The organism is Oerskovia merdavium (genome assembly GCF_014836755.1).
In the GTDB taxonomy this organism is placed as follows: domain Bacteria; phylum Actinomycetota; class Actinomycetes; order Actinomycetales; family Cellulomonadaceae; genus Oerskovia; species Oerskovia merdavium.
The window spans coordinates 166,886-222,003 of record NZ_JACSQF010000004.1; the positions used below are offsets into that span (position 1 = coordinate 166,886).

Here is a 55,118-nt window from a genome sequence, read left to right on the forward strand (position 1 = left end):
TCGACGTCGAAGTCGCCGAGGACCCGCATCACGACGTTGCGCTGCGGGTGGTACTCGGCCTCCTCCGGCGTGATGCGGCCCGTGTCGACGAGGTGCTGGACGAACGTGTGGTCGGTCGTGACCTGGTTCAGGACCCCGTCGCGCAGCAGGTACGCGCGCGAGTCGCCGAGGTGCGCCATCGCGAGCGCGTTGCCGCTGCGCAGGATCGCGGTGACCGTGGTGCCCATGCCGGCGAGCTCGGGAGTCACCTCGCTGCGCTCGACCAGGTCGAGACGCGCGCTGTCGATCGACGACTCGAGGTGGGACAGGGCGTCGTCGGGCCCGTGCGACTCCCCGTCGAGAGGCGCGAGCGCCGCGATGGCGAGCGAGGACGCGACGTCGCCGCCCGCGTGCCCGCCCATGCCGTCCGCGACGACGAGGAGGTGGGGACCCGCGTAGCCGGAGTCCTGGTTGTTCGAGCGGACGAGGCCGACGTCGGAGACCGCGGCGTACCTGAGTGCGATGTTCATGGCGCGCTACCGCTGCAGCTCGACGATGCTCTGCCCAACCCGCACGCTCACTCCGGGGGCGAGGGGCTGGATCCCGGTGATGCGCTGCTCGTTGATGTAGGTGCCGTTCGTCGAGCCGAGGTCCTCCACGTACCAGGTGCCACCCTGGGGGAAGATCCGGGCGTGCCGGGACGACGAGTAGTCGTCGTCGAGGACAAGGGTGCAGCTCGGGGCGCGGCCCAGCAGGATCGAGGACGCGGAGAGCGGGACCGTGGTCCCGCGCAGCGGGCCCGCGGTCACGACGAGCCGGGTGGGCCCCGTCGGGGCCGGGGACGCGGGAGCAGCAGGGGTCGGGGCCGAGGGGACCGATGCTGCCGCACCGCGTCCGGCGGTGGGTGCGGTGCGGTGCGCGTCCTCGCGCCCCTTGCCCTTGCGTGCCGTGATCTTGGTGCCGTACAGGTCGCGTCGCAGCACACCGATCGCGGCGAACACGAACACCCACAGCAGGACCAGGTAGCCCAGCCGCAGCAGGGTGAACGTCAGCTCGGTCATGCGGGGTGGATCACCATTCCTCGTTCTCGGGCGCACCCGTCCAGAACATGATGCGGGTCCGCCCGATGGTCAGGCTGTTCCCGTCGAGCAGGGTAGCGGCCGGGACCTGGTGGCCCTCGACGAAGAGTCCGTTCGTGGAACCGAGGTCCGTCGCGATGACTCCGTCCGGCGTCACCCGGATCTCGAGGTGACGGCGTGAGACCCCGGGGTCGTCGACGACGATGTCCGCCTCGGAGCCGCGGCCGATCACGGTCACGGGACCGGTCAGCAGGTACCGCTGGCCGTCGATGTCCACCAGGGGGTGGCGCGCGCTCGGCGCCGACACCGTCGCCGGGGCGACGTTCCCGCGCACGCTCGCCGAGCGCAGCTGGAAGCGGCCCGTGTCGAGCGAGTCGTCCTGCTCGAAGGACACGCTGACCGGGCCGACGAACGCGTAGTGCTGCGACGCCGCGTGCTCGGTGACGTTGGCCGCGAGCTCGTCCGCGAGGGACTCGGCGCCCCACCCGTCGATCTGCGCGTAGTCGTCCGGTGACAGCTCGATGGTGAACTGGTTGGGCACCACGGTCCGGTCGCGGTCCACGACCGCGGCCCGGTCGTCGACCTCACGACGCAGAGCGCTCGCCAGCTCGACGGGCTTCACCTCGCTGCGTCCGACCTTGAACGCGTTGTTGACGACGCGTTCGACGCCCTTCTCGAAACGATCCAGGACTCCCATGCCACCTCCTCCCTCATCGACGTTCCCTCGACCGGGGTACACGGTCCCCGGGCAGACTACCTAGATCGTAACGACCCGGAGCCTCGACGGGCCGGGAATCTCCCGGAATCGAGGGGGAGATCGCGGGGAGATCGGGTGACTCGGGCGTGAGCCGCTCCGTGGAGCGGCTAGTGTTCTCTCTGGTGCACCACCGGGTTCAGGCTCGGCTGGGGCGCAGGTGGAAGAGCGCACGAGGACGGCCGGACGACCGATGCACGGTTGGGTCTGCTGTCGTGATAATCTTCTGCGGCACGCGCGAGTGGCGGAATGGCAGACGCGCTAGCTTCAGGTGCTAGTGTCCGAAAGGGCGTGGGGGTTCAAGTCCCCCCTCGCGCACGTGAAGACGGTTTCGTACTAGGAACCGTCGGCAGTTCGTTAATGGTCTCGGTCGGGTTCTCCCGGCCGAGACCATTGTCGTTGGGGCTGCTTCAGCCCTGAGATGCGCTGGCGCCACAGGCTTGGAGCCGCGCTGGAGTTCTCGGAGCCTCGACTCTTGCGCGCACTCGGAGGTTCAGGGCGCGCTCGGCGTACTGGTGGCGTGCTGTGGTCGTCAGGTGCTCACGAGGTCGTGTGCCGGAAGTCCTTGCCGGGTGGAGCGCGGTGCTTGGTCTTGCGGGACCGGGTGCCGCGGCCGACTGGCCTGGTGTCGGGCTTCTCGCCGAGCTCGATCTGCCAGGGTTCAGGCAGTGCGCGGGCGCTGAACCACTTGTGGATCTGGATCGCGTTGTGTCCGGCGATGGCGAACGCGAGGAGCAGGTTCGTTGCCTGACGCCCGAGGACCTGGATGAAGCCGTGGTTGATGTCGGCATCGAGGAAGCGGAGCTGGGCGTTGAGGCCTTCGACAAGTGTGCGCCGGTTGTAGGAGAGTGCCCAGGCCGTTGACTGCCAGGGAAGTCGTTGTCGGTCACGTTCATGGTCTGTGTCGGCGACGGTGATCGTCGCCGCGCATCCGCACGGGTGGCCTGGGACGCATCGCGTTGTCGGGATCTCCGGGCCTCGACGCATCGAGGCCGGGCTGTTCGGGCAGCGCACGTGCCCCGCCACAGCAGGGCCTTTGAGGCGCTGTGTTCCGCGGTTCGCATCGTGCCGACTGTGGGCGATGAAGCGGTATGGCTCGCGGGCGTCGAAGTCTTCGCGGATGCGCGCCTTGTCTCCGGCGCGCGCGTATGGCGCGGGCGGCCTGATGTCACGCAGAGCGTCAGGGATCGCGTCGGAGTACAGGTGCCCATCGAGCCAGATCGTCCCGGGCGCGGGTCCTGGGCGGACGCCGCGTTGGCTGGTGTGCAGGTCCATGGTGACATCGATGCCGAGCTGACGAAGCGGCCGGGCGAAGTTCTCAGGCCTCGCGGTGGTGTAGCCCCGGTCGAACAGTGCTTCGTCGATCTCGCAGAAGCTCTGGATGGCCCGCGTGAGGGCGAGAGCGGCCGGGCCGCGGTCGGTCACCCCCGGGCGGAGCACCATCCCGGCGCAGAGAGTGGGGATCGGGGCCTCCCCTGGTCGGGGGATGTGAGCCGCTAGGTGAAGCTCGTATCCGACGTAGTGCTCGGTCGGGCGGCGACTGGTAGGAGTGCGCTTGCCCCAGCCGGCGTCAGGGTCGGCACAGACTTGTCCTTCGGGGCCGCGGTACCCGTGGGAGTACGAGGTGGCGAACGACTCGAAGTCTGTACCGTCGATCGCGATGCCGCGAGTGCGCCGAAGAGTCCTGGGCAGGCTGGCCTGGACTATTGCGGTCGCGATCTCGTCCGGTGCCATGTCGACGGCGGGGCAGCCCGGTGGACAGGGATCGACTTCGCCGGTGTCACCGTTGACCCGCATGGCGTGGTCGTGGTCGACGTGGATTCCCTCATGTGTTGCCTCCACCAAGGCGGCGAACGTGTCGCGTATCCGCTTGTACAGGCGACCTCGCTCCGGAGGGTTGCTCATCCACCACTCGGGGATGCCCAGCAGGCGTCGGCTCTTCGGCGAGAGGGCAACGACAGTCCGCTCGATCGCACGAAGCGTCATCTTCTCGGTGTCGGTCATCGCATGCAGGAACAGGATCCGTGTCAGGCACTCGATGCTCACTTTGCGCGGACGCCCGTACTTCTTCGTGCTGGCCGAGATGATTTGCTTGGAGCTTGGGGTTTGCCGCCATCGCTATCGCGCGAGCGACGCGGTGTGTCTCGGTGAGCGGGTTGGGGCGATACACGATGACGCTCTGTCCCGACGCAGTGAGGGGCGGGCGGGACGTCATCGTGACCGCAGGAGCGCTCATCGGCGGGTGAGCTCCTCGAACAGGCTCTCTTCGTCGATCAGTGGCAGGTAGGCCATGAGGTGACCGAACGTCTTCCAGGACGAGACGCCGGCCATCTGGGCCAGGCCGTTGAGGTGGACGCGGTTGTCCAGGTGCCGCAACAGCCACGTGGCTCGAAGGCGGTGTGCCTTGAGATCAGGGCAGTCAAGGGGGCGATCGATGTCTTCGAGGAGATGGCCCAGAGGGGCGCGGTCCCACTCCTTGGCGGCGAATCCGAGAATCGGCGTCGCAGGATCGGTGGAGCAGATCTCCGCAAGCGTGGTGTCGTGGGGCGGACTGATCGGTACGAGGCGAGCGTGTTCACCGGAGATGTTCAAGCAGAGGCGCCCGTGGCGTTCGACGAGGTCGTCGGTCGTGGCTGACCGTGCTTCGCGTGGGTAGACGCCTGTTCCAAGCCCAAGAGCAAGGAACGCAGTAAGGCGACGCCGTTGCAGGGCTGTGCGCTGGTGCGCTGCGACCTCGAGTAGACGGGCGACTTCCGCCGGCGTGTAGGGGACGATCGCGTAGTCCCCGCGAAGGCGCTGAGCTCGTGGTGGCCATGGCGCCTTGCGTGTCACGGCCGCGGAGAAGCGGCGAAGGTCCGAGCGCCGGGTGGCGCGCGATGACTCGGCGAGGTGTCCGCACGCGACCGCGATGTAGCGCTCGACCATGTCCGGGGTGAAGATCGCCTCCCGGTCCAGCGGCATCCCCTGGCGGTGCGCCCAGACGACGAACTGCGACAAGGTCCTCATGGTTTCGGTCGCCCGACGCCGGTCGACGGGTTCCAGGTCGAGCCCGACCTGGCAAGTGAACTGGGCGACCGGGGCCCAGTGCTCGGGGCGGATCGCGTTCGGTCGGTAGCCGCGCACGACGTTGGTGGCGTGGGCGAGTTCTTCGGCGTGGCGGTTGACGGACTCAGTTCCAGAAGAGCACTCTGAAGGTGCTGTAGACATGGAAGTACCCCCAATAGGACTTGCGGGTGTTTCTGGCAGCGGAGCGCAAGTCCGCTGTAGCGAGGCGATCGGGTTCAGGAGCTGGAACTCCTGGGCCCGTTTTCGCGCGTTCGGCGCACTGCGCCGATCCCGGTCAGCCCATGGCAGCCCCGTTGCCGTCGTCGAGGGCGCGGGAGAGAACGTTGGCGAGCACCACGGTCACGGGAAGCCCGGACTCGTGGGCAGTGTCGTACAGGCGCTGCGCGATGGTGGCGGGGATGCGGGCGTCGAAACGCACCAGCTCATCCGGCCTATAGGCGCGCTCATGCGACGCCGGCCGACCTGTACGTGCGGATCGGATGACGATCCGGCCCTCATGACGCTCGTCCACCTACTCCACCTCCCGATCGAGACCGCGCACATTCGACGAAACGCGGGTCCGTAGACCCGATCACGCCGGATGGTCAGTCCGACCAGGGTGGTTGGTTGGTGGTACTCAAGCGCCACGCGGCAGATTGCCCAGACGATGTGGCGGGCCCCCGCACTAGGTACGGGCAACGGTTTCCAAGGTAGCGAAAACGTCGAGCAGCCGTTACCGGACACGCGGACGGCTTGTCGTGTGAGTCGCAACGCTGTGAGTCGCATCGCTAGGTGGCGTGCTTCTGGGAGCAGTCAGTGGCCGATGAGGAGGGCTTCTCTGGCGGCGTCGACGAGCTCTGGGGGTGAGGTTGTGCGCCACGCGCCGGCGTGCTGAGAAGCGGCTGGGAAGCGGCGACGCCACGACCACCAGCAGCACCGTAGTCAAACGCGCTTAGCGTCGCGCGCCATCTCGCGCTCCGCATTCCTATGGGCCATCACCCAGTCCGCAAACGGGTGGGAGACACGCCCTAGTCGTCGGCGTGAATGTAGGCATCCCGGGCGGCCTGCAGCTCCGCCCAGTGCGCTTCGAGACCCGCGAGTGTCGGCGCGACATTGAGAGTTGTCAGCGGCTGGGAGTGGGAGTCGATGTAGCGGCATGCCTCTTCGAAGACGCGGACTACCGGGTCGATCGCGGCAGGCAGTGCCCCGCTCTTGATCTTCCCGAGCTGTGTAATGTGAACAGCCGGCTGATGCCGCTGCGTCACGCCTTGGAGAAGCTCGGTCTCCGTGAACACCTCGCACCAGGAGCGGAGCCAGCCGTAGCCGGTACGGACCAGAGCGGCGCGGGCCTGCCCCTCCTCGGCGCGCGCTGCGGCGATGGTCCCGTTGATGTTCTTCTTGAGGCCGCTCATAGTGTCCCATCGCGGGTGGCTAGCCCGGGTGACCCGCCCCTTGCCCTCCTCATCGTCGATCTGGAAGTACGCGCAGCGCTTGGATGGCTCCATCAGGTGCAGGAGGGTCATCGTGAACGCGAGGTCATGCGTGAAAACTATGACCTGGGCGCTCTGCGCCAGATTCGCGATCCGCGCGGCGACCTCGTTGATGCGGCGGTGATCCAGGCTGGAGACGGGGTCGTCGAAGATCACGGGCGCCGAGATCCCGGACAGGCGGGCCTCGGCGAGGAAGTCCGCGAGGGCGAGGACCTTCTGCTCGCCCTCGGACAGCACCTTCGATGGCCGGTGCTTCTTGACCAGAACCTTGCGGCGCTTCGCACTGCCGTCTCGCCCGATGTACTCGATCTTCAGCGACGGAGCACGCAGGGATCCACACTCCTCGGCAAAGTAGGTAGCGAAGCTCTGGTTGATGAGCGCGTCGCTCGCGATCTTCGACAGCCCCGTGACGGCGCGGCGCAGCGTCGGCGCCGGTCGCGCGAGGACCGTGAGCCGGTCAGCCTCCTTGGCGTTCTTCACTTGTATGTCGATCAGGGCCCACGAACGTCCGAGCTCGGCCGCGGCTGTGAGCTCGACGAGCTCGCGGCGCCTGGTCTGCAGCGCCTCGGCGCGGTTGGCGTCTTCGAACTCGAGCACCTTGACCTCGCCGCCCACCTCAGCAAGGTGCGCCGTCAGCACGGCATGAGCCACCGCGACCCGGGCGGTGAGCTCCGGATCGACAGCGGTGCCGCTGCTGGTGCTCGCCTTGACCACGTCCAGCACTGACACGATGGAGGCGACGTGCGCGTAGAAGTCCGGCCTCTCAGTCTGGTCGGCCAGCTCGGTGACCCATGCGGTCACCTCGGGCGCATTGATGCTCGCGACCGTCGCCGTCGCCATGGCGAGCGACTTCCTCGACTCGGCGATTTCGGCGCCGATCTTGTCCGCGAGGTAGTCGGCGTACTTAGCGACAAGCTCCTGGGCCCGCTCGCCGAGCGGCTGACGGCAGTACAGGCAGCGGTTCTCGTCATGGGCGCCGGCGGTGACGAGGTGCTGCCGATAGGACTCACCAACCTCGACGAACGTCTTCCACGTGTCGTCGGGGGCCGCGGGAAGGTCGGCTGCCTCAAACAGCTCCGTGCGGACGAGCGCGTAGTCGATCTCGAGGGCCGCCATGATGGTCCGCGTGGTGTTGTACGCGTCGACGTCGAACGCCTCGATCCCCGCCGCGACCAAGGTCGCCTGCGTCAGCACCCGGGAGACTCGCTGCTGGGCCTTGAGGGATGCCGACAGCGTGCCGGCTTCCAACGCAGCAACGGCCTTCTGTAGTACGGCGATGCGCTCATCGACATCACCCGTGGTGTCAGCCAGCGCCCGCAGCGTGTCGAGGTCGGTGGACGCACCGAGCGTCTCCACGAGCGGGTAGGCGGTCGCGTCGCGCGGGATCCGGGACAGCAGCGCCGACGCGCCGGTCGCGAGGGCTGCGAGGTCCGCGACGATCCGCGCCTCGACGGCCTGGATACCGGCGTTCACGTGGTTGAACAACGCCAGGCTCGCGGGCACGTAGACGTATTCGAGGTCGGCGTCGACGTGAGCGTTGACCGACGGGCTGTCGAAGATCGACATGCGGGTGAACGGCGCCACGCCGCCGGTCTCGCCGGACCAGCGGAACCTGTGCTTGGCCGTGCCGAGGTCGTAGGTGATCAGGGCGCCCTGTGCGGAGGCGGTCGCCTGGGAGACGTCGCCGAGGATCTGGTCTGCGGTCCGGCTTGCAGCGAGGGTCTTGAACAATCGGGAGTACCCGGTCTTACCGGTGCCGTTCTCGCCGTAGAGGATCGTCAGGCCCTCATGCGGGGTGATCACGGCGCCCGAGACGAGCGCGTTGACGCCCGTGACCTCTGATAGCGACGTGATGCGCAGGACCTCATCGGACTCTGCCGGAGACGCCGCGACCGCCAAGGGGGGCTCCTTCGGCAGCGTGCGGGCGTCGAGAGCCTTCTCCTGCCGGAACAGGGCATAGACGTCGTCGACGTAGGGGGCCACCAGAGCACGACCGGTGCTCAGAACCCCGCGCACGATAGCTCGGACCCACTCGTCGTTTTCATTCGCCCAGGTGCTCAGCAGCACCCGCGCGTCCGCGCTGGCACTGGTGGCGGAATCGGTGTCGCTCACGTGCTGCCCCCTTGTGACATCGCGTCAATGCGCGCCAAATCGTACGGCGGCTCGGGTCGTCCGCCTCGCGTTGTGCCGACGATACTCACCGGCGGGCGATCGCGAAACGCCCGCTGGCCTGACGTGGAACAGTGGGCGATGAGCTGGGCTGGAGGGTCGATGCTAGGGCGCCGCTAGAGTGCAGACGTGATCATCTCGGACGCGGACCGGAGCGACAGATTCCTGTTGCAGCTCGACGAGTTCTGCGGGCGGTTCGTCGCCGCAGCTTCCCACTCGGACCTCCAGGCGCTCGACAGTGTGCGTCCGATGCCACATGGGATGTGCACTTGGGCATCGTTTGCCGGCGGTGAACTGCTCACCGAGCACGGCTTCGGGACCTGGACGATCTGGAACGCGACCCACGCCGACGGCCACCCCGCGCACGACTGGCTCGTCCAAAACGAGCTATTCGTCGACCTCACCGCGCACCAGTTCGACGGGTACACCAGCCACATCATCGGCGCGGGCGAGAACCCGCTTGCCAAGCGTTTCCCGCGGTACCAGCTCTCGCTGAGGACGAGCAAGATCGTTGATCGCCCGCCGATCGTCGCATTTAAGGGCGCGATCGGCGCTCTCCTCGAGACGGCGGTCCAATAGGCGCAGTCTCTCTGCCATGACCTCACACCGGGACGCGTTGAACTTCCGAGACCGTCAGTGTGCGACGTCGTACGCCACCCCGGTCGAGCGCCGACGGCGCCTACAACTCCTATCGACCTCGTTCCCAATGATGCTGCGACCCTGAGTATCGCCTTCCCCGCCACACGTGTCATATACGACCGTTCGTAAGACACCTGCGGTGGCCGGGCTGCAGTTCGGCGGGTCGTGTCCTATGGCCGGTGTCCGAGACCTATGCCCGTGAGGAAGGTCGGAGTCACGACTGTACGACTTCTGATCAGGCGCCTACACGGGGTGGGCTTTGTCGACCGAGGTTCAGTATCGTTGTCGAAGTTCCGTCCCAAGGAGGCCGGGCCGGACCTCTGAGCGAAACGTGAAGGTGCCATGACCTGGCTGTACACCTATGAGAACGAGTCCAACGGAGGACGATTCTATGCTGGCATCGGCGAGAATGTCGCCCGTGTGTGGCAGCCTCACAACCCGGAAGCGGAGGCGCTGCGTGATGACCCGAGGACCGTCATCCTGCGGACCGCCACCCGCTTCTCCACTCGTAAGGATGCCCTAATGGCAGAGGCGATTGCTATCCACGTCGCCTCGTTCTTCGGAGCTCGCGTCATCCTCGATGCGTCCGACGGCGAACAGATTCTTCGAGAGAGTGACTCTCTACAGAGAATCGTCACGAACATTTCTGGAACGGTCCAGACCAAGCACTTGGTTCCGGCCCTACCAATCCAGGAGGGCGCCCCGCCCGTCCGGTACTCGCATCTCATCGGCGCTGCGATCGTGATGACTACCCTCGAGGAACTCGACGAACGACCCGCAGTCAGCGGCGCAAGCACGTTTGACGCCCTCGCGGAGCGTGCATCCCAGTTCTGGCGCCTGCGGCGGCGAGTAGACGCGGCCACCAGTACCAGTACTTGGCCGATTCGGCTAATCCTCGTCTCCAAAGGGCACCATGTCATCCTGGGCGACTGGGATCTCGCTGACGGGGCCCAGTCGATGCGTGCGCTGGGGGCCGGGGAATCCCAGCCGAATGGCAGCGGCTGGTGTGCGTTTAGACTCGCGCGCCCGCGGTGGACGATCGAGGACGGCACCGCTATCGGGGATGTTGGTCGCACGCTCGAGTTTGACACTGCTTACGGCCCGAAGAACCTTCAGGGATCGGTCGCGGGCTGGAGCGAAGATCTGCGCATCACCTGGGGCATGGCCCCCTAGCCAGTCTCTAGACGGCTCTCAGGCTCATGGAATCGGGGTAGTGGACGCTCCTGAGTTGTCGGTTCGGCCCCAGCAGGGGCTATGTGCCGCGAGAAGGGTTCCAACTCAGTTCCGAAGCGCGTCCGGAAGGTCACGGCCAGATGATCCTGGCTGAGACCTTCTGTGATAGGGGCGGTCTCGCTGGGAGGCCGCTACTGGGGACCAGGGCGATTGGACCTTCCTCGAGGTCGACAGGCGCCCTGAAGGCTTGGGAGAACACCACAAGACCCGGAACGGGAGAGACCGCAGGGTCCACAATTACGCTAGCGCTGCGACTCTCAGAGAGCTTTCGCTGCCGATGCACAATATTGCATCAAGTCCCTCAATCGGTTCTCCCCAGTGGGTAAGCATGGCCGCCTCAACGCGGAGCGCGCCGAGTGCGCGGACGGAACATGCGCGCATTGACATTCTGGCGTCGCCGGAAATGTGACCAGCCACGAGCATGACGTGAGCTCCATTGAAGTGGCTAGATCGATCCGCCAGCGGGATGGATGGCTCCAAGAGGAGTGCGGCACCCAGCACGCGGTCGCCCACGGAGTCGCTGGCCATAACGAGGTGCCTGCGCGTGCTGAGTGCTTCGACGAGGTCCTGGGCAGCGCGGAGCAGGTCGTCTCCAGCTAGCAAACTGTTGCGTGTCTGCGCCTCGAGGACGCCAGCGAGCAGATTGGTGGCCATCGGGTCAGTGTTGCACTTGTGCTAGTGGTGGGGAACTTGAGCCGGGCAACTTGATCAGACCAGACCTGACAGCGCTGCGGCGGCGGCCTCACCGTGTGTTCTGCCCAGCCATGCCTCGGCTCGACCATCCAAGTCGACCTTGGTTGTGTCGCGCGTCTTCCCGCACTCCTGTCCACTGGTGATGCGAACATCATGCGTCACATCGAGACAGGCGGCAACGATCCCGCCCTCGATCATGAGACGAATCTTGGGGCCGTCACTGTTTCGACCCTGGGGAGCCTGGTCGGCCCTACGCACGACGATAGTGTCTGCGTTCATGGACTTAGCGTGACCACGCACTGCCTGGGCGACGTTACCGACGTGAGTGGCCCAGTCCGTCTCGTCGCCAGCAACGGACAGCTGCTCGACGACTGATGCTGTCGTCTCGTCGGCACCCTTCGCGCCTTCGATCAGGACGAGCCTGACAGTGGACCGAAACTTGCTCACCTTCACGGCGATTCCCAGTGCTCTCATCGGGTCATTGTGCCTAGTCTTGCGTCGTGTCGTCAGCCGCTTCCAGCCCCATCGGTTCCGTGATCGCAGATCGCTACCAAGTGTTGGGCCGACTCGGCGCGGGACAGCATGGCGAGGTTTGGCGTGTGCACGACCGCAACCTGGACGCCGAGTACGCCCTTAAGCTTCTTGGACCGAGCCAGATCGCGGGTCCATGGGCCGAAGCGCAACTCCTCAACACCCTCAGCGGCGACTTCATCCTCAACATCCGTAACGCAGACACCACGCCCGAAGGGACGCGCTACCTCGTCACGGACGTCGCGGAGCACGGCTCGGTAGCGGACCGAATCGACCCATCCCTAGGGGTGCCCGAGGAACAGGCAGTGAGTTGGATCCGCGAGGCATGCAACGGCTTGGCGCGGGTGCACAGACATGGACTTCTACATCGAGATATCAAGCCCGAGAACTTGTTCGTAACTAGTTCGGGGAGGTGTGTGGTAGGGGACCTCAGTCTGGCGGGCCGACAGGACGCCTCGGGGCGCGTCCACGCGGGTGGAACGCTGGAAACGATGGCCCCCGAGGTTGGAGCCGTAGGTGTACCCGGTTACCGCGGCCCCGCCGAGGTTTACGACGTCCGCTCTGAGGTGTTCAGCCTAGGTGCGACTCTCTACTGGCTGCTCACTGGAAGACCACCTGTCACCGGCGTTCGGTATCAAGATGCGGCGACGGCTGACCCGGTTGACCTGTGGGAGCTGGCCCCGCATGTCTCGCGAGGAACCCGGGACATCACGATGAAAGCAATCAGCCGCGACCCTGCGAGCCGCTATCCCAACCCTTCTGAGTTGGCTGCGGCCCTCGGGGGGCGCAGGAAACCTAGCCGATGCTGGACCCGAGTGGCTCCACACTCCGGCCATGAGCGGTGCTACGAGGGAATTCGATCCGGTAGTTCTCTCAACCTCTGCGTCTTGCTGCAACCGGGAACCAGAGAGTACATCTTCCAGGTGCGCCACAGTCGTGCGGGGCGGCGAGGCCCAGAAGACGCTGCCACAACGATGGCTTCTGGGCTGACCAGGAAGATCCGGTCCGTCATTCGTGCGATCGGCTGAGGTGCCAGACCGCTGCCCGACGCTTGAAGCGCACCCTTGGGCGGACACATCCCGTCATAGCTGGCCCGCGACGCTAGCCGGGGCCGGATTTCAGCCTGTGCCTGGAGACCCAGCCTGGGTGTGCCTGGCCTGGTCCCCGGCGTTACATCGCCGCAGGTCAGCCACTTCCCGAAACCACTCACGTGAGGGCTGTTTCCTTGGAACAGCTCAGTTGGTAACGAATCTCCTGTCCGGAATCATCCGGGCGGGAGATTCGTCGTTTCAGGGGGTCCTCGGTGGCTGTGGCCGGGAGGTTCGAGCGTGGTGTTGCCGCTCGGAGGGAGCTGTTGCCCCGGTATTGCTCACGCACGGGCGTTCTTGGGCGCGTTGATGCGGTCGAGGTCTGGCGGCTGGTGACGTGGTCGCGGTCTAGAGGCTTGGCGGGGTCAGGGGCCGCGGGTGCGGTAGATCCAGTCGGGCTCGTGGCGGTGGGGTTTCTCGTCGAGCTCGATCTGCCAGGGGTCTGGCCGATTGGTGCCATGGCTGCTGAGGACCTGGATCAACCCGCAGTTCACCGCTACTCTGCCAGCGAGGATTCTTGAAGCGGCCGCGACGCGAAGACGGTGAATGGGTGATGAGTCCGATGGCTTGTAACGGCTGGGTCGAGTCAGTGCGCGATGAGCTCGTTCTCTTCACGGGCAGAGCCCTTGTCTGCGGTGAACACATGGAGCGTCGGGTCCTACGCGAGCACACCGTGAAGTTAGGAGGCCGCGTCGCTCCGGATCGATCGGCGTCTGTGACCGTGCTGGTTGTCGGTGAGATATGGACGGGCCCCCTCCGGGATGGACAGCGGCGCTACAGCCAGAAGCTCGTCTACTTCGAGGAGCTGATGCGGCGCCAGCGTCGTCACGTCCATGTCATCGATGGCAGCGGGTTCGGTGAACTCCTCACCGGGCGTCACGCACGTTGTCACGACTTGCTTGCGCCGTGAGATGTTGACGGAACTTCCGAAAGTCTGTCGAGGCGGTGTAGAGCTCGCCGCGCTGGACTGCTTTCACCCGTCCAGCACGCCGCCGTCCGAGAGGGGCGAGCGCGATAATACACGAGCCTGCTCAGGTGGCAGGCACATCGGATCTGGGAGGCTCAATGAACGCGTCGGACATCGACTTGAAGGCACCGGTATTCGGCGATCACCCGAACTCCTGGCGGAGTCCCGACGATCTCGCCGACGCTTTCGTTCTCGCGTGGTCGCTCGAGTCGGTCGAGCGCGCCAAGATTGACCCGCGGGATCCCTACAGTGCAAACGTGAACCTGGCCCTTCCACCTAGGTTTCGCTTCGACACACTCGGATTGCTCATCCAGCAGGTGCCTGGCGACACGAGCTCGTCAGCGACCCACCGCGGACGGCTCACGTGCCTCGCGCTCGTATGGCGGCTTTTCGAGCAGCTCAATCAGGAGTGGTGCCTGCAGGTGGGGGACTTCGGCCAGTATTCTCTTGCGTTGGCACAGGCGACGAGGGGCTCCCATGAGCTGGGCGGCGTGTTCTCCGGTCTGAGCGGAAACTTCGCCCGATGCTTGCTTTCGGACCGGATACACCGCGCGTCGTCCGGCAGCTTGGCGCTCACCCGGGCGGAGTCGTGGTTTGTCACAGGTCGCCAAGATCTTCTTGCCCCCGGTCCTGTAGAGGGCGTGCCGTTCACGATCGCCGGCGCGTCCATCCCGGTCCCATTGACCTGGGACGCATTCGTGCTGTCTGTGTGGTCCACTGCACGGGTCCTGGTCCAGCGGAACTCTGCCGAGCAATACATCGCGAAGTACGCCGACCGGGCATCGACGCTTCTCGACATACTTGATGACGGCGCTGAGCGGATCGCGGCATACCAGCGAGGAGCGCCTTGGCAAATGCAGGGAAGGACCTGGGCGATGACGTTCGACTCCTGGCCCCAGTGACGTCGCGTCAGCGGTTGCGGTTGGCCGTCTTCCCGACCCGCCCGCCACTCAGGCCATATCCCCTTCCGCGACGCTCCGGTCCGCGAGGTCTTTCGGGGGCCAGTGCAGGCATGCAGGGAGGTGCTCTCCTGGTGTGCCTGGCCTGATCCCGAACGTCGCATCTCTGCAGGTCAGCCTGGTTCTGAAACCGCCCACGTGACCTGAAGGCTGTGATCGACTGACAGCCCAGGTAGTAACGAATCCCCTGTCCGGAGTCATCCGGGCGGGAGATTCGTCGTTTCAGGGATTCCTCGGTGGCTGTGGCCGGGGGATCCAGGAAGGGGGTTTCGGCGTCTCAGTAGGAAGACCCCTGCCCTTGGGGACGGTGCGGGGCGGCGGTGGACTACGCCGCACGTTGATCCTGGGCGTGGTCGGCAGAGGCTCTCGGTCTACTTGCGCATGGCGGGTGCCCGCTAACCTCGGGCCATGAGGTACGAAGCGAACATCCCTGACGGTCAACACCTCGGGAACTCGAGCAAGGACTCTGGCGCCCAATCCGGGTTGCTGTTCGACGACGAGACCGGTCACATGGTGGGGCATGCAACATGGCGGCGCGTCGAGGATCCGGAGCCCGGAGAAGGGGCGTGGGGAGATCCGCTCGCGGGTCCGCACGACACCCGCACCCAGGAGCAACGTGATGCCGATGCGGAGTTTGCCAGGCTGCTCGCCGAGCTGTTGGTGGCGCTGGCCATCCAGGGAGCGATCGCGGCTGCCCCGCACGTGAAGCGGTTCTGGGGCACGACGCTTGTGCCAGGGCTCAAGGTGCTGCGGGAGCGGCTCTCCTCGATCCGGCTGCCGTGGTTCACGCTCGGTGCGACGAGCGCGAAGCGTGCGCTGGAGTTCGAGGCGGCCAGCGAGGTCGTGAGCTCCCAGCTCGCCGTCGTGAATGCCGAACCTGCTCTGGCGATGACGAAGTCCGAGTGGGACGCTCGGGTGACGGCGATGCTCGAGGCGGAGGCGTTTCGCGACGAGCAGTTCGATATCCTGCGCCGGGCCACGATCATCGACCCGAAGATGATCGTCGTCGGCGACGATCCTGATGAGAGGCTGACGCCTCGCGACTTCGCGGCCGTAGTGCAGCGCGCACTGGGGGCCAACCCGGCAGCGCTGGACGAAGGCTTGTACGTGGCACTGGTCGACGCGGTCCGCGCGGGCGAGCAGACTAGCGAGTCGGCGAAGTGGATCGGCCGCGCAGAGGACTAGGGCCTCGCCGAGGCCCTCGGCCACAGGGCCGGGACGCTTGAGAAGCACGCTGCAGTCTCGGGAGCCGACGACGGGAACTACATCTCCGACCTCGCTCGGGCACAGCGCGCCGCGGGCGTCGTGATCACTGCGATGAGTCGGCCAGCCATCTGACGAAACGCTCCGCCTCGTCTTCCGGCATGGGCCAAGTAGCCTCCTCCACCCAGACGACATAGCCGCGGCCGCAGATCCGCGAGCCCTCGTACATCCTCAACTCGTCACCCGCGACCACGCCGCGCCACGTCGGCACCTCCACGGGGAAGAGGGGGACGATGACGGCGTGAACATGGTCGCCAGGTCGGATGTCGACCCGGGAGAAGCCGAGAACCGGGGCCGCTGTCTGGTCGCCGTCGGGCCACCCAGGAAGGCCCCAGTTCGGCCGGTAGGTGAAGCGGACACCAGGCTCACTTCCGCCGAGAAGCGGCGAGCGTCGGCCGCCTTCGGCCGTGGGAATCAGGTGGAGCTCGATCCCGAGCGCGACGGTGCTGACTGGGTCCATCGGCGCAGCGTATGGGCATTGACGCCCAACGTCAGCGCCTTCGGCCCACCCCGACATGACGAGCAACTCGCACCTCGGGCACGCACCTCTAGCAGTTTTCGAAGGACGGGCAGGTGCCTTCGCGCGGAAGGTGCTCCCGGGTGATTGCGGCGGGACGAACGCTGCGCTGTCACCAACGACGAGAGAGCGCCAACAGGTGTGCCTGGAAACATGCTGGGGGTGTGCCTGAGCGTCGCTGGGGTCGCATGTCTGTGCAGGTCAGACCCAATCCGAAACCCCCCACGTGATGTACCAAGGCCCCGGATCTCAGATCCGGGGCCTTTCGTCGTTCCCGGGGTCGGCTCGAGGTGTCGCCCGACGGGTCCACCGTGCGCGCTTCCCGCGCAGACGCTGGACGAGCCCCGCGTTGCGCAGGTGCTCCACGACCTGGGGCGGCAGGTCCGCGAGCACGGTCGGTCGCGTCGAGCCGACCGTACGTGGCAGCAGGCTCACGGTGCCCGCGTCTCCCGTGACGGCGAACGTGGCGCTCGCGGGTCCGGGCCGGTAGACGACGCTCCGGAGGGTGGCGAGCGGCTGCTCGTGCACGAACGCCCCGCCGTCGGTGATCGAGAGGTGCTGTGCGGTGATGCTGATCCGGTAGGGGCGAGACCGCGACCCGACGGCCAGCGCCACGGTCACCGACACGACGACGAGCGGGGCGACCAGCCACCAGGGCGCGCCGCGCCCGTCGACGGAGGTCAGGACGTCGTCGAGGTCGATCCCCAGGCCGGCCAGCACGGCGAAGCTCGCCCCGGTCACGACGACGCCGAGTGCGAGGAGAAGGGTGACGAGGGTCGCGTGGCGCATCCGGAGTGCGGTCGTCTCGAGGGTCGCGATGCCGTGGACGACGTGCCAGGCGCTCACCTCGAGGTCCTGCCGCTCGGTACGGGTTCGGCCTGGTCTCATCCGGGGAGTCTGCCAAAGCGAGGCTCCGCTCGGCGACCATACCTAGACCTGCTAGGTTAGAACACCTAGCAGCACTAGGCATAGGAGTGTCATGCACATCGACAAGGACCTGGTCGCGGCCTCGGCCACACCGCTCGTCCTCGGCATCCTCGCCGACGGCGAGTCGTACGGCTACGCGATCGTCAAGCGCGTCAACGAGATCTCGGACGGCCGCATGCAGTGGACCGACGGGATGCTCTACCCCCTGCTCCACCGGCTCGAGCGCCTCGGGCACGTCGAGGCGTCGTGGGGAGTGTCCGACGTCGGGCGCAGGAGGAAGCACTACGCGATCACCCCCGCCGGGCGCGAGGCCCTCGCCGAGCGGCAGGCGCAGTGGAGCGTCGTCGCCGACGCGCTCCAGAAGGTGTGGAGCGACGCACGCGACACACAGGCCCCGCGGACCGTCGCCGAAGGGTGGGCCTGATGAGCACGCACCCCGAGCTCGAGGCGCAGATCGACCAGTGGCGCGGCTACGTCCAGCGCCGCCAGGCGATCTCGACGGCCGACGTCGACGAGATGGAGGACCACCTGCGCGAGCAGGTCGCCGACCTGACCGCGACCGGCCTCGACGACGACGAGGCGTTCCTCGTCGCGGTCAAGCGCATGGGCAACCTCGACGAGGTCTCGCGCGAGTTCGCCCGCGAGCACTCCGACCGCCTGTGGAAGCAGCTCGTCCTGGTCCCCGACGCGGCCGCGGTGGGCGGCAGCTCACCGCGCTGGCGCGAGCTCGCGGTCGTGCTCGCGCTCGCCGTCGGCGCGGGGATCGCGGTCAAGGTCGCCGCGGAGACCATCAGCGACGAGACGGTCCTGCTGCGCAACGTCAGCCTGCTCGTCTTCCCCTTCCTCGCCGGGTACTTCGCGTGGAAGCGCCGCCTCACGTGGGGCGTGGGCGCCATGCTCGCGATCCCGTTCGCGGTGCTCGCGGTCGTCCTCAACGTCTACCCCTTCGCGCCCGAGGGCTCGACCCTGCTGCTCGCGGCCCTGCACGCCCCGGTCGTCCTGTGGGCCCTCGTCGGGGTCGCGTACGTCGGCGGGCGCTGGCGCTCGGACAGCGGACGCATGGACTTCGCCCGCTTCACGGGCGAGCTCGCGATCTACTTCACGCTCCTCGCGCTGGGCGGCGGTGTGCTGCTCGGCCTGACGTTCGGGACGCTGAACCTCGTGGGTATCGATCCCGAGCCGTTCTTCGAGGGCTGGGTCCTGCCGTTCGCCGTCCCGGGCGCGCTCGTCGTCGCCGCGTGGCTCGTCGAGGCCAAGCAGGACGTCGTCGAGAACATCGCCCCGGTCCTCACGCGCGTCTTCACCCCGCTGACCGTCGTCATGCTGCTCGTGCTCTTCGTGGTGCTCGCGACCGCCGGATCGCTGCTCGACACGGACCGCGGCCTCCTCATCCTCATGGACGCGATCCTCGTCCTCGTGCTCTGCCTGCTCCTCTACTCGGTCTCGGCACGCGACCCGCTCAGCCCGCCGCACCTGTTCGACGGGCTGCTGCTCGTCCTGGTCGTCGCGGCGCTCGCGGTCGACGCCGTCGCGCTCACCGCGATGCTGACCCGCATCGCCGAGTTCGGGTTCAGCCCCAACAAGGTCGTGGCCCTGGGCCTCAACGTGCTGCTGCTCGTGCACCTCGTGGGCTCGGCCCTCCTGCTGACCGGGTTCCTGCGGGGGCGTCGCCCGTTCGCGGCCCTCGGCCGGTGGCAGACGCAGTTCCTGCCGGTCTACGCGGTCTGGGCAGCGGTCGTCGTCGTGGTCTTCCCGCCCGTGTTCGGGTTCGTCTGACCCGTCGCCGTCGCCGTCGTCTCGGCGGCGGCCCGGCGGCGGCCCGCTCCGGCCCGCGTCGTAGTCTCGGAGGATGACCGACGACGCTCTGGTCGACTGGCTCCTCGACGCGGACCCCGCACTGCGGTGGCGGGTCGAGCGCGACCTCGTCCGAGCCCCCGACGAGGTCTGGCAGCAGACACGGTCCCGCGTCGCGACCGAGGGCTTCGGTGCTCGTCTGCTCTCGCTGCAGGACCCGGACGGGCAGTGGGCGGGTGGTGCGTTCTTCCCCGCCGGCTTCGACATGGACGGCCCCGAAGCCCGGTCCGGCGCCGGTCAGCCCTGGACGGCGACGACCTGGTCGTTGAACGCGCTGCGGGAGTGGGGGCTCGACCCGGCGGTCCTGCGCGAGCGCCGGACCGCCGAGCTCCTGGCGCAGAACAGCCGCTGGGAGTACGACGACCTGCCCTACTGGGGCGGGGAGGTCGACTGCTGCATCAACGCGTGGACCCTGGCGAACGGCGCGTGGCTCGGTGCCGACGTCGCGCCCCTCCTCGACGCGATGCTCGCGGTGCGCATGGCCGACGGCGGCTGGAACTGCGAGTGGGTCGAGGGGCTCGGTCCGGTCCTCGTTCCACTCGACACTCAACGTCGTCAAGGGACTCCTGGCGCACCAGGCTGCGACGGGCGGTACCGACGAGTCGCGCGAGGCGCGGCGCTCGGCCGAGGAGTACCTCCTGCGTCGGGACCTGTTCCGCCGCGAGTCGACGGGAGAGCCCGTCGCGTCCTGGGTGCGGTACTTCACCTACCCGTACCGCGCGTTCTACAGCGTGCTCAACGCGGCCGTCCACCTCCGCGAGGCGTCGCTGCTCGACGGCACGCCCCCGGACCCTCGCATGGCCGAGGCGATCGGGATGATCCGGGCAGCTCGGCAGCCGGACGGGACATGGCTCCAGTCGCCGCGGCACCCGGGCACGGTGTGGTTCGAGGTCGACGCGCCGGCAGGTGAGGCCTCGAGGTGGCTGACCCTCGACGCGACCCTCGTGCTCGCCTGGTGGGACGGACGCTAGCGCCGCGCTCCGTCGTCGCGCTCGCCGTGCCCGCCGGGCAGCCGAGACGCCCGGCCGCTCGTCCCACGGACGGACTTCCTTCCTCTCCCCCGGTGTGTGACAGTGGGCCGGATGCTCCGGTGCACACCCCCCGATCGCACCGCAGGACCCCTGGAGGAACCATGACCGACGTGCACGTGCCCGTCGCCGCCGACCATGTCGTGACCGTCGACGACGAGGGGACCCGCACCGGGACCTTCGCGCGCAGCGCCGTCCACACCACCGAGACGCCGCTGCACCTCGCGTTCTCCTGCTACGTGGTCGACGGCGCCGGCCGCCTCCTGGTGACTCGTCGCGCGCTGTCCAAGCGCACGTGGCCCGGGGTGTGGACCAACTCGTTCTGCGGCCACCCGCGCTGGACCGAGACGACCGAGCAGTCGATCGTGCGCCACGCCGCGCACGAGCTGGGCCTCGAGATCACGGGGCTCGAGGTCGCCGTGCCCGGCTTCCGCTACCGGGCCGTGGACGCGTCGGGCGTCGTCGAGAACGAGATCTGCCCCGTGTACGTCGCGCGCGCCGCGGGCGACCTCACGGCCAACCCGGACGAGGTCGCCGAGCTCGCATGGGCCGAGCCCGGCACGCTGGGGCGCGCGGTCGACGCCACGCCGTGGGCGTTCAGCCCGTGGATGGTCCTGCAGGTCGCGGCGCTGCGCGACGCGGCGAGCGGGCCCGACGGCGCCGTCTCACTCCTGCTGGCAGAGGTCGCCTCGGCCCTGGGCTGAGCGGCTGAGCGGCCGAGCGGCTGAGCGGCCGGGCGCGTCGGGCGCCCGGCCCGCCCGGCAGTCCGACGCGCCGTGCGAGGGAGCTCAGTGCGCCCCGGCCCGGACCTGCAGGCTCGTGGAGCGCAGGCGCTCGGGCAGGTGCAGGTGGTCGGCGTCCGCGACGCTCACGCGCAACCGCCGGGCGGGCAGCGCGTGCGGCAGGACGAGGTCGGCTCCCGGCTGGCCCGACAGGCGCAGCGCGGCGGCGAGCTCGTGCACCAGGACCTCCTGACGGTGGGCGTCGCGCACCGAGAACACCCACAGGTCCTGCCGGTCGGGCTGCGGTTGCCAGGTCCCGGTCCGCGTGAAGGCGCGCGAGACCTCGGCCGTGGGCCCGACGAACGTGACCGAGCGCAGCGACCACAGCGCCGTGCGGTTGGTCGCGGACGCCCCCTGGTCGGCCTTGAGCAACGAGACGGGTCGCTGGGTCCCGACGATCGCGGCCACGCTCGGCGCCACGACGTCCGCATAGGGCACGGCGTACGGGCTCAGGAACGGACCGAACGAGCCGACCACGAGCCCTCGTTCCAGCACGAGGAGCTTCTCGCTCGCGACGAACCGCAGGATCACGGCCAGGACGAGCCCCATGCCCACCGCGAAGATCGCGACCTGCAGGACGCTCCCGTTGAACGCCATGACGGCGACGACGAGGGCGAAGACCCCGGCCACGATCCCGATCGCGCGTGCCGACAGGGTGCACGACTCGACGTGGCGCAGCTCGCCGAGGGTGGCACGGTGCCGTTCGGCGACGTCGCGGACCTTGCGGGTCGCGCGGTGGCTCGACGGCGAGAGGTGGGGCATCGGCGGGGCTCTCCGAGGGCTCGTGCGGGGCGGGGTCGTGCTGCGGTCCCGCAGCCGCGCCGATGCTATCCGAGAGGGAGGATTCCCTACCGGGCGTGCCGTTTCGACTGTGCCCGCGCCAGCGGGTGACAATCGACGCATGTCAGCAGCCGGATCCCTTCCCGTCCCCGACCCCGCAGCGTCGTTCGAGGCGCACGTCGAGTGGGCGCGGGCGACGCCGGTCGAGGGGTTCGACCTGACACCGATCGACGACCGCTGCGTCGAGGACCCGTTGCCCTGGGACTACCTGGTGCTCGCGCGCGAGCTCGTCGGGAGCGGCCGGGGACCGGTCCTGGACCTGGGCACGGGAGGCGGGGAGGCGTTCTCGTCGCTCGCGCCCCTGCCCGAGGGGTCGGCCGCCACGGAGGGCTGGCCCCCGAACGTCCCCGTGGCCCGACGGCGCCTCGAACCCCTGGGCGTGGACGTCCGGCAGGTGGGGAGCAGCAAGGGCGAGGGCCTCATGCTCCCGTTCCTCGACGGCCGGTTCGCGGTCGTCCTGGACCGGCACGAGGAGTTCGAGGCCACGGAGGTGCTGCGCGTCCTCGAACCTGGGGGCGTGTTCATCACGCAGCAGGTCGACAGCCGCGACGGGATCCGGGTCAACACCGCGCTCGGTGCGGACCTGCCGTGGGACCCGGACGACGTGACGATCGAGGGCGTGACGGCCGAGCTGGCCGAGGCCGGGTTCGTGATCGACGTGGCGCGCGAGCACGTGGGGACGCGGCACTTCCACGACCTGAGCTCGCTGCTCTGGTACCTCAAGGTCATCGCGTGGCAGGTCCCGGAGATCGCGAGCCTGTCCCCCGAGGCGGTCGCGAGGTTCGAGGCGCCGCTGAGGGCGCTGCACATGCACTTCGCGGCGGGCAACGAGTTCGTCGACGAGGCTCCCCGCTTCCTCGTGGTGGCGCGCAAGCCGTTCTGAGCCCGGGGCGGCGGAACCCTCGCCGGACGTGACCGAGCGTGCTCGGGGTGCGCTCCGTCGTCGGGCTTCTTGGGCATGAAGAAGCCCGCGGGCTGGTGGATCTCTCCACCCGTCGCGCTGGACGAGGGCGCGACACCCGCGGGCTCCGGTGGTTGCTCGGTTCTCGCTGGTCGTGGGTGACCTGACGGTCACCGGTCGGCCGCGGGTTCCTCGCAAGGTCCGTCGCTCGATGGCACGACTAGCGTGCAACCACCTCATGTGTCCGAAGATTCTTCACTTCGTGGACCACCTCCTTTCCCATGTGCCGACGACGCTACGCCTGGCCCACGACGGCTGCCAAGGGTATTTCTCCCAGGGCTCAGCGGGCCGTGGCGTCGGGCTCGGGAGCCGGCGCCGCGGACGTGCCCCGCGGCGGCCCACCCTGGTCGACGCCCTCGCGCCGGGAGGCCGCGACGACCCGCAACGAGCACAGCAGACCCAGGAGCAGGAAGCCCCCCGCGACGTACAGCGAGATGCGGGTGCCGTCGCTGAAGCCGTCGGACAGCGCGTCGACGACCTCGGGCGTCTTCTCGCCGAACTGGCTCGTGGTGCCCTCGGCGCGCAGCTCCGGGATGGTCCCGCCCGCGGACTGCTGGGTCGCGTCCGCGACCTGCGTCGCGACCGCGGGCGGGACGCCGTCGACCTTCTCGAGCGCGGGCGGGACCGCGGTCGAGAGGCCGATCGCGAGCGCGGCACCGATGAACGCGGTGCCCAGCGCCGAGCCGAGCTGGCGTGCCGTGGACTGCGTCGCGGACGCCTGGCCGGACTCCTCCTCGGGGACGTCGACGAGCGTCGTGCCCGTGAGCTGCGCGGACGCGAGCCCCAGGCCGAGGCCGTAGATCACGAGCAGGGCCGCGATGAGCCACGACGACACGGTCGGCGTCACGACGAGCGCGACCGCGAGCACCCCGACGACCTCGAGCACGAGGCCCAGGACGATCGTGCGCGGCGACCCGATCGCGGCCGCGAGGTGACGGGCCATGGCGCCCGAGAAGAACGCACCCGCAGCCATGGTCGCGAGCACCACGCCCGCGCCCAGGCTGGTCAGCCCCAGGATGTTCACGAGGTAGAGCGGCAGCACGAAGATCAGGCCGAACTCGCCGATCGCGACGAGCATCGCGGTGAGGTTTCCCCAGCGGAACGTCGCGACCCGGAAGAGCGTGAGGTCGAGCAGGGCCGAGCGCGCGATCCGGGCGCGGTGGCGCTCCCAGAGCGCGAACAGGACGAGGAAGAGCACGCCGATCGCCCCGATCACGGGCACGGGCGAGACGGGGGCGTCGGTCCCCCAGACCGCCCCGAAGACCTTGAGGTCGGCCTTGGGCGCCCACCAGCCGAGGGACTGTCCCTCGATGAGTGCGAACACGACCGCGCCGAACCCGAGCGCGCTCGTGAGGAGGCCGACCACGTCGAGCCCCGGCACCGTGATGTGCGCGCGGGTCTCGGGGACCACGAGGAGCGCCCCGATGACGACCGCGACCCCGATCGGGATGTTGACGAGGAAGATCCACGGCCACGTGAACGACGTCGTGAGCCAACCACCGAGGAGCGGCCCGACCGCGGCCATGCCCGAGATCACCGCGCCCCAGATGCCGAACGCGACCGCCCGGTCCTTGCCGCGGAACGTCGCGTTGACGGTCGAGAGCGTCGCAGGGAGGACGAACGCGCCGCCGACCCCCTGGACGAGGCGCGCGACGATCAGGGTCCCGGCGTCGTCGGCCTGGGAGGCCAGGATGCTGCCGCCGAGGAAGACCACGACGCCCACGAGGAGCAGGTTGCGTCGCCCGAGCCGGTCGCCCAGGCGGCCCGCGGTCAGCAGGAGCGCCGCGAACACGACCGAGTAGGACGCGTTGACCCACTGCGCGTCGTTGAGGTCGAGGTGCAGGTCCTCGATGATCGTCGGGAGCGCGACGCCCACGATGGTCCCGTCGAGCACGATCATCGACAGCGCGGTCGCCAGGACGAACAGCCCCGCCCAGCGGTGGTCGCTCTTCCCCGCCGTGGCCGGCCGCCCTCCCGGTGCGGCGGGTGCCGTGCCCGACTCGTCCGACTGCGCGCTCATGGACGCTCCTTCGAGTAGGGGGCGATGCCGTGCCCCTGGGGGGTGGGGTCAGGCCGGGAGGAGGTGGTCCCACTCCTCGGGGTAGTCGTCGAGCCACGACGCGAGGGACTGGGCGGGCCGCCCGGCGAAGCGCTCGACGACGTCGCTCACCACGGCCAGGTCGCCCGCGGCGATCGCGGTGTAGGACGAGACCCAGCCGTCGACCGCGAACGGCGGCGCGGCGTAGACGGCCCGGGACGCGTACGCCTCCTCGACGGTCTCCGGGTGGTACGTGATGCTCCGGCCCGTGACCCGGGACAGCAGCGCGGCGACCTCGGTGAGCGTCAGCGCCTCGGGACCCGTGAGGTCGTAGGCCTTGCCGTCGTGCTGCGCGGGGCGCTCGTCGAGGAGGATCGCGGTCGCGACGTCGGCGATGTCGTCGTGCGAGACCGAGGACAGGCGCCCGTCGCCCCCGGGGCCGCGGATCACGCCGTCGTCCCCGACCATGTGGACCAGACCCTGGTGGTACAGGTTGTCGCGCAGGAACGTGTGCTTGAGGCCCGTGCCCTTGATGTACTCCTCGGTGTGCCAGTGGTCGCGCGCGAACGTGAACGTGGCCTCCGGCGCCGCGCCGAGGAACGACACGTAGACGATGCGCTCGACCCCGGCGGCCACGGCCGCGTCGACGGCGGCCCGGTGCTCCTCGACCCGGTTCGGGGCCTCGCGGGCCGAGACCAGGAAGACCGAGCTCGCGCCCTGGAAGGCACGGACCATGTTCGGGGTGTCGGTGTAGCCGGCCGCGACGGCGACCTCGGACTCGGGCAGCGGCTCGCCGTCGAGCAGGCGGGGTGCGCGCGTCGTGTCGCGCACGACGAGGCGCTGCCGCGCGCCCTCGGCAGCCAGCCGCAGCGCCAGCTTGGAGCCCAGCCGCCCGCTCGCCCCGGTCACGGCGACGAGCCCCGAGTCGGTCCTGATGGTCATGCGTCCACGGTAGGCCGGGCGGAGGGGAACCGCCTGGGGGCGGTCCGTGTCCGCCCGGCCGCGGCCTGCGGGAACGGCTGCTCCGGCACACTGGAGGCGTGACGACACCGACCCCCGACGACGCCCCCCGCACCGCGACCCCCGACCCCTCGCAGCGGCCCTACCGCGTGATGACGGTCTGCACGGGCAACATCTGTCGCTCCCCCATGGCCGAGATCGTGCTGCGCGACCGCTTCGAGGCTGCGGGCCTCGGCGGGAGGGTCGTGGTGGACTCGACGGGCATCAGCTCGGAGGAGCACGGCAACCCCGTGGACCGTCGCGCCCGGCGCGTCCTGGCCGAGCACGGGTACGACACGGGCGAGGGCCACCACGCCCGGCAGGTCCGCCCGAGCGACGTGGTCTCGCGCGACCTCGTGCTCCCCATGACGTCGCAGCACGCCCGCGCGCTGCGGCGCCTGCACGGCGACGGGAACGTGCGCATGTACCGGTCGTTCGACCCGACGGCGCCCGTCGTCGCACCCGAGCGGGTCGAGCGCGACGAGCACCTGCTCGACATCGACGACCCCTGGTACGGCGGCATGCAGGACTTCGAGGACTGCCTGGCGCAGGTCGAGGCCGCGGCCGACGGGATCGTCGAGCACGTGCGTCATGAGCTGGCCAGGCGTCAGGCCTGAGCGCGCGCGCCCGACCTGCCGAACCACCCGCGCACGGCGTCGCGCACCGTCCCGGCGGTGCGTCCGACCCACCCGCCCGTCCGGCCGTCCGGCGTCGGGTCCTCCTCGGGCGCGGGGGGACGCTCGGGCACGTAGCCCCGCACCCACGTCGCGATGTCGTCGTACGCCACGGCCCGCACCGGCGGGGCCGAGAGGACGACGTCGTGCAGCGCCCCGTCGATCCGCACGAGCGTGACCTGGCTGCCCAGGTCGGTCGAGCGGCGCGCGATCCCGACGACGTCGAGCGCGGTGTCGCTGCGCATCATCTCGGGCGACCACGTGGGCAGCAGGGTGCTGCGCGCCGAGAGCAGCACGAGCACGGGGACCGTGATCCCGAGGCCGCGCTCGACCGTCCCCTGCCCGCGCAGGATCGCGGTCAGCCAGGCCGGGTGGGTCGGGAACCCGCGCACGGGGCGCCACGCGAGGTCGTAGTCCCACTCGCCGTCGAGCGTGCGGGACACCGAGCGCGTGTAGAAGCCGAGGTCGACCTGGGGCAGCGGCGCTCGCGGGTCGAGGCGCGCCTGGAGCTCGAGCGCGGGCGCGAGGACCTTGCGCCCGATCCCCCGGGCCTGGAACTCGAGCCACGGGCTGTTGAGCACGAGCGCGGCGACGCGGTCCTGGTGGCGCGCGGTCCACAGGCTCATGGTCAGGCCTCCCGTCGAGTGCGCCATGAGGACCAGGCTGCGTTCGTGCTTGGGGCGGTCCGCGGTCAGGATGCCGTGGCCCATGGTGGTGAGCGCGGCTTCGATGTCCTCGTCGTACGTCGCGAGGTCGGTCACGAAGCCGGGGGTCTGCCCCGGGCGGAGGCTGCGCCCGTACTTGCGCAGGTCGAGCGCGAAGAAGCGCGCGCCGCGCGCCTCCCAGAAGTCCGCGAGCTCGGTCTGGAAGAAGTAGTCGGACCACCCGTGCACGTACAGGACGTCGATCCCGCGGTCGGCGACCAGCGGGTCGCGGGACTCCCGGGCGTCGGCCGCGGAGCCGCCGCCCGCCCGACGGCGTCGCACGAGCGTCGCGACCACCTCGCCCTCGTCGTCGGGCGTGAGGGGCAGGGTCAGCTGCTCGAACCCGTCGAGCACGTCCGGCTGCCACCTCGGGGTCTCGGCGGGCCGGGCAGTGGGTTCGGGCATGTCCCGAGGGTAGGAGCCGGGGTGCGGGGGCGCGCGGTGGGAGGGGTGAGTCAGGTCTCGTCGTCGTCCCGCCGTGCCCGACGGCGCCACCACCGTCGGGTCCACGTCGCGCCCTGGGTGCGGCTCGCGCGGGGCGAGCGGTCCGCAGCGGTGCGTGACGCCGTCGGGCCGGCGGTGCCCCCGGGCGCGCGACGCTCGCGCCACAGCTCCACCTCCTCCTCGACGTCGCGCAGCGGAGTGACCACCGGAGGCCCGCCCAGGAGCTGGCGTCGTGCGTCGACGACGCGGGCGTTGAACTCCTCGACGACCTCGCGCACCGAGTCCTCGGAGAACTGGCGGTCGAGCTGGTCGCGCAGGCGGGCGTCGTCGGCCCGGAGCTGGGCCGGCGGCAGGACGCCCGTGATCTGCTCGCGCTCGACGAGGTTCTTGAGCCACCAGTCGGGGTCGTGGTGCGAGCCCAGCCCGGGGATGGGCTTGCCCGCGAGCGGCAGGTCGTCGAACTCGCCGCGGGCCATGGCCTGGCGCACGAGCTCGTCGACCCACTGGCCGCGGTTCTCGAGCGGCAGCCGGGGTCCCGCGGTCCGCGGGGGCTCCGTCGCCTCGTCCTCGGCACCGTCCTCCTGGGTGACCTCCGCCGCCTCGCGCGCCGCCTCGCGGTCGACGCGGTACTGCGCGGCCCGGCGCACCGGGTCGTCCTCGCTCATGGGTGCCTCCCTGCGGCCGTCTCGCGAGCGTGCTGGTCCCATCCTTCCTGGTCCTCCCGCTCGCGGAGAAGAGGCTCGACCACGGAGACTGGCACCCGACGAGACCGGCACGGGGGCGCCCCGTGCGATCGAGGTTGTACGCTGGGCCGCCGCGCTCGGACAGGCGGTGTGCTCGTGCCCGGTGATGAAGCCGCCGGGACAGGCCCGGCAGCGTGCTGCCGTGAACGGCCCGCATCTGCGGGAGGTGGAGCTGCAATGACACAGAGCACTGACGAAGAACTGCTCGGACCGGCCGAGGCGATCGACCTCGAGAACTGCGCCCGGGAACCCATCCACATCCCGGGCCGGATCCAACCGCGCGGGGTCCTGCTGGTGGTCCGCGAGAGCGACGGCCGGGTGGTGCAGTGCTCCACGAACGTGCGCGACGTCGTCGGGCTCGCGCCGCTGGACGTGATCGGTGCCGGGCTGGGCGAGGTCCTCGGCCCCCAGGACGGCACCAGGCTGCTCGACCATGCCGCGCGGCACCAGGACCTGGCCCCCCACAACCCGGTCGAGATCCGCACGGGGCACGGGCGGTCGGTCGAGACCGACGCGATCCTGCACCGTCCGCCGCTCCCGGACGGCGCCGAGCCCGTCGTCGTGATCGAGCTCGAGCAGGCCGTCGTGCGGCCACTGAGCTTCCCCAACACGTACCAGGCCGTGCGCACGGCGCTCGCGGACCTCGACCGGGCGTCGACGCTCGACGCGCTGTTCACGACGGCGGCCGAGCACGTGCGCCACCTGACGGGCTTCGACCGCGTGATGATCTACCGGTTCGACGCCGACCACAACGGCGAGGTCGTCGCCGAGGCCAAGCGCGAGGACCTCAACTCGTTCTACGGGCTGCACTACCCCGCGACGGACATCCCCCGCCAGGCCCGGGCGCTGTACGAGAAGAACTGGATCCGGCTGATCGACGACGTGGACTACGTCCCGAGCGACGTCGTCCCCACGGACCTCCCGACGACGGGCGAGCCGCTCGACCTCACGTACTCGACCCTGCGCAGCGTCTCGCCCATCCATCTCGAGTACCTGCGGAACATGGGCGTGGGCGCCTCGATGTCGATCTCGCTGCTGCGCGACGGGAGGCTGTGGGGCCTCATCGCGTGCCACCACTACTCCGGCCCGCACCATCCGTCCTACGCCGTGCGTGCCGCGGCGGAGTTCCTGGGGTCGGCGCTCTCGGTGCTGCTCGTGGCGCAGAGCGAGGAGGACCGGCTCGTCGCGTCGCGGGCCTCGTCGAGGCTGCTCGCCGGGCTCGTCGCCGACAGCCGCGACGAGGACACCTCGCTCGTCGAGGCCGTGACGGCCGACGGGCGTCTCCTCGACCTCGTGGACGCCGACGGCGTCGTCGTGCTCGCCGAGGGGCGTTCGGCGTCGCGCGGACGGGTTCCCGACGAGGAGGGCGTCGCGCTGCTCGTCGGGTGGCTCACGGGTCGGCTCGCCGAGACCGCCGACGAGGTGGTGGCGGTCGACTCGCTGCGCGTCGCGGCCCCCGAGATCGCCGACCTGCTGCCCGACGTCGCGGGCGTCCTGGGCGTGCTCCTGAGCGACGGGCAGGCCGTGGTCTGGCTCCGGGACGAGGTGCTGCGCAGCGTCGACTGGGGCGGCGACCCCCACAACAAGGCCATCGCGCTGAGCGAGGGCGACACGGTCCGGCTCAGCCCCCGCAGGTCGTTCGACCGGTGGCGCGAGGTCGTCAGCGGTCACAGCGAACCGTGGGCCGAGGACGCGGTCGAGAGCGCGGGCGCCCTGCGCAGCCACCTGGTCGAGGCGCTCTACCTCCGTGGACGACGAGACGTGCGGGCCGCGGAGGCGCTCCAGCGCAGCCTGCTCCCCGCGACGCTGCCCGACGTGCCGGGCTGGGACGTGACCGCGCGCTACGAGCCGGCCGGCGGCGGGTTCGTCGGCGGGGACTGGTACGACGCGTTGCTGCTGCCCTCGGGGGCGCTCGCGCTCGTCGTCGGCGACGTCACGGGCCACGGGCTCCAGGCCGCCGCCTCGATGGGGCAGATCCGCAACACGCTGCGCGCAGCGCTCGTGCGCGCAGGGACCGCGCAAGGGGCCGTCGAGCAGCTCGCCGAGACGGTGCAGTGGACCATGCCCGGGCAGATCGCGACGCTCGTGGTCGCGGTCGTGGACCTCGAGACCGGCACGGTCGAGTACGTCACGGCCGGGCACCCGCCGCCCTTCTTCCTGGTCCCGGGCGAGGGCGTCGTCTGGGGGCGGCTGCTGGGCAGCCCGCCGCTCGGGCTGCCGAGCCAGGGCGTCGTCGCCGGGACCACCACGATCGGACCCGGAGGTGCGCTCGTGCTCTACAGCGACGGGCTCTTCGAACGTCGCGACGAGTCCCTCAAGGCCGGGCTGCGGCGGCTCGCGGGGACGTTCGCCGAGCACGTGGGCGACGTCGACGCGGTGCTGCGCTCGACCCGGGACCCCGAGTCCGAGGACGACGCGACCCTGCTGGTGCTCCGCCGTCGGGCCGGGGACGCGCGCGGCTGACGCACACCTCGCGCGCCTCTCGAGCAGGCTGCGCCGGCGGTGCCTCGCGCGCCGGCCGTGCCCCCCCAGGGCACAGGTGCTCCGCGGGTCAGGGCGCCGCCCCTGCGGGCACGGCCGGCGACGCGGCGTCCCGTGCCGCGCCGAGGCGTGCCCAGACGTGCTTGCCCTCGGCGACGAACCATCCCACGTCGAGCGCGAGCCGCTGCGCCAGGACGAGCCCGAACCCGCCGTCGCCCGGGAGCCGCGGGGCGGCCACCACGGGGGCCCGGCTCGTGTCCTGGTCGATCACGTCGACGATGTACTCCTCACCGTCCGTGAGGAGCTGGACGGTCGTCGGTGGGCGTCCGTGCCGCAGCGCGTTCGTGGCCAGCTCGCTCGCGACCAGGACGATCTTCTCCGAGACCTCGGCCATCGCGCCGTCGGGGGCCAGCGGACGCCCTGTCAGCTCCTGGTGCAGCGACGTGCGCAGGATCGAGAGCTCGTCGAGCGAGTCGAGCTGCCAGACGCGGACCACGCGGAAGGTCTCGGGCGGACGGGACGAGGGGATCGTGGTGTCCATGGGCGTTCCTCCGTGGTTGCCGGGCTGTGTACGTGCGTGGTGTGCGGGTGCGACGCCGCGGCCGGGGGTGGTGGCCCGTGACGTCGGGACGGTCAGTCGACGAGAGTGAACTGCGAGATGACGCCGCTGATCTCCAGCAGGTCCCGGATGCGATCCGGTACCCCGACCAGGACGGGTTGTTCGCCACCTCCTAGCACCGAGAGGTACAGCAGGCGCAGACCCCCCGAGTCCATGAAGGTGACCTCGGTCAGGTCGATCGTGACGGGACCCTCCGCGCGCTGGACGGAGCGGGCGAGGTCGCCCTCGGAGCGGTCCTGGACCGCGGCGTCGACCTCTCCCCACATGGTCCACCGAGGACCGGAGTCGTCGATACGGACTCCACCTTGCATCGTCTGATCAGGCACTGATCGCCTCTCGCTCGTCTCGTGCGGCCGCGTCACCCGCCGCGCGACGGACGGGCACCCGTGCCAGGTTACGGAACTCCGGGCCGAGGTTCCTCCCGGGGCGTGTCTCGTCACGGGACCTGCACACCGCGGCGGGCGTCGTCAGGCGCGTCATCCCGGGCATGATGGCCTCATGAAGGTCTCGCGCAGGTCGCACGTCCCACCGTTCGCCGTCATGGAGGTGCTCGCCGCGGCCAACGCGCGCCGCGACGCGGGCGAGTCCGTCCTCAACCTGTGCGCCGGGGAGCCCGCGACGGGGGCCTCGGACGTGGTGCGACGCCGCGCGATCGACCTCCTCGAGTCGGGGGACCTGGGCTACACCGAGGCCATGGGCGTGCCCGCGCTGCGCCAGGCCATCGCCGACCACTACGAGCGGACGTACGGCGTGGTCGTCGACCCGGCGCGCGTCGCGGTGACGACCGGGTCGTCGGGCGGTTTCATGCTCGCGTTCCTCGCGGCGTTCGACGCCGGGGACCGCGTCGCGCTCGCCCGGCCGGGGTACCCCGCCTACCGGAACATCCTCGCGGCCCTCGGGTGCGAGGTCGTCGAGCTCGACTGCGGCCCCGAGACCCGCTACCAGCCCACGGTCTCCCAGCTCATGGAGGCCTACTACGAGGGCGGCCTCGACGGGCTCGTGATCGCGAGCCCGGCGAACCCGACGGGGACCATGATCCCGCCGGCCGAGCTGGCGGCGCTCTCGGCGTGGTGCACCGACCACGACGTCCGTCTCGTCAGCGACGAGATCTACCACGGGATCGTCTACGCGGACCCGGCCTCGCCGGCCGGGGAGACCGCGACCGCGGCGCAGTACCTCGACGACGGTGCGGTCGTCGTCAACTCCTTCTCGAAGTACTGGGCCATGACGGGCTGGCGGCTCGGGTGGCTGCTGCTGCCCGAGGACCTCGTGGGCGCGGTCGACGCGCTCGCGGGCAACATCGCGCTCAGCCCGCCCGCGCTCGCCCAGCACGCGGGCGTCGCGGCGTTCTCGCCCGAGGGGTACGCCGCCGCGGCGGAGAACGTCGCCCGGTACGCGGACTCGCGCGCGCTCGTGCTGGACCGGCTCGACGACCTGGGCTGGGACCCGGTCGCCCCGGCGGACGGCGCGTTCTACGTCTACGCGAACGTCGCGGCGTCGGGGCTCGACTCGGTCACGTGGTGCGAGCGGCTGCTCACCGACACGGGGGTCGCGCTCACGCCCGGCACGGACTTCGACGGCGTGCGCGGGGGCGAGTGGGTCCGGTTGTCGTTCGCGGCCGCGCCCCAGGTCGTGGCCGAGGCCGTCGACCGGATCGTGGCGTGGCGCGCGGCGGGGTACCGGCGGGCGTGACGGGCGTCAGGCCGCCAGGTCCACCGAGCGCACCTGAGCGGCGGGCACCTCGAGGGGCACGACGACGGCCTGGGTCGCGCGACGCCGTCGGGCCTTGACGAGCACCACGATGGCCTGACCGCCGATCACGATCCACACCACGTTCGCGACCGCCGACGGCCACACGCCGTTGACCGCGGCGACCAGGCACATGAGCCCGGCGCCGACGAAGTTCGTGAGCTGGAACCGCAACGAGTCGCCCGACCAGCGGCCACGCGTGACCATCGCGTACGCGGTGACCGCGGCGATCGCACCGACCCATCCGAGCGGGGTCACGACCATGTCGACGAGGGAGGGGGAAGCGGACATGGCGGTCTCCGGGCAGGGGTCACGAAGGGATCGGGGAGGGGGGACCTGGTGGGAGCTGCGACGCTGCAGCGACCAGGGGGATCGTGGGCGCCAGCCCCTTTTGAGGAGGACCGGCCGGCGCCACGTCACAAGTGTGGCCCCGAAAATCATTCAGCACAATTGAAGAACTCTGACGTGGCCGTTTAGCATCTCTACATGGCCACGGACCCACGAAGACTTGGTTTCCTGCTTGCCGTGCACCGAGCCGGAGGTGTCCTGGCTGCGGCCGACATGCTGCACGTGACGCCCTCTGCCGTGTCTCAGCAAATAGCGCGTCTGGAGGCCGAGGAGGGCATCCAGGTCCTCGACCGCGGACCCCGGGGCGTGACCCTCACGCCCGCGGGCCGCATCCTGGCCGACGCGGCGGAACGCATCGAGGCCGAGATGGTCGAGGCCCGCAAGGCCATCGTCGCGATGAGCGAGGAGATGACGGGCACGGTGTCAGTCGGCTCGTTCCAGACGGCCATCCGCGCGGTCGTCGGCCCGACCTTCGCATCCCTCGAGACGCGCTACCCGGGCGTCGAGCTCGACGTCCAGGAGCTCGAGCCCGCCGACGCGCTCCGGCTGCTGCGCACGGGCGACCTGGACGTCGTGCTCCTCGAGCGCGACGAGGATGCCGACTCCCCCGCCCCCCGCGGCATGCGTGAGGTCCCGCTGCTCGACGAGCCGTGGCGCGTCGTCGTGCCCGCGACGTTCCCCACGCCCGCCCGCCTCGACGACGTGAGCGACGCCGTCTGGCTGGGCCCCGAGCCCACCACGGCCGCGGCGCGCGCCCTGCGCCGCCTCTCGCGCACGCTCGGCACGACCCTGCGCACACGCCACTCGTACTACGACTTCGACGTCGCGCTCGCGCTCGTCGCAGCCGGGCAGGGCGTCGCGATGCTCCCGGCGCTCGCGGTCCAGGGAGAGATGCCCGACGGCGTCACGGTCGTCCCGCTGCCGGGCCTGGGTTCGCGACGGCTCGTCGCGCGCCACCGGGCGACCCGGCACGAGCCGCGTCCCGTCGTGAACGCGGTCATCGACGAGATGGTCGCGGCGGCCTCGGCGATCGAGCTGGGGTGAGTCCCGGCCCGCGTCTCAGCGCGCGGCCACGGCGAGCTCGCCGTCGTCGAGGACCGTGAGCTCGTCGAGCAGGCGCGTGAGGGTGCTGACCGACCGGTCCCACCTGCTCGACCGCGGGTCGACGGGGGTGTCCGCCCCGGCCGGGACGGCGTCGGGCTCGGCGAGGTGCCGCGGGACGTAGGTGCTGGTCGACTGCTGGGCCTGCGTACTGCTGTCCATACCGGGTGATTCCCCCTCGGGGCGCTCGCGACGATCCCCGTCGCACGCGCACGACGAGGTGAGCACCTCATCCTTCCCGGACGACCGGTGGGGCAGAGGAGGCGCGCCCCACGACCGTGCGCGGGTCAGTGGGGAGTGTCGTGGAGATCGTGTGGGAAACGGTCGCAGCGCGCGTCGGCGCCTCTCCTCCTACCGTTGCAGTGTGCGCCCCTCGCGAAGCACGACCGCTGCGCTCGTCGCGGCCCTCGCCGTGCTGCTCGGACTCCCCCTCGCCCTGCTCGTCGCTGCCCCGGTGGGGGCCGTGACCACGGCAGGCTGGGCCGCCTGGGACCCGCTCGCGGGCAGCGGGGGGAGCTTCACGACCACGGTGCGGCTCCCCGCGGGTGGCTTCCCCGCCGCGACCGTCACGTCCGACTCACGGTCGGGCCAGGTGGGCGTCCAGTCGGGTGCGAGCTCGTGGCTCGGCGCGACGACGCCCGTCGGGGCGACGTACGGGTCGAGCCAGGGGCAGCCGTACCTGAACCTCCGCCCGCGCGCCGACTCGCCGAGCGCGCCGTCGACCACGACCTACACGTTCGAGCGCCCGACCCCGGCCGGAGGATGGACGTTCGTGCTGGGAGACATCGACGCCGACCAGGTCACGGTGAGCGCGCGCGGTCTCGCGGGCCGGCTCCTCACGGGCGCCGAGCTGGGCTATCGCGGCAGCTTCAACTACTGCGCCGTGACGCCGGGCCCTGCGTGCACGGGCACCGACGTGCCCACGTGGGACCCCGCCACAGGGGTGCTCGTCGGGAACGCGACGGCCACCGACACGTCCGGCGCGTCCGCCTGGTTCGAACCCACGGTGCCCGTCACGAGCCTCACGTTCCTCTTCCAGCAGCGCTCGGGCTTCCCGGTCTACCAGACCTGGTTCGCCTCGCTGGCCCGCGACGTCAGCGGCACCATCACCCTGCAGGGCGGGGGGCCGCTGGCCGGTGCCACGCTCTCTCTCCTCTCGCCCGAGGGCGTCCGGCTCGCGACGACGACCTCGGCCGAGGACGGGACCTACGGCTTCGCCGGGTACACCGCGGCCGACGGCTGGACGGTCGAGGTGACCCCGCCGCCCGACCCGGACGGGCCGGGGCTGATCGTCGAGGGACCGTCCCGGCTCCCCGCGGACCTCGCCGACGAGGACGCGACGGGTGTGGACTTCCTCGTCCGAGAGATCGTCCCGGTCCCCGTGAGCGGCGCGGTCCGCACCGACGGGGGCCGGCCGGTGCCCGGTGCGACCGTCACGATCGACAGCCCGGGCGGTCCCTCGTTCACGGCGACCACCGACTCCCAGGGGCTCTACCTGGTCGACCAGGTGCCTGCAGGGCCGCACACGATCACGCTCACCCTGCCCGAGGGCTTCCCGGTCGCTCCCCCGCCGATCCAGATCGAGGTCCCCGAGGCCTCCGAGGTGCCGATCACGGACCAGGACTTCGTGGTCCCGACCCTCCCGTCGCTCTCCGGGACCGTGACCGCGGGCGCCGCGGGGGTCCCGGGGGTCGTCGTGACCTTCACGGGGCCGGGCGGGGTGACGGGCAGCGCCGTCACGGGCGCCGACGGCGGCTACCGGTTCGAGCAGCTCCCCGCGGGCCCGTACACCGTCGCCGTGGCTCCCCCGACGGGGTTCACGGTCGAGGGGGCCGGGACCCGCGCCGTCACCGTCGGGGCCGACGACGTGACCGGGATCGACTTCGCGCTCGCGCGCCCCGGCGCGATCGGCGGCACGGTCACCGACGACCAGGGGGCGCCCGTCCCGGGCGCCGTGGTCCTGGTGAGCGGCCCCGACGGGGACACCTCGTCGACGGCCGACGACGCGGGGAGCTACTTCGTCGACGGCCTGCCCGCGGGCGACTACGCGATCACGCTGACCGTGCCCGACGGCTACACGGGCACCGGGCCGGTCGAGCGCGTCGTGACGCTCACCGACGCGGGCGAGTCCCGGCTCGACCAGGACTTCGCGGTCGCCACGGCCGACCCGCCCGTCGACCCGCCCGTCGACCCGCCCGTCGACCCGCCCGTCGACCCGCCCGTCGGCCCCGGCGGCGCGCCCGGCGGGGGCACCGTGCCCGACGGCGGCACCTCCACCGCGCGCCCGGCCCCCCAGCACCTCGCGGCGACGGGGCCCGACGCGGGCGCTCTCCTCACGGTCGGGCTCGCCCTGACGACCACCGGAGTGCTGGTGGCAGCGGGCGGACGGAAGCTGCGCCGTCGGGCGTGAGGGACGCGCTCACCCCTCCGGACACCGCTCCCGCAGCCGGACCGCGGCCAGGACACCCCCGGCGTAGCCTGCTCGGATGGACGTTGCAGTGCTCGGTGCGACCGGGGACGTCGGACGGCAGGTGTGCACGCAGCTCGTCGAGCGGCGCATCCTGCCCCCGACCTCCCGCCTCCAGCTCGTCGGACGCCCCGGCGGGGCGTCGGGGCGCGCGGTCCACGGCCTGCGGGCGGACCTCGTGGACGCCTACGACGAGCACGCACCCCTGATCGACGTGGCCCACTCCCCCGACGACGTCGTGGCGGACGTGATCGTCGTCGCGGCGGGAGCCACGTCCCCCGCTCGGGCGGGAGCCTCGCTCGACAGGACCCGGCTCGCGCTCGGCAACCGCGAGGTCTTCGCCGGCTACGCCGACGCGATCGCACGGCACGGCTCGGGGCACGAGGTCGTGATCGTGGTGTCGAACCCCGTCGAGGTGGGCGTCGCGGTCATGGCGCGGACGCTCGGCGCGCACCGCGTGGTCGGGATGGGCGCGTGGCTCGACACGCTGCGCTTCCGGCGCGAGATCGCCGCCGAGCTGGGCGTGCGGCGGCACCGCGTGGGCGGGTTCGTCGCAGGGCAGCACGGTGAGGACGCCGTCCCGCTGTGGTCGACGGTCCGCATCAGCGGCCACGACCCCGCCGAGCGCGAGCGCACGCTGCGGCGCCTGCGCCGAGGCCGCACGCTCGACGCCTTCCCGCGCGAGATCGCCCAGGCCCAGGCCGAGCTCGTCGAGGTCGCGGCCGTCGACGTCGGGGCGGCCTACCGGCTGATCGACACGTGGCCCGCGGACCTGCGCCTCGTCGCGCGCCCGTGGATGACGCACCAGAGCGGCGCCAAGACCGCGACGGCGACCGCCGCCGCGACAGCCGACCTGGTCGAGGTCGTGCTCGACGGCCGCGAGACCGTCGTCGCCGGCCAGGTCGCTCTCGACGGAGAGGTGTCGCTCGCGGGCCGACCGCTGCAGGGAGTGCTGGGCGTACCGCTCGTCCTGGGCCCCGAGGGGTGGACGCGCGTCCTCCTGGACCCCTTGCCCGACGACGAGGCGCGCCGCCTGCGAGGAGCGGCGGCAGCCGTGGGGGCGTCGTTGCGGTCGGCGGGGATCGAGGACGGGGCCCGGGCCGGCTCCGGCGACGACCTCCCCTCCGAGGAGGTCGGGGTCGAGGAGGCCGGGATGGAGGGCGACCAGGTCGGCCAGGCCGGCCAGGCCCGCTCCCGTGAGCGGATCGTGGCCGTCGACGGGCAGGGCGCCCGGGACGGTGCGCCCGCGCCCGAGTCCTCGTGGGCCGCCCAGGTCCACGGACTGCATGGCGTCGGCACCCTCACGGGCCTCGCGGGCGTCTTCTCGACGCGTGGCGTGAGCTTCGAGTCGTTGGCGACCGAACCCGTCGACGGTGACGGCGACGCCGGGACGATCCACGTGACCTTCCGGGCGACCCGTCGACGTGCCCGCGCGCTCGAGCGTGCGGTGACCCGCCTCGCGACGGTGCGCTCCGTCGTCGTGCAGGAGACCACCGACCGGCCGTCCTCGCCGCGGGCCCGCGCCGACCGCTAGGCTAGGACCCGCACGACCACAACCACATACTGCTGCTCGAACCACTGCGGGAGAGCCCGGCCACCTCAGGGTGAGGTCGGCGCCGAAGGAGCAACTCCTCCCCGAGAAACTCTCAGGCCGACGTACCGCGGTGGCGAGGCAACTCTGGAAAGCGGTGACCCCGTCCCCCTCGGGGGGCGAGTCCCCTACCGACGGTGCAAGCCGGCGCGCCCCGGGTCCGCGAGGACCATGGCGGACCGGCAAAACTCTCAGGTCGACGCTGCGCGTCCGATGACAGAGCGGGGAGGAACTGGTGGGCTCCCGAGCCTGCCGCCGTCTTCCTCGCCGACCCCCGGAGACCTCCGTGACCCAGCAGTCCAGCGACGCGTTCGACCGCGCGCACTTCCCGTTCCGCCACATCGGCCCCCGTCCGGTCGCTGCTGACGCGAGCGACGTTCCCACGGGCGAGGTCGCGGCGATGCTCGCCGAGCTCGGCTACGACTCCCTCGACGCCCTGGTCGACGCAGCGGTCCCGGACTCCATCCGCACCGACCGCCCGCTCGACCTGCCGGCCGCGCGCACCGAGACCGAGGTCCTCGCGGACCTGCGGGCCATCGCGGCGAAGAACGTCGTCAAGAGGCAGATGATCGGGCTCGGCTACTACGGGACCATCACTCCCCCGGTCATCCGCCGCAACGTGCTCGAGTCCCCCGCCTGGTACACGGCCTACACGCCGTACCAGCCGGAGATCTCGCAGGGGCGCCTCGAGGCGCTCCTCAACTTCCAGACCGTGGTCCTGGACCTCACGGGGCTCGAGGTCGCGAACGCGTCGCTGCTCGACGAGGCCACCGCTGTCGCCGAGGCCGTGGCGCTCATGTGGCGCGCGGCCAAGGGCGGGGCGGGCGTGGTGGCGCTCGACTCGGAGCTGTTCCCCCAGACGGTCGCGGTGACGCGCGCCCGGGCCGAGTCGGTCGGCCTGCCCGTGGTCGTCGTGGACCTGTCGCAGGGCCTGGCAGCGGGCCTCGCGGCGGCCGGTGCCGCGGACGAGAAGCTCATCGGCGTGGTGCTCCAGCAGAGCGGCGCCTCGGGCGTGGTCCGGGACCTGCGTCCTCTCGTCGCGGAGACCAAGGACCGGGGTGGCCTGGTGACGATCGCCGCCGACCTGCTCGCCCTGACGCTGCTCGTCTCGCCCGGAGAGCTCGGCGCGGACGTCGCGGTGGGGTCGGCCCAGCGCTTCGGTGTCCCGCTCTTCTACGGCGGCCCGCACGCGGCGTTCATGGCGGTCCGCAAGGGCCTCGAGCGGTCGCTCCCCGGGCGTCTGGTCGGCGTGTCGGTCGACGCGGACGGGGACCAGGCCTACCGGCTCGCTCTCCAGACCCGTGAGCAGCACATCCGCCGCGAGAAGGCGACGAGCAACATCTGCACCGCACAGGCGCTGCTCGCGATCGTCGCGTCGATGTACGCGGTGTACCACGGGCCCGCGGGGCTCCGGGAGATCGCGGAGCGCGTCCACTCGCGTGCCGTGGCGCTCGCCAACGGCCTGCGCGCCGCGGGCGTCGAGGTCGGGCACGACGTCTTCTTCGACACGGTCTCGGCCGTGGTCCCGGGCCGCGCGGCGGCACTCGTCGCTGCCGCCGCAGACGCCGGCATCAACGTGTACAACCCGGACACGCATCATGTACAGATTGCGTGCGACGAGACCACGACGCCCGACGACGTCCTCGCGCTGGTCGAGGTGTTCGCCACGGGCCAGGACCTCGAGTTCGAGGGCGGCGGCAGCGTGCTGCCGGCAGACCTGCTGCGCACGACGGACTACCTGACGCACCCGGTGTTCCACCGGCACCGCTCCGAGACCGCGATGCTGCGCTACCTGCGCTCGCTCTCGGACAAGGACCTGGCGCTCGACCGCACCATGATCCCGCTGGGCTCGTGCACCATGAAGCTCAACGCGACCGCGGAGATGGAGGCCATCTCGTGGCCCGAGTTCGCGGACGTGCACCCGTTCGTCCCGGCCGAGCAAGCCCTCGGGTACGCCGAGCTGATCGAGGGGCTCCAGTCGCAGCTCGCCGAGATCACGGGGTACGCGGGCGTCTCGGTCCAGCCCAACGCGGGGTCGCAGGGTGAGTTCGCGGGCCTGCTCGCGATCCGCGACTACCACCGCTCGTGCGGCGAGGAGGGGCGCGACGTGTGCCTCATCCCCGCGTCGGCGCACGGCACCAACGCGGCGTCGGCGGCTCTCGCGGGCATGCGTGTCGTGGTCGTCGCGACGTCCGAGAAGGGGGAGGTCCAGCTCGACGACCTGCGCGCCAAGCTCGAGCAGCACGGCCCCCAGGTCGCCGCGATCATGATCACCTACCCCTCGACGCACGGGGTCTACGAGGAGCACGTGCGCGAGGTCTGCGACCTTGTACATGCTGTTGGCGGACAGGTGTACATCGATGGGGCGAACCTCAACGCGCTCGTCGGCCTGGCCCGCCCGGGCGAGTTCGGCGGCGACGTCTCGCACCTGAACCTGCACAAGACCTTCTGCATCCCGCACGGCGGTGGCGGCCCCGGCGTCGGGCCCGTCGCCGTGGCCGAGCACCTGGTGCCCTTCCTGCCGGGGGACCCGCTCACGGGCGAGGGCGCCTCGCCGGTCTCGGCCGCGCCGTTCGGCTCGGCAGGCATCCTGCCGATCTCCTACGCGTACGTCGCCCTCATGGGGCCCGACGGTCTCGAGGCCGCGACCAAGACGGCCGTGCTGGCCGCGAACTACCTGGCCAGCCGCCTGACCGAGCACTTCCCCGTGCTGTACACCGGCGAGACGGGCCTGGTCGCGCACGAGTGCATCCTCGACCTGCGCGGCATCACCGCGCAGACCGGAGTGACCGCCGAGGACGTCGCCAAGCGCCTCATGGACTACGGCTTCCACGCCCCGACGCTGTCGTTCCCGGTCGCGGGCACGCTCATGGTCGAGCCGACCGAGAGCGAGGACCTCGCCGAGCTCGACCGATTCGTCGACGCGATGGTCGCGATCAAGGCCGAGATCGACCAGGTCGCCGCAGGTACCTGGGCCATCGAGGAGTCCCCGCTGCGCGGGGCGCCCCACACGGCCGCTGCCGTGATCTCGGACGCGTGGGACAAGCCGTACTCGCGCGAGGTCGCGGCCTACCCGCTCGCGGCGCTGCGAGCCGGCAAGTACTGGCCGCCCGTGCGCCGCATCGACGGCGCCCGGGGGGACCGCAACCTCGTCTGCTCCTGCCCCCCGATCGAGTCGTACTCCTGAGGTCGACCGGTCCGGCGCGCCCCCCCGGTCGTGCCGGACCCGGCCGGCCCCCGGCCCCCCCCCCCTGGGGGAGCGAGCGTGACGCAGAGGTCACGTCGCCCCGGCTCCCCCGAGAGGAACACCATGACGGAGTCCGAGCAGCACACCACGGCCGCTGACCGCCTCAGCCCGCTCCACGACGAGCACGTCGCCCTGGGAGCCTCGCTCACGAGCTTCGGCGGCTGGCAGATGCCGCTGCGGTACACGAGCGACCTGGCCGAGCACCGTGCCGTGCGCGAGGCGGCCGGCCTGTTCGACCTCTCCCACATGGGGGAGATCGAGGTCAGCGGGCCCCAGGCCGCCGCAGCCCTGGACCGGGCGCTCGTCGGCAACCTCACGGCCGTGGCCGTGGGTCGTGCGCGGTACACCATGATCTGCGCCGAGGACGGCTCGGTCCTGGACGACCTGGTCGTCTACCGCCTGGCCGAGGAGACGTTCCTCGTCGTGGCCAACGCGGGGAACGCGCCGTTGGTGACGCAGGAGCTGGTCCGCCGGTGCGCGGGCTTCGACGCGACCGTCACCGACCAGGCTGAAGAGACCGCGCTCGTCGCGGTCCAGGGGCCCCGCGCCGAGGAGATCGTCACCTCGCTCGTCGCCGCTGACGACGTACAGACCGTCAAGGACCTGAAGTACTACGCGTCGGTCTCGGTGCGGGTCGCAGGTCTCGACACGTTGCTGGCCCGCACCGGCTACACGGGCGAGGACGGGTTCGAGCTGTTCGTCCCGGCCGAGCACGCGCGGGAGCTGTGGCAGGCCGTGCTGACGGCGGGGGAGCCCCTGGGGCTCGCCCCGGCAGGTCTCTCGGCCCGCGACTCGCTGCGCCTCGAGGCGGGCATGCCCCTCTACGGGCACGAGCTCGACACCACCACCACGCCGTACGAGGCGGGCCTCGGGCGCGTCGTGAAGCTCGACAAGGTCGATGCCGAGGGCAACCCGCTCGAGTTCGTCGGGCGCGCTGCGCTCGCGTCGCGCAAGGGCGCACAGCCCGCGCGCGTGCTCGTGGGCCTCCGCGGACTCGGCAAGCGTCCCGCCCGCGCGGGCTACGCCGTCGTGATCCCGGGCAAGGACCCCGACGTGCAGATCGGGTTCGTGACCTCGGGAGCGCCCTCGCCCACGCTCGGGTACCCGATCGCGATGGCGTACGTGACCCCCGAGTTCAGCGCCGAGGGCACCGAGCTCGCGGTCGACGTCCGTGGTCGCGAGGAGCCGGTGGTGATCGTGCCCATGCCGTTCTACCGTCGTCCTCAGGCGTCCTGACCGTCGTCGGACCGGTCCTGACGCCCGGTCCTGGCGTCAGGACCTGCCCCGCGCAGCGCACCGCCCCCGTTCTGCGGGCCACACGGCCCGCCCCCGTCCAGCACCCGCACCAGCACACCAGGAGCCCCCATGGCCGACTTCCCCGGCAACCTGCAGTACACCGCCGAGCACGAGTGGCTCGACGCCTCGAACCCGGCCGTCATCGGCATCACGAGCACGGCCGCCGAGGCGCTCGGTGACATCGTCTACCTCGAGCTCCCCGAGGTCGGGGCGGCCGTCACGGCCGGCGCGGTGATCGGCGAGGTCGAGTCGACCAAGTCGGTCTCCGAGCTCTACTCCCCCGTCACGGGGACGGTGGCCGAGGTCAACCAGGCCGCGATCGACGACCCGTCGCTCGTCAACGCCGAGCCCTTCGCGGGTGGCTGGCTCATCAAGGTCGACGTGACCGAGACGGGCCCCGTGCTCACGGCCGAGGAGTACAGCGCGCTCGTGGGCGGCTGACGGACAGCAGCGATGATCTGCGTCCGGCGACGGACGCGCCTCGGAGGGCCGGTTTCGCGACGACGTCGCGGGCCGGCCCTCCGGGCGTCCCGGGTGCGTTCGGGTTGTGAGTCACGCACGCTCGGCCCAAACTGTGAGGCGGGTCACAATTCTCGTCGCAACGCGACAAGGGTGATCTGGGACACATGGGAGATACCACCTGCTACCGCTCGTCGCGGGTAGAAATCGCTCTGACCAGCGGAAATGCACCGTACCTGCGATGCTCACGCGCCGCTCGGCAGAGCAATCCAGATTGAGGGTGAAAAACCGCGTCATGAATCGACGACTGGGCCATCTCTCCCAGTAGCAGCAAGGCGCCGGATCGATCCATGACGCGATGGAGAGACCGGTCAGCACATGGAGGAAGCATGAGCATCATCGAACTGGCCCGGACCGAGTCGCCGGCAACCCAGCTCTCAGCCCCGCTCACCCGTCGTGAGCACGTGGTGCTGTCGAACCTCTCCGAGGACATCACCCTGGAGCAGATCGCCACCAAGCTGTTCGTGACGCGCAACACCGTCAAGTCGCAGGTGCGCAGCCTCTACCGCAAGCTCGGCGTCTCGACCCGCGCAGAAGCGGTCGAGTGGGCCAAGGCTGCCGGGATCCGCTGAGCCGGTCCCGCACCGGCACCGTCGCCCGCCGACATCTGTCGGCGGGATCGTGAGCCTCGGCCGGGTCGCCGCGTGTGACCAGCCGGACACGTCCCGGGTCCTGTCCCGTCATGTCCGGCGTGAAACACTCCGCGTATGACTCTCCGCCGACTCGTGGTCGCCGCGGCCGTCGTCGACGACCTCGCCACGCCCCGCCTCCTGCTCGCCGCGCGCCGTTCCCGGCCGATCGAGCTGGCCGGGCGCTGGGAGTTCCCCGGCGGCAAGGTGGATCCGGGGGAAACCCCCGTCGAAGGGCTGCACCGTGAGCTCCGCGAGGAGCTCGGTGTGCAGGTCGAGCTCGGAGCCGAGCTCCTCGGGCCCGACGACGGGGGCTGGAACATCACGGACCGTCACGTCATGCGCCTGTGGCTCGCGCGCGTCGTCGCCGGTGAGCCCGAGCCCCTGGTCGAGCACGACGCGCTGCGCTGGCTCCCTGCGGGCGAGTGGGAGAGCGTCGACTGGCTCGACGGTGACGTCCGGATCGTCGAGGCGCTCAGCGAATGGGTCGCCAGGGAAGCCGTCTGACCCAGGTCTCGACCTGCCGTCTGCTCCGCAGCCGCACGAGCGCGACGGGCGGGTCCTGCCGGGCCGCGACCACCGGGAGGTCACGCAACGAGCGTCGCGTCGACCACGCCCACCGGACGATGTGGTCGCGGTCCGTGAAGATCGTCCAGAGCGACGGCTCGACGTTCCCGTTCCACAGCACCTCCTTGTGCCGGGCCCGGCGCACGGTCCTCGTCACGACCTGACGCATGGTGGTCAGGGTGGGGAGGTCGAGCCACACGACGAGCTCGGCCTCGTCCAGCAGGAGCGGGCGCACGGCGCGGTACTGCCACTCCATGACGAACGCCTCCTGCCCGACGGCGGCCCGCACGTCCTCGACGAACGTCGCCCGGGGAGTCCAGTCGGGTCCGTGGAAGAGCGCGTCGATCTCGGTGTGCGGCAGGTCGAGCCGTGCGGCGAGCCGTCGTGCAAGGGTCGTCTTGCCCGAGCCCGAGACCCCGGCGACGAGGATGCGGCAAGGGATGTGCCCGAGGTGCGCGACGACGTCGTCCTGGGGTCCGAGGGTCGAGTGCACCCCGGGACACTACCCGACGCCGTGCGGGTGCGGCGTGCGAGGAGTCAGCCGTCGGCGGGCTCGCGGGCGGGGGAGTCGTCGGCGGGGGCATCGGCGGCCGGTACCGACTGCTCGCCCAGGTGCTTCGGGGTCCAACCGGTGCTGACGGCCCCGATCATCTGCGGGGGAGTGTGCTTGCGGGCCCACGCCTTGAACACGAGGTACATGACGATCACGAGGATGTACCGGAGGTTCGCCAGGAGCAGCTGGGCCGTGGGCTCGCCGCACCCGAGCGTGGCCGACGTGTCGTTGAGCGAGTGGACCACCATGACGAGCAGGATCCCGCCGAGCGCGGCAGGTGTCCCCTTGCGGCCGTACAGGTGCCAGGCCCGCCACGCGATCGCGACCGCGATGCCCGTGAAGAGCCAGTGGAAGGGCGAGACGCCGAAGATGCGTGCGACCTGGGCTGCGATGACCGACGTGGTGGTGACGGCCGGGGTCTCGCCGCCGCAGAAGGCCGGCCCGGACGCCGCAGCCATCTGGTATGCGTAGAGCGTGGTCTCGGCGATCGCGAACCCGAACCCGGAGGCCAGGCCGATCGCCACGCCCACGCGCGGGTTGCGGTAGGTGCCGAGCAGGAACAGGGCGATGGGCACGAGCAGCTTGGCAGTCTCCTCGGTGAGCCCGACGAGGTTCGCGGAGAGCGAGATGCCGCCGATCGAGCCGGTGAGGTTGTTGAGGTTCATGCCCACGAGGAAGGTGGCGCCGGCCGTGGCGACCGCGACGGCCACGACCTGGCGGAGCCCGATCAGGTCCCGGAGAGCGAGCTGGCGGTCCACGAACCCGTAGAAGGCCCAGCAGACCAGGGCCATCGCCCCCAGAAGCGTCCGCGGAAGTGGTGGCCGCGGTCGGCCGCCTCGTCGCCGTCGGTGACGCGGGCCGTCCAGGCCTGTCCGTCCCACAACCGGCGCCGTGGTGACCTGGCGGCGGGGTCGGGGAACCACCGGGCCGGGGGCGCGTCGGTCGGCCGCGGCGCCAGGCGCCAGGCGGCGTAGAAGCCGGCGACGAGCAGGACCGCACCGAGCACGTTGAGCAACATCATGACTGCAGCCAATCACTGAGATCTGTCGAAGAACGGAGGAACCTCACGACACGCCGCCGGTCGGCCCGGCGGTGGCTTCTCGTGTCCTCATGTCTCGAGCCTCTCGCGCGCCCTGGTGCGGGACGTCGGTCCCGGTGGTGATCTTCCGACCGGCCCGTACTGCGTGCGTGGTAGGCGTCTGACCTGCGTGGACGCGCCCGCGGGCGCCGAGCCCCGGGTATCGTCGAACGGTGGACCCTGCCCCTTCGCGACCGACCGGCACGAGCCGTGCGCGGGTCGCCCGGGCGACGGCGCGCTGGAGAGGACTTCCCCCGCCGGTGCGCGACGCGGTCGGGGCCGTGGTCGTCCTCGTCGTGCTCGCCACGCCTCAGGTCGTCGCGCCCGAGCGGTACCCGAGCACCGTGGTCTCGGTCGTCGCGCTCGTCGTCGCGTGCGGGGGACTCGTGTGGCGTCGGACGAACCCGCTGCTCGCGGTGGGCGTCGCCCTGGTCGCGATGGTCGGGTCCGCCGCGATCGACGCCGACTCGTCGCTCGCGTTCGGCCCCGGGCTCGTCGCGATCTACTCGGTCGCGGCCTACGCCGGGCGCCGTGAGGCGGTGCTCGCGACGCTGGCCACCGTCGTCGCGTACCCGGCGGTGCTCGTCCTCGTGGGCGGCCTGGACCCCACGGGTTCCTACGTCGTGCTCGTCGTGGTCCTGATCGTCCTGGCCGCAGCGCTGGGCGCGGCGATCGGCGCTCAGCGCGCCGTCGTCTCCTCGGCACGCGACCGTGCCGCGCGCGCCGAGGAGAGCCGTGAGGCAGAGGCGGCCCGCCGCGTCACCCAGGAGCGGCTGCGCATCGCGCGCGAGCTGCACGACGTCGTCGCGCACCACGTGGCGGTCATCAGCGTGCAGGCGGGTGCGGCCGAGGCGCTCTTCGACAAGCGCCCCGACATGGCCCGGGAGGCGATCGGCCACGTGCGCGACGCGGGGGAGAGGGTCCTGTCCGAGATGTCCTCGCTGCTGCACCTCCTGCGGGACGACGACGAACCGGGCGACGCCACCCCCGCGCCGGGGGTCGCCGACCTTCCGCGCCTCCTCGACGAGGTGCGGTCCACCGGCCTCGAGGTCGTCGAACGGACCACGGGCGCCCCGCGCAGACTGCCCCCGGTGCTGGACCTCACGGTCTACCGGGTGGTCCAGGAGGCGCTGACCAACGCGCACCGGCACGGCACCGGGCGGGCCGACCTGAGCGTGGTGCACAGTGAGGGCTCGGTCGTCGTCGAGGTCGTCAACCCCGTTCCGGGACGCCCGGGGCAGGGCGGGGCCGCCCTGCACGGGAGCGGCCTGGGGCTCGTGGGGCTGCGGGAACGTGTGGCCGCGGTCGGCGGCTCGGTCGAGACCGGCTCGCGCGACGGGTCCTGGGTCGTGCGGGTCCTGCTCCCTGTGCCCGCCGTGCCTCTCGTGCCCGCCGACGATCCGGCTCGGTCCGGTGCCACCGACCCCGCGCAGTCCACCAGCCAGGAGGCCCCGTGACCGTCCGTGTGCTCGTCGTCGACGACCAGGAGCTCATCCGGGCGGGCTTCGCCGCGCTGCTCGGGGTCAGTGACGGGATCGAGGTCGTGGGGGAGGCGGCCGACGGGGCCCGGGCGGTCGAGCTGGCACGAGACCTGCGGCCCGACGTCGTCGTGATGGACCTCCGGATGCCGGGGACGGACGGGATCTCCGCGACCGCGCAGATCGTCGGCGACCCCGATCTCGCGGAGGTCCACGTGCTCGTCCTGACGACGTTCGAGGACGACGAGCACGTGATCGGAGCGCTGCGCGCCGGCGCGGCCGGGTTCCTGGGCAAGGGTGTGCGCCCACAGGTCCTCGTGGACGCGGTGCGCACCGTCGCTGCGGGGGACTCGCTCCTGTCCCCGCAGGCCACCCGGAGCCTGATCGCACGGGCGGTCACGACCGAACCGCGGCCCCGCGTCGACGGCGAGGCCTTCCGGTCGCTCACCGACCGTGAGCGCGAGGTCGTGCTCCTGGTCGCCCAGGGGCTGAGCAACGACGACATCTCGGCGCGGCTGCACGTCACGCCGCTCACGGCCAAGACGCACGTGAACCGAGCGATGTCGAAGCTCGGGGCCCGTGACCGGGCCCAGCTCGTGGTCCTCGCGTACCGGTCGGGGCTCGTCACGGGCGAGGCCTGAGGACCTGCAACGGGCTCTGGCGGCGGGCGGGCTCCGAGGGTTCGGTCCCGGCGTGGAGAGGTCGACCTGACGCGCGGGCCGGGCCTCGCGCGTCCTGCTCGTCCCCGGGCGACGCCGTTCGGCGTGCGGACCGTTCGGAACTGTGCCCTACTACTGAGCGGTAGGTTTCAACTTTTGATTGACAGGCGATAGAAGTCGGCCTAGATTCCTACCAGGTGGTCGAGGAAGACCATCTCGGTAGCAGGTAGATACACCGCATTCCAGGAACTTCCGGGCCGCTCACGCTGTGTGAGCGTTCATCCGTCGGGGCGACCCGGCGTTCAGCCGGTGCCACCCGACAGCGATGACGGAGAACACCACCACTCGACGGCGAGGGGAGGACGACGACGGTGGCGAGGGCGGGAGTGCCCGGGGAGCCACCTCCACGTGACACAAAAGACCGGACCACCCGTGATCCCGCTGTCTCAGCAGCGAGCGGTGGCCCGGTCCGGCGATGAACCCCCATGAGGAGCTGCATCACTGTGAAGTCTATTCCTGCACGAAGGACCGCGAGATCAAGGGTGGTCGCCGCGTCTCTCGCGGGCGTCCTGGCCCTGTCGGGCCTCGCGGCCGCGACGGGCCCCGCGACGGCCCACGACGGCGTCGACCACGGCAGCGAGCCCGGCGCGGAGGCCGCGCTCGACTGGTCCAACTACGAGAAGATCCTGCTGACCAAGGACGTCGGCGAACCGATCGACCTCGCGATCCTGCCCGACGGCAAGATCCTGCACACCGCACGCAACGGCGACGTCCGGCTCACGGACCCCGAGACCGGTGTCACCGCCATCACCAACAAGATCCCCGTCTACGCGAACTCGGAGGACGGTCTCCAGGGCATCGGGATCGACCCCGACTTCGCGGAGAACGGCTGGGTCTACCTCTCCTACGCGCCCCTGAGCGGGACCCCGACGGGATCGGCCCCCAACACGCTCCCGGCCGGTGCCGACGAGAGCTACTGGGACCAGTGGAAGGGCGTCAACCGGCTCTCCCGGTTCAAGTGGACGGGCACGGGCCTCGACCTGGCGTCCGAGCAGAAGATCATCGACATCGAGGTCCAGCGCGGTCAGTGCTGCCACGTCGGCGCAGACATGGACTGGGACGCCGACGGCAACCTCTACCTGTCGAGCGGTGACAACACCCCCGCGAGCGCGCCCGGTGCCAACGGCTTCACGCCCAACAACGACGCGCCCGGCATGAACCCCGGACTGGACTCGCGCCGCGGCGCGGGCAACACCAACGACCTGCGCGGCAAGATCCTGCGCATCAACGTCCAGGAGGACGGCTCCTACACGATCCCCGAGGGCAACCTCTTCCCGGTCGGTACCGAGAAGACCCGCCCCGAGATCTTCGTGATGGGTGTCCGCAACCCGTTCCGCATCGACGTGGACCCCGAGACGAACAGCCTCTCGTGGGGCGACTACGGCCCCGACGCGGCCAACGCCGACCCGGCACGTGGCCCCATGGGCTACGTCGAGTGGAACACCGTGAGCCTCGACGACCCGCACAACGCGGGCTGGCCCTTCGTGCACGGGCCCAACGCGCCCTACAACGAGTGGAACTTCGCGACGAGCACGCCCGGGGCCTTCTTCGACCCGGCCGCGCTCAAGAACAACTCGCGCTGGAACACGGGCCTCGTCGACCTGCCCCCGGCACGCGAGGCGACCCTCTACTACGGCGACCGCCCCGGCGACCAGCCGTGGGACGAGCTCGTGAACTTCGGCACCGGCAGCGGCCAGGCGCCCATGGGCGCCCCCGTCTACCACTACGACGCCGAGAACCCCTCGACGTCCAAGCTCCCGGAGTACTGGGACAACAAGGCGTTCTTCGGTGAGTTCTCGCAGGACTACCTCGCGGCCTTCACGGTCGACTGGGAGACCTACGAGGTCACGCACATCGAGGACTTCACGCCCAACGCCCAGCTGGCCAAGAACGCCCAGCCGCTCAACGACAACATGATCGACATGGAGTTCGGCCCCGACGGCTCGCTCTACGTGCTCGACTACGGCGACGGGTTCTTCCGCGCCAACCCGGACGCCGGCCTCTACAAGGTGTCCTACGCCGAGGGCAACAAGGCCCCGCAGGCCCGCTTCACCGCGACCCCCAACTCGTCGTCCGAGGCCCCGCTCACCGCGGCCTTCGACGCGAGCAGCTCGAGCGACCCCGACGGCGATGCCCTCACGTACCAGTGGGACTTCGACGGCAACGGGACGTTCGACGCCACGGGAGTCACCGCGAGCCACACGTACACGACCCTCGGTCAGTACAACGCCCGCCTGCGCGTCACCGACGCCAAGGGCAAGTTCACGCTGACCTCCAAGGTCATCTCGGTCGGCAACCAGGCCCCCGAGGTCACGGTCGACTACCCCGGTGACGGCTCGTTCTTCAGCTGGGGCCAGGCCGTCCCGTTCAAGGTCTCGACGAACGACGCCGAGGACGGCACCGCGACGGCCTGCAACCGCGTGGCGTGGACCTACGGTCTGGGCCACGACGAGCACGCCCACCCCGAGGTCTCGGGCACGGGCTGCACGGGTGCCTGGAAGACGTCGCCGGACTCGCCGCAGCACGGTGAGGGCGCGCACATCTACGGCGCCGTCGTCGTCTCCTACACCGACAACGGCCACAACGGCCTGCCCGCCGCCCCCGGCGAGGCGACCGTCCAGCTGAACCCGTTCGTCCAGCAGGCCGAGCACGCCAAGAGCAAGGGCGTCGTGGCCTACGAGGACGAGACCGCAGGTGCCGGTCAGGCGATCCGTGGCCTCGGCAACGGTGACCACCTGTCCTACAGCCCGGTGAACTTCGCCGGGATCACGGGCGTCAAGGTCGTCGCCAACGGTGGCGGGCAGCTCCAGCTCCGCTGGGGTGCGGCCGACGCCGCGCCGTTCGCCACGGCCCAGATCCCCGCCGGCGCAGGCTGGAAGGAGGTCACGGTGCCGTTCACGAACGCCCCGCAGGGTTCGGGCACGCTCTTCGTGACCTCGGCCAACGAGCTGGCCGTCGACTCGTTCGACTTCCAGGGCGTGGGCGTCGGCGACGTCAAGGCGCCGACGATCAAGCACACGCTCGACCCGGCAGCGCCCACGGGCGTCGGCGGCGTCTACAACAAGGCCGTGCGCATGAACCTCGACGTCAAGGACGACGGCGCTCTCGCGAGCGTCCAGTACTCGACCAACAACGGCCAGTCCTGGACGAACGTGGCCGCGGCCAGCGGCGCGTACAGCGTCAACTTCACGACCAACGGCGTGCGGAACCTGCAGTACCGCGCGACCGACACGGGCGGCAACGTCTCGGTGGTCGGGTCGGTCTCGTTCACGATCGACCTCGCGGCGCCGAACGAGCCCACGGTCTCGTCGGTCACCAAGGTCGCCGTGCCGGCAGCCCGCGTCTCGTTCGGGGCACCGGGCGAGGCCACGGTCACCGTCACGGGCGAGGGTGGCACGCCGACCGGCGACGTCGTCCTGACCTCGGGTGACACCGAGGTCGGTCGCGGGACCCTCGTCGACGGCGTGGCCACGGTCGCGCTCGACCCGACGCTCGCCGTCGGGACGCACACCCTCAAGGCGAGCTACCAGGCCGACCAGGTCTTCAAGAAGTCCTCGGCGACCGTGCGCCTCACGGTCGCCGCGGCCTCCTCGACCGTCTCGGGCTCCGTCTCGCCCAACCCGGTCAAGCCGTCGATCGCCGCCAAGGCGACCATCTCGGTCGAGAGCTCGACGGGTGTCGTCGCCACGGGCGACGTCACGGTCACCGTCAAGCGCAACAACGCCACGGTCGCGACCCGCACCGGGACGCTCGACGCCGAGGGCGACGTCGTCGTGACGCTCCCGAAGCTCCCCGAGGTCGGCACCTACAAGGTCGAGATCGCCTACCAGGGCTCGACCGGCGTCACCAAGAGCGCGACGTCGCTCAACCTCACCGTCCGCAACTAGGCACGTGGTGGCCCGGGGCTCGCGCCCCGGGCCATCGAACCTCACCTCGAAGGAGAGACATGAGTTCACACGAGCACCACCACGAGTCCATCCCGGCTCGCCCGATGAGCCGGCGGAACCTGCTCAAGGCCCTCGCGGCCTCGACGGTCGCCGTCGGTGTGGGCGCGGCGATCGGCCCGACCGCGGCGTCCGCCCTGGGCGGCGTGGCCGCAGCACCGAGCAGCGGCCGCAACCGCCTCGTCCCCGTCAACCGCATCGGCATCCAGCTCTACACGGTGCGCGACAAGGTCAGCTCGCTCGGCTTCCGGGCCGTGTTCGAGGAGCTCGCCGACATCGGCTACTCCGAGGTCGAGTTCGCGGGGTACACGCAGGGCAACGTCGGCGCGATCACCATCCCGGAGATCCGCCAGCTGCTCGACGACAACGGCCTGCGGGCCGTCGGTACGCACGCGACCCTCAACCCGGGCAACATCGACGCCGAGATCGAGAAGGCGCTCATCCTCGGGATGCCGCACATCGGTCAGGGTGGCCCCATCAACAACACCCCGACCGTGGCCGCCTGGACCGCCGCGGCGAACACGTGGAACCAGATGGGCGTCAAGACCAAGGCCGCAGGCCTCAAGCTCTACGCCCACAACCACGACGGCGAGTTCCGCTTCACCACGGACGACCCGACGCGCCGCGTGTACGACCTGCTGTGGGACGAGTTCGACCCCGAGCTCGTCTTCTTCGAGATGGACGTCTTCTGGGCGCACGTCGGCAAGCACAAGTACCCCGGGTTCGAGCCCATCGACTACATCAAGCGCGACCCGCGCCGCTTCCCGATGCTCCACCTCAAGGACGGCAAGACCAACACGGGCAGCGCCAACGGCTACGACATCATCGAGTTCGGCGAGGGCAACATCGACTACCAGGCCTTCCTGTCGCAGCTGCGCACGCGCGGCCAGCACTTCGGCCTGTTCGAGCAGGACAACGCCAGCTCGGTCGCCGCGCCGCCGAACCCCCTGAACTCCCTGGGCAACGCACGGCGCAGCTACACCTCCATCTACGGCCTTCGCGGCTGAACCACCGAGAAAACAGGAGATTCGCCATGAAGTGGAAGGTTTCAGCAGCCGCTGCCGCAGCGTTCGCGCTGATCGCGGTCGGTGCACCAGCAGCGCACGCCGCCGTCGCGAGCTGCACGACCGAGCTCGACGACACGGTCATCGCGGGCGACCTGGTCGTCCCCGCGGGCGCGACCTGTGTCCTCGGCGGGACCACGGTCCAGGGTTCGATCACGGTCGGTGACGACGCGTGGCTCGACGCGACCGAGGCCGTCATCGAGGGCGACGTCGTCGCGACCGACGCCTACGGCGTCCTGATCGACGGGGCGAGCGTCGGGGGCGACATCAGCTCGTACACCGCCGGCTCGCGCGTCGGGTTCCTCTACCTGTACGACCTGCGCGTGGGCGGCAGCGTCGCGGCGGGCGGGGTCGACGTCGAGATCTCGGACTCGAAGATCTCGGGCAACCTCTCGACGCAGGCCGCGACGTACGTCGACCTGCTGCGCACGAGCGTGAACGGCGACGTGACGCTCGGCGACAGCGACTTCGGCGTGAGCGTCGGCGGCGCGGTCGTCGGGGGCAGCCTGTCCGTGACGGGCACGTCGCGTGACGCGCTGGTCGGCGCGACGAGCGACGGGTCTGCGGACCAGTGGGGCAACACGGTGGGTGGGGACCTCGTCCTGACCGGCAACACCGCCAACCTCCAGGTCGCGGGCACCACGGTCCACGGGGCCGTGCGTCTCGCGGACAACGCACCGGCCGCGAACTTCGGTCCGGGCAACACCGCGGGCTCGGTCGAGGGCGACCTCACCGGCACGGCCCCCGGTGCGCTCGCGGCGGGCGACCAGTCGGTCGCCGTCGTGATCCCCGAGCCCCGTCCGGGCGAGCTCACGTGGAGCCTCGAGGGCTCCTCGGGTCTCGTCGACCTGGGCGTGGCCGAGGAGCAGGGCGACCACTTCGCGGCCTCGGGCGACCTCGTCCCGGTCCGCGTCACGGACACCCGCATCAACGCCCCGGCGTGGTCGGTGTCCGCACAGGTCGGCGACTTCGTCGCGGGCGGCGAGACGGTGTCCGGCAAGTACCTCGGCTGGACGCCCGCGCTCCAGGAGAACGACGGCGGAGCGGTCGCGGGTGCGGCCGTCGCCTCGGGCTTCGTCGAGGGTGACGGCCTGTCCGTCGCCCGCACCCTGGGCAGCGCGGAGGCCGGGCACGCCCGCGGCGCCGCGGTCATCGGGGCGGAGCTCGACCTGAAGCTCCCGCTCACGGTGAACGAGGGGACCTACAACGCGACGCTGACGCTGACGGCGCTCAGCTAGTCACGTCGTGATCGTGGGTGGGGGGGGGGG

Annotated in this window: 49 protein-coding genes, 1 tRNA gene, 1 pseudogene and 1 riboswitch (1 of these 52 cut by a window edge); of the genes and pseudogenes, 28 read left to right on the forward strand and 23 right to left on the reverse strand. The window is 70.8% G+C overall.

The window, feature by feature from the left end:
- The 3 genes in view from H9641_RS05675 to H9641_RS05685 are tightly spaced (at most 10 nt apart) and all read right to left on the reverse strand, a layout consistent with a single transcriptional unit that may run on beyond the window.
- Positions 1 to 509, reverse strand: the beginning of a protein-coding gene (locus H9641_RS05675; protein WP_191801783.1) for a PP2C family protein-serine/threonine phosphatase. It extends 904 nt beyond the left edge of the window; the window shows 509 of its 1,413 coding nt (coding positions 1-509); its start codon is at positions 507 to 509; its stop codon lies off the left edge, out of view.
- 6 nt (positions 510 to 515) lie between these two features.
- Positions 516 to 1,040 (reverse strand): FHA domain-containing protein FhaB/FipA, encoded by a 525-nt coding sequence (locus tag H9641_RS05680; RefSeq protein WP_191801785.1) that lies wholly within the window; start codon positions 1,038 to 1,040, stop codon positions 516 to 518.
- Positions 1,041 to 1,050: 10 nt separating this feature from the next.
- A complete protein-coding gene (locus tag H9641_RS05685) occupies positions 1,051 to 1,755 on the reverse strand; it encodes an FhaA domain-containing protein (RefSeq protein WP_191801787.1) in 705 nt (234 codons plus the stop codon).
- 292 nt (positions 1,756 to 2,047) lie between these two features.
- On the opposite strand from H9641_RS05685, the gene H9641_RS05690 reads away from it, so the two are divergent.
- Positions 2,048 to 2,130: transfer RNA gene (locus H9641_RS05690), tRNA-Leu, on the forward strand.
- A gap of 222 nt (positions 2,131 to 2,352) precedes the next feature.
- On the opposite strand, the gene H9641_RS05695 is transcribed toward H9641_RS05690, so the two are convergent.
- The 4 genes from H9641_RS05695 to H9641_RS05710 form a co-directional block, all read right to left on the reverse strand.
- Positions 2,353 to 3,816 (reverse strand): hypothetical protein, encoded by a 1,464-nt coding sequence (locus H9641_RS05695; RefSeq protein ID WP_225220033.1) that lies wholly within the window; start codon positions 3,814 to 3,816, stop codon positions 2,353 to 2,355.
- Positions 3,817 to 4,044: 228 nt separating this feature from the next.
- The gene (locus H9641_RS05700; protein WP_191801792.1) at positions 4,045 to 5,019 is read right to left on the reverse strand and encodes a site-specific integrase; all 975 of its coding nucleotides are present in this window, start codon (positions 5,017 to 5,019) and stop codon (positions 4,045 to 4,047) included.
- Between the two features lie 133 nt (positions 5,020 to 5,152).
- Positions 5,153 to 5,296: a hypothetical protein gene (locus H9641_RS05705; RefSeq protein WP_191801794.1), complete on the reverse strand. Its 144-nt coding sequence runs from the start codon at positions 5,294 to 5,296 to the stop codon at positions 5,153 to 5,155.
- 589 nt (positions 5,297 to 5,885) lie between these two features.
- Positions 5,886 to 8,459 (reverse strand): AAA family ATPase, encoded by a 2,574-nt coding sequence (locus H9641_RS05710; RefSeq protein WP_191801796.1) that lies wholly within the window; start codon positions 8,457 to 8,459, stop codon positions 5,886 to 5,888.
- 186 nt (positions 8,460 to 8,645) lie between these two features.
- Between H9641_RS05710 and H9641_RS05715 the strand changes: the two genes are divergently transcribed.
- On the forward strand, positions 8,646 to 9,095 hold the full coding sequence (locus H9641_RS05715) for a hypothetical protein (protein ID WP_191801798.1): 450 nt from the start codon (positions 8,646 to 8,648) through the stop codon (positions 9,093 to 9,095).
- 402 nt (positions 9,096 to 9,497) lie between these two features.
- Positions 9,498 to 10,328 (forward strand): hypothetical protein, encoded by an 831-nt coding sequence (locus H9641_RS05720; protein ID WP_191801800.1) that lies wholly within the window; start codon positions 9,498 to 9,500, stop codon positions 10,326 to 10,328.
- Between the two features lie 297 nt (positions 10,329 to 10,625).
- Here H9641_RS05720 and H9641_RS05725 read toward each other — a convergent pair whose 3' ends face one another.
- A complete protein-coding gene (locus H9641_RS05725; RefSeq protein ID WP_191801802.1) occupies positions 10,626 to 11,042 on the reverse strand; it encodes a hypothetical protein in 417 nt (138 codons plus the stop codon).
- Between the two features lie 54 nt (positions 11,043 to 11,096).
- Positions 11,097 to 11,555 carry a hypothetical protein gene (locus H9641_RS05730; protein WP_191801804.1) on the reverse strand — a complete coding sequence of 153 codons (459 nt, stop codon included), beginning with the start codon at positions 11,553 to 11,555 and terminating at the stop codon, positions 11,097 to 11,099.
- Positions 11,556 to 11,635: 80 nt separating this feature from the next.
- On the opposite strand from H9641_RS05730, the gene H9641_RS20895 reads away from it, so the two are divergent.
- The 4 genes from H9641_RS20895 to H9641_RS05750 all read left to right on the forward strand — a co-directional run bounded on the left by H9641_RS20895 (position 11,636) and on the right by H9641_RS05750 (position 15,811).
- Positions 11,636 to 12,640: a serine/threonine-protein kinase gene (locus H9641_RS20895; RefSeq protein WP_404821923.1), complete on the forward strand. Its 1,005-nt coding sequence runs from the start codon at positions 11,636 to 11,638 to the stop codon at positions 12,638 to 12,640.
- A 649-nt stretch (positions 12,641 to 13,289) separates the two neighbouring features.
- Entirely contained in the window at positions 13,290 to 13,610 is a 321-nt protein-coding gene (locus tag H9641_RS05740; protein WP_191801808.1) for a BRCT domain-containing protein, read from the forward strand.
- Positions 13,611 to 13,735: 125 nt separating this feature from the next.
- Entirely contained in the window at positions 13,736 to 14,569 is an 834-nt protein-coding gene (locus tag H9641_RS05745; RefSeq protein ID WP_191801810.1) for a hypothetical protein, read from the forward strand.
- Positions 14,570 to 15,034: 465 nt separating this feature from the next.
- Positions 15,035 to 15,811 (forward strand): hypothetical protein, encoded by a 777-nt coding sequence (locus tag H9641_RS05750; protein WP_191801812.1) that lies wholly within the window; start codon positions 15,035 to 15,037, stop codon positions 15,809 to 15,811.
- 124 nt (positions 15,812 to 15,935) lie between these two features.
- On the opposite strand, the gene H9641_RS05755 is transcribed toward H9641_RS05750, so the two are convergent.
- Positions 15,936 to 16,349, reverse strand: coding sequence for a hypothetical protein (locus H9641_RS05755; protein ID WP_191801814.1), 414 nt, complete (start codon positions 16,347 to 16,349; stop codon positions 15,936 to 15,938).
- Between the two features lie 306 nt (positions 16,350 to 16,655).
- Positions 16,656 to 17,294 (reverse strand): hypothetical protein, encoded by a 639-nt coding sequence (locus H9641_RS05760; protein WP_191801816.1) that lies wholly within the window; start codon positions 17,292 to 17,294, stop codon positions 16,656 to 16,658.
- 91 nt (positions 17,295 to 17,385) lie between these two features.
- On the opposite strand from H9641_RS05760, the gene H9641_RS05765 reads away from it, so the two are divergent.
- The 4 genes and pseudogenes from H9641_RS05765 (at position 17,386) to idi (ending at position 20,919) form a co-directional block, all read left to right on the forward strand.
- Positions 17,386 to 17,757, forward strand: a complete 372-nt coding sequence (locus tag H9641_RS05765; RefSeq protein WP_068626669.1) for a PadR family transcriptional regulator — start codon at positions 17,386 to 17,388, stop codon at positions 17,755 to 17,757.
- A complete protein-coding gene (locus H9641_RS05770) occupies positions 17,757 to 19,109 on the forward strand; it encodes a permease prefix domain 1-containing protein (protein ID WP_191801818.1) in 1,353 nt (450 codons plus the stop codon). Before H9641_RS05765 ends, H9641_RS05770 begins: the two co-directional genes overlap by 1 nt.
- Before the next feature lie 73 nt (positions 19,110 to 19,182).
- Positions 19,183 to 20,158: pseudogene (locus tag H9641_RS05775) on the forward strand (squalene cyclase).
- 161 nt (positions 20,159 to 20,319) lie between these two features.
- The gene (gene idi / locus H9641_RS05780) at positions 20,320 to 20,919 is read left to right on the forward strand and encodes an isopentenyl-diphosphate Delta-isomerase (protein WP_191801820.1); all 600 of its coding nucleotides are present in this window, start codon (positions 20,320 to 20,322) and stop codon (positions 20,917 to 20,919) included.
- Positions 20,920 to 21,003: 84 nt separating this feature from the next.
- Here idi and H9641_RS05785 read toward each other — a convergent pair whose 3' ends face one another.
- On the reverse strand, positions 21,004 to 21,759 hold the full coding sequence (locus H9641_RS05785; RefSeq protein ID WP_191801822.1) for a hypothetical protein: 756 nt from the start codon (positions 21,757 to 21,759) through the stop codon (positions 21,004 to 21,006).
- Positions 21,760 to 21,898: 139 nt separating this feature from the next.
- Between H9641_RS05785 and H9641_RS05790 the strand changes: the two genes are divergently transcribed.
- Positions 21,899 to 22,720 (forward strand): class I SAM-dependent methyltransferase, encoded by an 822-nt coding sequence (locus H9641_RS05790; RefSeq protein ID WP_056648045.1) that lies wholly within the window; start codon positions 21,899 to 21,901, stop codon positions 22,718 to 22,720.
- Between the two features lie 358 nt (positions 22,721 to 23,078).
- Here H9641_RS05790 and H9641_RS05795 read toward each other — a convergent pair whose 3' ends face one another.
- Together H9641_RS05795 and H9641_RS05800 are read right to left on the reverse strand one after the other, a co-directional pair.
- Complete coding sequence (locus H9641_RS05795) at positions 23,079 to 24,818, reverse strand: DHA2 family efflux MFS transporter permease subunit (protein WP_191801824.1); 1,740 nt, start codon at positions 24,816 to 24,818, stop codon at positions 23,079 to 23,081.
- A 48-nt stretch (positions 24,819 to 24,866) separates the two neighbouring features.
- Positions 24,867 to 25,778, reverse strand: a complete 912-nt coding sequence (locus H9641_RS05800; RefSeq protein ID WP_191801826.1) for an SDR family oxidoreductase — start codon at positions 25,776 to 25,778, stop codon at positions 24,867 to 24,869.
- A 170-nt stretch (positions 25,779 to 25,948) separates the two neighbouring features.
- Between H9641_RS05800 and H9641_RS05805 the strand changes: the two genes are divergently transcribed.
- Positions 25,949 to 26,452 carry a low molecular weight protein-tyrosine-phosphatase gene (locus H9641_RS05805; protein WP_056761818.1) on the forward strand — a complete coding sequence of 168 codons (504 nt, stop codon included), beginning with the start codon at positions 25,949 to 25,951 and terminating at the stop codon, positions 26,450 to 26,452.
- Here H9641_RS05805 and H9641_RS05810 read toward each other — a convergent pair.
- Together H9641_RS05810 and H9641_RS05815 are read right to left on the reverse strand one after the other, a co-directional pair.
- Positions 26,443 to 27,618 (reverse strand): alpha/beta hydrolase, encoded by a 1,176-nt coding sequence (locus H9641_RS05810; RefSeq protein ID WP_191801828.1) that lies wholly within the window; start codon positions 27,616 to 27,618, stop codon positions 26,443 to 26,445. The genes H9641_RS05805 and H9641_RS05810 overlap by 10 nt on opposite strands.
- 50 nt (positions 27,619 to 27,668) lie before the next feature.
- Positions 27,669 to 28,322 (reverse strand): DnaJ family domain-containing protein, encoded by a 654-nt coding sequence (locus tag H9641_RS05815; RefSeq protein ID WP_191801830.1) that lies wholly within the window; start codon positions 28,320 to 28,322, stop codon positions 27,669 to 27,671.
- A gap of 255 nt (positions 28,323 to 28,577) precedes the next feature.
- On the opposite strand from H9641_RS05815, the gene H9641_RS05820 reads away from it, so the two are divergent.
- Positions 28,578 to 30,863 carry a SpoIIE family protein phosphatase gene (locus tag H9641_RS05820; RefSeq protein WP_191801832.1) on the forward strand — a complete coding sequence of 762 codons (2,286 nt, stop codon included), beginning with the start codon at positions 28,578 to 28,580 and terminating at the stop codon, positions 30,861 to 30,863.
- Positions 30,864 to 30,951: 88 nt separating this feature from the next.
- On the opposite strand, the gene H9641_RS05825 is transcribed toward H9641_RS05820, so the two are convergent.
- Positions 30,952 to 31,422: an ATP-binding protein gene (locus tag H9641_RS05825; RefSeq protein WP_191801834.1), complete on the reverse strand. Its 471-nt coding sequence runs from the start codon at positions 31,420 to 31,422 to the stop codon at positions 30,952 to 30,954.
- Positions 31,423 to 31,514: 92 nt separating this feature from the next.
- Positions 31,515 to 31,826 (reverse strand): STAS domain-containing protein, encoded by a 312-nt coding sequence (locus H9641_RS05830; protein WP_318244398.1) that lies wholly within the window; start codon positions 31,824 to 31,826, stop codon positions 31,515 to 31,517.
- A gap of 172 nt (positions 31,827 to 31,998) precedes the next feature.
- Here H9641_RS05830 and H9641_RS05835 point away from each other — a divergent pair, with 172 nt between their 5' ends.
- Positions 31,999 to 33,192 carry an aminotransferase class I/II-fold pyridoxal phosphate-dependent enzyme gene (locus H9641_RS05835; RefSeq protein ID WP_191801836.1) on the forward strand — a complete coding sequence of 398 codons (1,194 nt, stop codon included), beginning with the start codon at positions 31,999 to 32,001 and terminating at the stop codon, positions 33,190 to 33,192.
- 6 nt (positions 33,193 to 33,198) lie between these two features.
- On the opposite strand, the gene H9641_RS05840 is transcribed toward H9641_RS05835, so the two are convergent.
- Positions 33,199 to 33,540: a CBU_0592 family membrane protein gene (locus tag H9641_RS05840; RefSeq protein ID WP_191801838.1), complete on the reverse strand. Its 342-nt coding sequence runs from the start codon at positions 33,538 to 33,540 to the stop codon at positions 33,199 to 33,201.
- A gap of 195 nt (positions 33,541 to 33,735) precedes the next feature.
- On the opposite strand from H9641_RS05840, the gene H9641_RS05845 reads away from it, so the two are divergent.
- Entirely contained in the window at positions 33,736 to 34,641 is a 906-nt protein-coding gene (locus H9641_RS05845; protein WP_191801840.1) for a LysR family transcriptional regulator, read from the forward strand.
- A gap of 15 nt (positions 34,642 to 34,656) precedes the next feature.
- On the opposite strand, the gene H9641_RS05850 is transcribed toward H9641_RS05845, so the two are convergent.
- The gene (locus H9641_RS05850) at positions 34,657 to 34,860 is read right to left on the reverse strand and encodes a hypothetical protein (RefSeq protein ID WP_191801842.1); all 204 of its coding nucleotides are present in this window, start codon (positions 34,858 to 34,860) and stop codon (positions 34,657 to 34,659) included.
- 202 nt (positions 34,861 to 35,062) lie between these two features.
- Between H9641_RS05850 and H9641_RS05855 the strand changes: the two genes are divergently transcribed.
- From H9641_RS05855 to H9641_RS05885, 7 genes are all read left to right on the forward strand, one after another.
- Entirely contained in the window at positions 35,063 to 37,108 is a 2,046-nt protein-coding gene (locus tag H9641_RS05855) for an MSCRAMM family protein (protein WP_318244399.1), read from the forward strand.
- A 76-nt stretch (positions 37,109 to 37,184) separates the two neighbouring features.
- Positions 37,185 to 38,699 carry a lactate/malate family dehydrogenase gene (locus tag H9641_RS05860; RefSeq protein ID WP_191801844.1) on the forward strand — a complete coding sequence of 505 codons (1,515 nt, stop codon included), beginning with the start codon at positions 37,185 to 37,187 and terminating at the stop codon, positions 38,697 to 38,699.
- Between the two features lie 37 nt (positions 38,700 to 38,736).
- A riboswitch (glycine riboswitch) is annotated at positions 38,737 to 38,837 on the forward strand.
- 205 nt (positions 38,838 to 39,042) lie between these two features.
- On the forward strand, positions 39,043 to 41,943 hold the full coding sequence (gene gcvP / locus H9641_RS05865) for an aminomethyl-transferring glycine dehydrogenase (RefSeq protein WP_191801846.1): 2,901 nt from the start codon (positions 39,043 to 39,045) through the stop codon (positions 41,941 to 41,943).
- 123 nt (positions 41,944 to 42,066) lie between these two features.
- The gene (gene gcvT / locus H9641_RS05870; RefSeq protein ID WP_191801848.1) at positions 42,067 to 43,239 is read left to right on the forward strand and encodes a glycine cleavage system aminomethyltransferase GcvT; all 1,173 of its coding nucleotides are present in this window, start codon (positions 42,067 to 42,069) and stop codon (positions 43,237 to 43,239) included.
- A gap of 129 nt (positions 43,240 to 43,368) precedes the next feature.
- The gene (gcvH, locus tag H9641_RS05875) at positions 43,369 to 43,740 is read left to right on the forward strand and encodes a glycine cleavage system protein GcvH (RefSeq protein ID WP_191801850.1); all 372 of its coding nucleotides are present in this window, start codon (positions 43,369 to 43,371) and stop codon (positions 43,738 to 43,740) included.
- A gap of 407 nt (positions 43,741 to 44,147) precedes the next feature.
- Complete coding sequence (locus H9641_RS05880; RefSeq protein WP_191801852.1) at positions 44,148 to 44,390, forward strand: LuxR C-terminal-related transcriptional regulator; 243 nt, start codon at positions 44,148 to 44,150, stop codon at positions 44,388 to 44,390.
- 135 nt (positions 44,391 to 44,525) lie between these two features.
- Positions 44,526 to 44,954, forward strand: coding sequence for a (deoxy)nucleoside triphosphate pyrophosphohydrolase (locus H9641_RS05885; protein WP_191801854.1), 429 nt, complete (start codon positions 44,526 to 44,528; stop codon positions 44,952 to 44,954).
- Here H9641_RS05885 and H9641_RS05890 read toward each other — a convergent pair.
- From H9641_RS05890 to H9641_RS20005, 3 genes are read right to left on the reverse strand one after another with little or no spacing between them, the layout of a single operon-like run.
- Complete coding sequence (locus tag H9641_RS05890) at positions 44,923 to 45,507, reverse strand: P-loop NTPase family protein (RefSeq protein ID WP_318244400.1); 585 nt, start codon at positions 45,505 to 45,507, stop codon at positions 44,923 to 44,925. The two genes, H9641_RS05885 and H9641_RS05890, sit on opposite strands and share 32 nt — an antisense overlap.
- Positions 45,508 to 45,551: 44 nt before the next feature.
- Positions 45,552 to 46,358 (reverse strand): PrsW family glutamic-type intramembrane protease, encoded by an 807-nt coding sequence (locus H9641_RS05895; protein ID WP_225220034.1) that lies wholly within the window; start codon positions 46,356 to 46,358, stop codon positions 45,552 to 45,554.
- Entirely contained in the window at positions 46,295 to 46,588 is a 294-nt protein-coding gene (locus tag H9641_RS20005; RefSeq protein WP_225220035.1) for a DUF2510 domain-containing protein, read from the reverse strand. Before H9641_RS20005 ends, H9641_RS05895 begins: the two co-directional genes overlap by 64 nt.
- 230 nt (positions 46,589 to 46,818) lie before the next feature.
- Here H9641_RS20005 and H9641_RS05900 point away from each other — a divergent pair, with 230 nt between their 5' ends.
- The 5 genes from H9641_RS05900 (at position 46,819) to H9641_RS05920 (ending at position 55,088) form a co-directional block, all read left to right on the forward strand.
- Positions 46,819 to 48,102 (forward strand): sensor histidine kinase, encoded by a 1,284-nt coding sequence (locus H9641_RS05900; RefSeq protein WP_191801856.1) that lies wholly within the window; start codon positions 46,819 to 46,821, stop codon positions 48,100 to 48,102.
- Positions 48,099 to 48,764, forward strand: coding sequence for a response regulator transcription factor (locus H9641_RS05905; protein WP_191801858.1), 666 nt, complete (start codon positions 48,099 to 48,101; stop codon positions 48,762 to 48,764). The genes H9641_RS05900 and H9641_RS05905 overlap by 4 nt, the downstream gene beginning before the upstream one ends.
- Before the next feature lie 560 nt (positions 48,765 to 49,324).
- On the forward strand, positions 49,325 to 52,729 hold the full coding sequence (locus tag H9641_RS05910; RefSeq protein WP_318244401.1) for a PQQ-dependent sugar dehydrogenase: 3,405 nt from the start codon (positions 49,325 to 49,327) through the stop codon (positions 52,727 to 52,729).
- Positions 52,730 to 52,788: 59 nt separating this feature from the next.
- Complete coding sequence (locus tag H9641_RS05915; protein WP_225220036.1) at positions 52,789 to 53,793, forward strand: TIM barrel protein; 1,005 nt, start codon at positions 52,789 to 52,791, stop codon at positions 53,791 to 53,793.
- Between the two features lie 26 nt (positions 53,794 to 53,819).
- Positions 53,820 to 55,088 carry a hypothetical protein gene (locus H9641_RS05920; RefSeq protein ID WP_191801863.1) on the forward strand — a complete coding sequence of 423 codons (1,269 nt, stop codon included), beginning with the start codon at positions 53,820 to 53,822 and terminating at the stop codon, positions 55,086 to 55,088.
- Positions 55,089 to 55,118 lie beyond the last annotated feature (30 nt).

Excerpts from the sequence above, each read along its gene's own strand:
- H9641_RS05730 (WP_191801804.1), bottom strand. The coding sequence starts at position 11,555 with ATGAGAGCACTGGGAATCGCCGTGAAGGTGAGCAAGTTTCGGTCCACT.
- H9641_RS05770 (WP_191801818.1), top strand. The coding sequence starts at position 17,757 with ATGAGCACGCACCCCGAGCTCGAGGCGCAGATCGACCAGTGGCGCGGC.
- H9641_RS05680 (WP_191801785.1), bottom strand. The coding sequence starts at position 1,040 with ATGACCGAGCTGACGTTCACCCTGCTGCGGCTGGGCTACCTGGTCCTG.
- H9641_RS05785 (WP_191801822.1), bottom strand. The coding sequence starts at position 21,759 with ATGCCCCACCTCTCGCCGTCGAGCCACCGCGCGACCCGCAAGGTCCGC.
- H9641_RS05885 (WP_191801854.1), top strand. The coding sequence starts at position 44,526 with ATGACTCTCCGCCGACTCGTGGTCGCCGCGGCCGTCGTCGACGACCTC.
- gcvH (WP_191801850.1), top strand. The coding sequence starts at position 43,369 with ATGGCCGACTTCCCCGGCAACCTGCAGTACACCGCCGAGCACGAGTGG.
- H9641_RS05880 (WP_191801852.1), top strand. The coding sequence starts at position 44,148 with ATGAGCATCATCGAACTGGCCCGGACCGAGTCGCCGGCAACCCAGCTC.
- H9641_RS05725 (WP_191801802.1), bottom strand. The coding sequence starts at position 11,042 with ATGGCCACCAATCTGCTCGCTGGCGTCCTCGAGGCGCAGACACGCAAC.
- H9641_RS05765 (WP_068626669.1), top strand. The coding sequence starts at position 17,386 with ATGCACATCGACAAGGACCTGGTCGCGGCCTCGGCCACACCGCTCGTC.
- H9641_RS05760 (WP_191801816.1), bottom strand. The coding sequence starts at position 17,294 with ATGAGACCAGGCCGAACCCGTACCGAGCGGCAGGACCTCGAGGTGAGC.
- H9641_RS05825 (WP_191801834.1), bottom strand. The coding sequence starts at position 31,422 with ATGGACACCACGATCCCCTCGTCCCGTCCGCCCGAGACCTTCCGCGTG.
- H9641_RS05895 (WP_225220034.1), bottom strand. The coding sequence starts at position 46,358 with ATGGCCCTGGTCTGCTGGGCCTTCTACGGGTTCGTGGACCGCCAGCTC.
- H9641_RS05850 (WP_191801842.1), bottom strand. The coding sequence starts at position 34,860 with ATGGACAGCAGTACGCAGGCCCAGCAGTCGACCAGCACCTACGTCCCG.
- H9641_RS05685 (WP_191801787.1), bottom strand. The coding sequence starts at position 1,755 with ATGGGAGTCCTGGATCGTTTCGAGAAGGGCGTCGAACGCGTCGTCAAC.
- H9641_RS05805 (WP_056761818.1), top strand. The coding sequence starts at position 25,949 with ATGACGGTCTGCACGGGCAACATCTGTCGCTCCCCCATGGCCGAGATC.
- H9641_RS05750 (WP_191801812.1), top strand. The coding sequence starts at position 15,035 with ATGAGGTACGAAGCGAACATCCCTGACGGTCAACACCTCGGGAACTCG.
- H9641_RS05720 (WP_191801800.1), top strand. The coding sequence starts at position 9,498 with ATGACCTGGCTGTACACCTATGAGAACGAGTCCAACGGAGGACGATTC.
- H9641_RS05845 (WP_191801840.1), top strand. The coding sequence starts at position 33,736 with ATGGCCACGGACCCACGAAGACTTGGTTTCCTGCTTGCCGTGCACCGA.
- H9641_RS05795 (WP_191801824.1), bottom strand. The coding sequence starts at position 24,818 with ATGAGCGCGCAGTCGGACGAGTCGGGCACGGCACCCGCCGCACCGGGA.
- H9641_RS05920 (WP_191801863.1), top strand. The coding sequence starts at position 53,820 with ATGAAGTGGAAGGTTTCAGCAGCCGCTGCCGCAGCGTTCGCGCTGATC.
- H9641_RS05915 (WP_225220036.1), top strand. The coding sequence starts at position 52,789 with ATGAGTTCACACGAGCACCACCACGAGTCCATCCCGGCTCGCCCGATG.
- H9641_RS05840 (WP_191801838.1), bottom strand. The coding sequence starts at position 33,540 with ATGTCCGCTTCCCCCTCCCTCGTCGACATGGTCGTGACCCCGCTCGGA.
- H9641_RS05755 (WP_191801814.1), bottom strand. The coding sequence starts at position 16,349 with ATGGACCCAGTCAGCACCGTCGCGCTCGGGATCGAGCTCCACCTGATT.
- H9641_RS05820 (WP_191801832.1), top strand. The coding sequence starts at position 28,578 with ATGACACAGAGCACTGACGAAGAACTGCTCGGACCGGCCGAGGCGATC.
- H9641_RS05695 (WP_225220033.1), bottom strand. The coding sequence starts at position 3,816 with ATGACCGACACCGAGAAGATGACGCTTCGTGCGATCGAGCGGACTGTC.
- H9641_RS05815 (WP_191801830.1), bottom strand. The coding sequence starts at position 28,322 with ATGAGCGAGGACGACCCGGTGCGCCGGGCCGCGCAGTACCGCGTCGAC.
- H9641_RS05860 (WP_191801844.1), top strand. The coding sequence starts at position 37,185 with ATGGACGTTGCAGTGCTCGGTGCGACCGGGGACGTCGGACGGCAGGTG.
- H9641_RS05835 (WP_191801836.1), top strand. The coding sequence starts at position 31,999 with ATGAAGGTCTCGCGCAGGTCGCACGTCCCACCGTTCGCCGTCATGGAG.
- idi (WP_191801820.1), top strand. The coding sequence starts at position 20,320 with ATGACCGACGTGCACGTGCCCGTCGCCGCCGACCATGTCGTGACCGTC.
- H9641_RS05810 (WP_191801828.1), bottom strand. The coding sequence starts at position 27,618 with ATGCCCGAACCCACTGCCCGGCCCGCCGAGACCCCGAGGTGGCAGCCG.
- H9641_RS05800 (WP_191801826.1), bottom strand. The coding sequence starts at position 25,778 with ATGACCATCAGGACCGACTCGGGGCTCGTCGCCGTGACCGGGGCGAGC.
- H9641_RS05700 (WP_191801792.1), bottom strand. The coding sequence starts at position 5,019 with ATGTCTACAGCACCTTCAGAGTGCTCTTCTGGAACTGAGTCCGTCAAC.
- gcvT (WP_191801848.1), top strand. The coding sequence starts at position 42,067 with ATGACGGAGTCCGAGCAGCACACCACGGCCGCTGACCGCCTCAGCCCG.
- H9641_RS05790 (WP_056648045.1), top strand. The coding sequence starts at position 21,899 with ATGTCAGCAGCCGGATCCCTTCCCGTCCCCGACCCCGCAGCGTCGTTC.
- H9641_RS20005 (WP_225220035.1), bottom strand. The coding sequence starts at position 46,588 with ATGATGTTGCTCAACGTGCTCGGTGCGGTCCTGCTCGTCGCCGGCTTC.